Here is a 56,546-nt window from a genome sequence, read left to right on the forward strand (position 1 = left end):
AATCAGATTGGCCAGATGGCTAGGTCGTTGCACGATACCATTTGCGGCCTAGGCTACGACAAGCTTATCGAAACGGCTGTGTCAGCGATTCCTGATGCAAAAGATAGGCTTGCGTACGTGGCAAATCTAACAGAGCAGGCCGCTTGCAGGGTTCTTAATGCGACAGATGTTGCCGTTCCTGTCGTGGATAAAATTGTCGGTTCGACCAACTCTATTGCGGATCGGTGGGATTTGCTCTTCGATAATCGGTTGAGTGTTTCCGAGTTCAAGGCTCTGGCAGAAGAAACTCGGCGCTTTCTGCGCCAAGATATTCCGCAAAATGCAGAAATCCTTCATGCCCAGTTGACTGAAATTATGATGGCTCAAGATTTTCAGGATTTGACTGGGCAGGTGATTAAAAAGATCGGAATCCTTGCTCAGGAATTGGAGGGGGGGTTGATGAAAGTTCTGTTGCAAGTCGTTCCCGAGACTAAGCGCACTGAAGAGGTTGAGAGTCTCATGAATGGCCCAGTGATAAATGCTGAAGGACGCAGTGACGTTGTTGTCAACCAAGAGCAGGTTGATGATCTGCTCGAAAGCCTTGGGTTCTGAAGGGGGGTAAAAATGAGTGATTTTTCCGGGATGGAAGATCTGCTTCAGGATTTCTTACAGGAAGCGCATGACCTATTGTCGGATGTAGACAATAAGTTGGTTGATCTCGAAAAGAATCCCGATGATCGGGGCTTGCTTAACGATATTTTTCGCGGTTTTCATACAATCAAGGGCGGGGCAGGGTTTCTTAATGCCACGGAACTGGTTACGCTATGTCATCTGACTGAAAACCTCTTTGATCGATTGAGGAACGCTGAGTTGGGTCTAACCCCCGAGTTGATGGATGTAATTATGGCCGCAACTCAGGGTGTTAGAGATATGTTTGGCGAGTTGGCTCAGTCCGTTCAGCCTCAGGCAGCGGATTCTGGAGTTATTTCGGCCTTACAAGGTGCGTTGAGTGGTGATATGCCAGCGTCTCCTCAAGTTAGCGCTGCGGCACCCGTTGCTGTCGAGCATGAGGTCAGTCGAGTGGCAGCCGCAGAGCCTGACTGGGGTGTATTGCACGCGGCCGTTTCGGGGGCTCAGGCTGCAGTTGCAATCCCCGCGCCTGCAACGGTTGCCCCTCTTCAGGTTGAGCCTTCTGCCCAAGTTGTTGTTGCGCCAGAGAGTGAAGTAAGTGCAGTCGGACAAGCAGCTTCTCCTTATGGTAGACGCGGAGGGGATCGTCCGGCTCCGACAGCATCTGCCGCGCGCCGAACTGATGATCGAGGTCGCGAAAATACAATTCGAGTTGATACGGCACGGCTCGACCAGGTTTTGAATTTGTCTGGAGAAATAGGCCTGACAAAGAATCGGCTTACCAGTCTGCGAGCCGATATTTTGGCGGGTAAGAGCGATCCCGAAACTCTACATGCGCTTGATCAGGCTGTAAGCCAATTGGATCTTCTCGTTTCTGATTTGCAGAACTCTGTGATGAAGACGCGAATGCAGCCGATCGGCAGGCTTTTCCAAAAATATCCACGGATTGCCAGGGATTTGGCTCGGCAGCTAGGCAAAGACGTTGAATTAGTTTTGGCTGGTGAGGAAACTGAGGTCGATAAAACGATGATTGAGGATCTTGCAGATCCTCTCATCCACTTGATCCGTAACGCAGTTGATCATGGTGTCGAAATGCCCAACGAAAGACAGTTGTCGGGTAAGTCGGCAAAAAGCTTAGTGCGATTAGAGGCTAGACAGGAGGGTGATCATATTGTTTTGATCATTGCCGATGATGGTCGCGGCATGAGTGCAGAGAGGATTCGCGCGAAAGCAGTTGAGAAAGGACTGATTTCGGAAGAAGAGGCTAATACGCTCGATGAGCGTCAGAGTTTGAACCTGATATTTTTGCCGGGCTTCTCGACCAAGACCCAGATTTCCGATGTTTCCGGTCGGGGTGTTGGGATGGATGTGGTTAAAACTAACATCCAGAAATTGAATGGGTCTATTGAAATCCGTTCAGAACCAGGAAAAGGTTCTGTTTTTATCATTTCTCTACCTTTGACGCTGGCAATTCTTCCCGTTTTGCTTGTGCTTCTTGGTGATCAGCCATTTGCTCTTCCCTTGTCACTTGTCAGGGAGATTCTGCCGATTGAGCAATCCCGAATTCAAGAAGTTGGCGGTAAGGAAACTCTAGTTGTTCGCGGTGAGGTGTTGCCAGTAATTTCGCTTGCTCGACTCCTTGGTTGGCCTCTTCGCAAATACCCCGAGTATGGCGTCTTTATGCAAACTGCTGAACGTAGCTTCATTTTGGGGGTTGATAGCTTTGCCGGGAGAGATGATGCGGTCATTAAGTCTCTCGAGGATTTTCGTCCGAAAGGAGTCGCGGGAGTTACTACGCTGTCGAACGGTCAAATTGTGCTAATTCTCGACATGAAGGAACTGTTGGCCGATTTGGGGCAGCATCCTGACGTTGGCAGTATGCGAGCTCTCGAGTTTGCTTAGGAAAGGTAAGTTAGCGGATTTGGGGTTTGCGAAAATCGGCCTCGTGGCCGATTCGCCAACTTTTTTTGTGGTCAGCGCTAAAGTTAAATGACGCAGTGCCGTAAAGCTATGTGTGCTTTGGTGTTTAAGGTTGGTAGTCATGAAAATCGATTCCGCGTACAAGTACCCTACCACGGCGGCAGCTTCGCTGAAGCCGATCAGAGCTCAAGAGGGCTCGGATTCCTTGCCTTCTGAATCAGTTAACCTGGGAGGGGTTGCTGGTTTGGTTAATTCCACTGGTGGTGAATTTAATTCCGAAAAGGTGGATAGGATAAAAGCAGCCATTGCTCAGGGAAGCTTTTCAGTCAACTCGGCTGCAATTAGTGATCGTCTGTTGACTATGGCTAAGGAATTGTTAGCGCATGGACGATGAGTATAAGGCCTTGCTCGAATTCCTCGGTAGCGAACTGAGTGTGGTTGCTGATTTCCTTGGGTTGCTTAAGGAAGAGGAAGTTGTATTGAACCAGGGTGAGCCTGATTTGCTTGAGGCTTTGATTGCGAGAAAGCAATTGGCTGTTTTGCAGTTGCAGCAACTGGAAGCCCAACGTGAGGCGTTATTTCTGAAAGCAGGTCTACACACCAAGGATGATGATCCTTCGTCGCTCGCTTTTTCCGATTGCGGGGACTGGGCTGAGGATTTGGCTTTTGTTTGGAAATCGTTGCAAGACTTGGTACTTAGCATCCGTTCCCAGCATGAGTTGAACGGACAGTTGATAGCTGCTTATCAGCAAAAAAACAGTGTGGCCTTAAGCATCCTCCTGCAGGGAGTGGGGCAGGGTGATCTGAATTTATACAACAAAATTGGTACTGCTTCCCCATTCTCCAGTCGACGTTTGGTTGATTCTGCTTGAAGGTATATGGCCTAAAGTAGTATTTCTTGGCGTTGGTTATTCCGTAATGTCTTTACCTTCTTCTGGTCTGTTTGAGTCGATCAGAATGCTCACTCTTCTGTTTCTACTTCTTCCTTCAATTGTTGTATTAGTTTCGAGTGGCCGAGTTTCACCGTAGCCGATGGCTGTCAAGCGTTCTGCGCTTACACCTGCGTCGTTGAACAGGCGTAGTACGGTTGTTGCCCGCATTGCCGATAATTCCCAATTTGAAGGGAACTGTACCGTTGCTATAGGCGTGTTATCAGTATGTCCCTCGATAGTAATTGGAAAATCAGAGCTGGCTATAACTTGTGCCAAGGCACTTAATGCAGTGATTGAAACGGCTTGGAGTTTTGCTTGCCCAGGGGGGAATAGGACGCTGTCGTTAATCTCAATGGTCACGCCACGGCTAGTCTCTATGAGTTTAACCTTGCCTTCAGTGATTAATGGCTGCAAAACTTTAGTGATGTCTCCCGCGACTGTTTTCATTTTCTGTTTTGTTTTTGCTTTTTTTTCTTCTTCTAGTCGTTGGTCTGGAGTAATTGCTGGTATGGGCAGTGGGGCAGGGGGTTGGATTGGCGTGCCCTGAATGACCACAATTGGTTTTCCACTGCTTTGTGTTTGCGTATTTTTAAATGCGCTAACCAGTGAGTCTGATAAGACGCGGTATTTTCCTTCGTTGACTGAGGAAATTGCGTACATGACAACAAAAAACGCAAAAAGCAATGTAATGAAATCAGCGTAGGAGACTAACCAGCGCTCATGGTTTTCATGGTCGTCGTGAAATTTTTTCTTTCTTGTCATTGACGAATGTGGCCACGCAGGCGGCTTTCAATGATTCGTGGGTTGTCACCGACGGCGATTCCAACAAGCCCATCGATCAGCATTTCACGTGCTGCTACCATTCGGCCAATATAGTGCTTTAACTTTCCTGAAATAGGAAGGTAAACTAGGTTGGCTAGGCCAACCCCGTAGATGGTTGCAACAAACGCTACCGCAATTCCTGCGCCCAATTTGGTCGGGTCCGACAAATTTTCCATCACGTGTATTAGCCCCATGACTGCTCCAAGGATGCCGATCGTAGGGGAGTAGCCACCCGCAGATTCCCAGATTTTTGCTGCACTGCGCCATTCTTCCTCAAATACATCGATTTCAACATCAAGAATGTCACGTAGACGTTCAGGGTCAGCTCCATCGATTAAGAGTTGCAGGCCTTTTCGAGTGAATTCATCCTTGATGGCGGGAATTTGGTTTTCAAGGGCCAGCAATCCTTCCTTTCGGGAAAGATGGCTCCAATAAACAATTTGCTCGATTAGTTTTTTTTGCTCAATCGTTGGTGGCAGCCATACCCAACTAACCATCCGGATGCCCCGCGCGAAGGTAGCCGAGGGGGTTTGCAATAGAATGGCTCCTAACGTCCCTCCTGCGACAATCAGCAATGCAGTCGGTTGAAGGAGTGAGCTAATGTGCCCTCCTTCGAAATATTGACCACCAATAATCGCGGTAAATCCGAGCATTAAGCCAAGAAGGCTGAGCTTATCCATCAGTTCTGTCCTTGCGCTGCCTGACCTTCTTAGGCAAGGTGCCGGCAATATGGGCTCGCAATCGGGATACTGCTTGGCTGTGAAGTTGGCAAACCCGCGATTCGGTTACTCCAAGAATGGCGCCGATTTCGCGAAGGTTTAATTCTTCTTCGTAATACAAAGCCATCAAGAGTCGCTCTCGTTCTGGAAGTTGGTCGATTGCCGATGTCAGTTGCTGCCTCAGGCTTTTGTTTTCAAAAATTCCAGCCGGGTCTATTGCGTCATCGCTAAGATGATGCTCTAGGTAGTCGCTATCGTCCTCTCCACGAAAATCCTCCAAATAAACCAATTGGTGGCCTCGTGCCTCCTGCAAGGTCTTTTGGTACTGTGGCAGAGATATATTCAGTTGTTCGGCAATTTCCCCCTCACTCGGACTTCTGCCTAGTTGATGTTCCAGGGCTAGTATTGCGCTTTCTACTTTTCGCATCTCCTTGCGGAGATTACGTGGCAACCAATCGTTTTCCCGCAGGCCATCAAGCATCGCTCCCCGTATGCGCTGGGAGGCATAGGTTTCAAACTGGGCACCATAACTATCCTCATACCGATCAAGCGCATCAAGCAATCCGAGCATTCCGTTCTGGACAAGGTCGTCAAGCATCACGCTGGCCGGTAAGCGAAGTAGCAAGTAGTGGGCAACGCGCTTAACTAAAGGTATATAGCGCTGCACCAACTCTTTTTTATCGGGTTGGCCGGCAGATGTGTACATCGATCAGGAATAGTGAGGGGTGGTTATCCGTTGGCTTAAGTGTATCAGTTGCTGTGCGAAGTGCCTGATGCTTTCTATTGGGGGGAAATCGATTCGCCTCAGTTGTATGTCATTGGCGATTTGCTTGAGTGATAGAGCGGCAGGTGAATTGGGGGCGCAATTAAAAACACTGAGCCTGAGCCGACTGGCTTCGCGAAGCGAATGATCGAGCGGAATGTGCCCTGCATACTCGAGTCGGGCAACTCCTTGTGCGCGCGCAACGGAGGCTAGGTTGTTGTAAACCCCTGTGGCTTCATCGGAGTTGCGCACTTTCGTGACCAGAATCTTGAATTCCTTTCGGGCAAAGCTCTGGCTGGTTTTTTTAATCAAGCTATAGGCTTCGGTAATCGAATGCGCGTTCGCCGGGGATACAACTGCGATATGTTCGATTGCAGCAAGCCCCAGCGGGGATATCCCGGATGGCTCGCAGATTCCGGAGTTGATCAAAATGACATCCACGGGAGGGCTTAAAGAAGCCATTGCCTCAATGAATGCATTTTGTTGTCGGGGGGTCAATTGCCCTAGCTTTGTAATGGCCTCCGATGCCGGTAGCAATCGCAAGCCAGGGAGCGGGGATAGCAGGACTCGCTCCAGCTTCTGTTGGTGCTCAATGACGTGGAGCAGATTTTGCTGGGCACACAAGCCAAATGTGGAGGCTATGTCGTCATGGGCGGCATTTTCATCAATGATCAATACCTCCTTGCCTTGGCGGGCGAGGGCAGTACCAATGTTGGCTATGGCTAAACTACGGCCAATGCCTGAGCAGCCGGCAATGAAACTCACAATTTGTAGTCCGCGTCCCCGCATCATGCGACGCAGGCCTGCAGCCTGGTCTGAGGCGGGGTTAACCACGGCGCCCTCCTGCCGCTGCAACGCCGTTTGCCAGCATCAGGCCGGGTTCAAGGCCGTCATGCTTGAATGGGGAGGTGTCGGGTAGGTCCCGGAAGGCGCGATGCAGTAGGTAGCTGCGATTGGGAAGGTGCAAGTCTTCAGGGACTCTCTGACCATTGGAAACGTAATGCAAGCGCAGGCCATGTCGCATGATGACGTCGAGAGGGCTGGCTAGGCTGGCGGCCTCATCAATCTTGGTAAGAATGCAACCGGCCAAGTGGTCACCCAGATAGGCGTTCACTACTTCATCCAGCGTGTCCCCACGCGAGGTTGAAGAGAGTAGAAGCAATCGCTGAACATCGCATCCAGCGAGCATGTCGGTCAATTCCGGAACAAGTCTGTCTTTTTGACTCATCCCCATAGTGTCGACAAGCACCATGTGCTTGTGCTGTAGTTCATTCAGAGTTTGCCGTAACTCCGTCGCATCTTTCACCAAATGTACGGAAACTCCGAGAATTCTGCCGTAAATGCGTAATTGTTCATGGGCGCCAATTCTGTAGCTATCAGTCGTAATCAGCGCAACCTTGTTTGGGCCGTGTTTCAGAACGCACCGCGCAGCAAGTTTCGCCGTGGTAGTGGTTTTGCCGACGCCTGTTGGTCCGACAAGGGCGTAAACTCCACCGCGATCAACGATGTCACTGTCTGTATTAATGGTTTGCAAGGCTCTGTCTGCAGCCCCTTTAACCCAGGCAAGTGCTTGTTGCTCATCCATCTCAACTGGTAGATCCGAAAGCAGCTCGCGCGAAAACTGGGGTGAAAACCCAGAGTCCAGCATTTTTCGCAATACTTCAGTCTTGACAGGTTCCCGTTTTGCAGTTTCTCCCCAAGCAAACCCTGTCAGATGCTGTTCGACAATTTTCCGCAGTGAACGAATTTCGTCCATCACTTCCTGCGGAACTACATCTGCGGCGTTAGCCGTTGTTGTTCCCTTGGTCGTCGAGTCTATCGTGTGACGCAGTGGCGTCTCTTCTGCGGGTAGTCTGCTTTTGGCGGGATTTGGGGCTGCGGATGCATGTGGCGCTGGCCGAGAGGTTTCGAGATTGCGCAGACCACCGGTTTTGGGAATTCCCGCGTTTACGAACAGTGCCGGATCATGGCGGGCCTGACCGTTTCTTTTTCCGTGAACTTCACTTGGGGCGGCCGTGGGAAATTCGACTGGGCGGGCTGCGCGAGCCCGTGCTGCACTGAGCAACAGGCGGTAATCATCAGTTTCATCGGTGGCGGGCAGGGGGGCAGTATGACGAGTCTGCGGTTCGCTATTGCCGGGAACCATCATGGCCATGTCTCGTGCTGCTACGGCCATGATTTCAACACCCCCGGCCACCCCGCGATTGGACAGAATGATGGCGTCGTTGCCCAAGGTTTCCTTGACTCGTTTCAAGGCCTCCCGGGCATTTGCTGCGACGAATTTTTTGACGTTCATGTTCTACCCCCAATGATCGAGGTGACCTTGATTATTCTGTTTTCGGGAATTTCGGTGTGCGCCAGAACCTTTAATTGAGGAACTGATCGGCGCAGGAAGCGGGAGAGAAGCAGGCGCAGGCTCGGAGGAACCAGAAGTACGGCGGGCAGGCCGAGTGCCTCCTGGCGTTCTGCCGCTGCGGCACTTTCCTTAATGAGTGTTTCTGCGAGACCCGGTTCAAAGCTGGTATTTTCACTGCCCCCGGCAAGTGCTTGGGCGAGAAGGCGCTCAAGCGTCGGGTCAAGCGACATGACTTGCATTTCGCCGCTGCCGGGGAAAATCTGCTGGGCAATTGCGCGACCGAGTGCAATCCGGACTTGTACGACCAGATCATCGGGATTTTGCGTTCTGGTTGCGTGGTCGGCGACAGTTTCGACGATCGTTCGCATGTCGCGGATGTGTACTCCCTCCTCCAGCAAGCCTTGCAATACCTTCTGCAGTGCTCCCAGAGACAGGGTTTTCGGTATCAGGTCCTCGACTAGCTTGGGCATATCCTTGCTGAGGTGGTCCAGCAGTTGCTGAGCCTCCTGTCGGCCAAGCAACTCTGCTGCATGGTTCAGAATGATGTGGTTCAGGTGGGTGGCAACTACGGTCGACGCGTCGACAACGGTGTAGCCATAGGCTTGCGCCTGGTCCTTTTGGCCGGCATCAATCCAGGTTGCGGGAAGGCCGAAAGCGGGGTCTTTGGTCGGCGTGCCGCTCAGTGTGCCAGCGACGCGACCGGGGTTAATCGCCAAAAATTGGCCGGCGTAAGCCTCCCCTTGGCCAACCTCTACTCCCTTGAGCAGGATACGGTAGGCATTGGGCTTCAATTCAAGATTGTCGCGGATATGAATTGGCGACACCAGAAAGCCGATTTCCTGGGCAAATTTTTTGCGAATGCCACGAATGCGGCGCAACAATTCCCCATCCTGGGCCTTGTCGACCAGAGGAATCAGGCGGTAGCCAACCTCAAGGCCGAGAACATCAAGGGGGGATACGTCGGACCAACTGGCTTCCGCCATTTCTGGTGCTGGTGGTGGTGCAACCGGTACCGGCGTTTCGACGATCTCGATTTTGCGTTTGTTCATTTTCCAGGCCAGTGTGCCAAGTGCGCCGCCAATGGTCAGGAAAACCAGGTTCGGCATCCCGGGGATCAGTCCCAATAGGCCAACAATCCCGCCGGTTAGGCCGATTACTCGGCCGTTATCGAACATCTGGGTCAGTACTTGTTGCCCGACATCCCTTTCGTCGGACACCCGGGTAACTACCATACCGGCAGCGATTGAGATGATCAGCCCGGGGATTTGCGCAACCAAGCCATCACCAATGGTCAGCAGGGTATAGTTTTTGGCTGCCTGGGCAACTTCCATGTTGTGTTGCAGGACGCCTACAATCAGACCGCCGATCACGTTTAGCAACATGATTACAATGCCAGCTACCGCGTCGCCACGAACAAATTTTGATGCACCGTCCATCGAGCCAAAAAACTCTGATTCACGGGCAACTTCAGAGCGGCGACGGCGGGCCTCTTCTTCGCCAATCAGACCTGCATTCAAGTCTGCATCGATTGCCATTTGCTTGCCGGGCATGGCATCCAGTGTGAAACGGGCGGAAACTTCGGCAACCCGTCCTGCACCCTTGGTGATGACCACGAAGTTGATCACCGTCAGAATCAGGAAGACCATGATTCCGACAGTGAAATTGCCACCTACCAAAAAGTGGCCAAAAGCCTCAATGACCTTGCCGGCTGCATCTGGACCGGAATGACCGTCAAGCATGACGATACGGGTCGAGGCAACGTTGAGCGACAGTCTGAGCAGCGTGGTGACCAGCAGGACGGTCGGAAATACCGAGAAATCGAGGGTTTTCTGGGTGTTGACCGCGACCATCAGCACCAGGATTGAAATGGCAATGTTAAAGGTGAAAAACAGGTCGAGAACAAAAGCTGGCAATGGCAGGACCATCATTGCCAGAATCATCATGATCAACATTGGCGCAGCGATTTGCGTTGCGCTCAGACGTGTCATGATGCTTTGCAGATTGATTGCCGAAGAGGCCATCAGTTAGCCTCCGGAATCAGGTCGGGAGGGATGTCCAATTCTTTTGGGGGTTGCGGATAGGCGCCGCCTTGCTGCTTCCAGCCAGCTAGTTGATAGATGTAAGCGAGTACCTCGGCGACAGCACTGTAGAGTGCCGACGGAATTTCGCTGTCCAGTTCGGCGTGCTTGTAAAGTGCACGGGCGAGCGGCGGGGCTTCCATGATCGGAACGGCATTCTCTGCGGCAATCTCGCGAATTTTCAAGGCGATGTTTCCCATTCCCTTGGCGACTACTTTGGGGGCCGTCATTCCTGCCTTGTAGGACAGTGCAACCGAGTAATGCGTTGGGTTTGTGACTACCACATTTGCGTCCGGGACCGCTGCCATCATCCGCTTTCTGGCAGCCTCCATCTGCAGGCTGCGAATACGGCCCTTGACGTGCGGATCGCCCATCATTTCCTTCATTTCCTGCTTGACCTCTTCCTTGGTCATTTTCAGCTTTTCGTAGTACTGCCAGAGCTGGAAAGGGACGTCCGCAGCTACGACCAGAATCAGTGCGCTGACCAGAATCAGGAAGGAATAGGTCAGCAAGTGCCCGGTGTGGGCCAGTGCTGATTCAAGCGACTCGCCAAGCAAGCCGAAAATTTCATCTTTTTCCTTGATGATCAGGAGTAGCGCGATGCCACCGACCAAAACCGCCTTGAGAACTGCTTTCCCCAGTTCCATCAGGCTGTTCCAGGAGAACATCCGGCCAATCCCGGACATCGGATTGAGGCGGTTGAGGTCGGGTAGAAACGCCTTCGGGGCAAATACCCAGGCATTGAGGAAAAAGGGTGGGAGTACCGAGGCCAGAACCAGAACTCCAAGGATCGGCGCGAAGGCCATCAATGTGTCAATGGATAGGTCCGCCAGCCTGGGAAGCATCAGGGTGGGTTCAAAAATATATTTGTTTTCAATGTTGAAGCTCTTTCTGGCGATAGCCGCGCTGCGTTCCACCAGCCAGCCACCCATTCCCCAGAAAAGGGCTGCGGCCGTCATCAAAACCAGAAAAGTTCCCAGTTCACGGGAATGCGGAACCTGCCCCTGTTCGCGGGCTTGTTCAATTCGCCGTCCTGTTGGCTCTTCCGTTTTTTCGAGGTCGCTTTCTTCAGACATGGGAGTCTTCTTGAATAGTTGCGCCTATTATAGAAAAAAACCAGAAAAATTAAATAGGTACGGCGGTTTTTTTAGATTGTTTCTAGGATGTGAGCGAGGCTCGTGGAAGGGCTTTTGATGGAAAATTTCTGATTGCTGCGGTAGGTAGGTTGTCAGCCGAAGGGGCTTGGGTCAGGAAGGCTAGCGGTTGATTTCAACCTCGCCCTGTGAGGTGGCTTGGCCAGAGACTATTTGACCGGAGGGCATACGCACTTGCGCGACTTGGCCGGCGCCTGCATTACTTAGGGCTTTCCCCTCTGCGGTTGCAGAGAAGCCGGGGGCCCGGTAGATGACGCGAACGTTTTGCCCAGCCTGAATCACTGCGGGGGCTTGCAATTGATCCCGTCGGAGCGGCGTGCCTGCTGGAATTGATGCTTTCACTGTTTTCCCCAGCGCCTGCGCAGGATCGAGCAAGGTTCCGGGGGGGAGCTGTCCAAGGTCGCCCTGCTTGATTAGCAAATCCTGTTGGTTGAGCGTCTGGCCTGCGCTAAGCGGTCGGGCGGCGCTCAGGTAGTGGCTGGAAATGCTGACTTGCGCCCCCAAGAACAGACTCCAGTTGGCGGGGCCTACGCAGCGCAAGCCGACATTGATTTTGCCAATGGTTTTACTGCCGCGGGGCAGAAATACCTGGTACTGGTTGCATGGCGGCAATTTTTCCAGGTTGGGCGGGTTGACCGTGACTTTTGCGTGTTCGGCTTGTTCGGGGATTTGCTGCAGCAGGTAGGTTTCAACCAGGCTGCTGATTTCGTCGTGGTCGCTCCGAACTGCACTGGGAGCTGCGACGAGGGCGAGGGAAAAGAGGGGGGGGAGGATGCGTTGGCTGAGCATGGCGGAATTTTGCCGGTTTTTGTGTCAGGCGGGTGATTTTAGGATGGCATGAATTCTGCTTTTAAATCGACAAAGGAGTTCTCTCATGGATATCGCAAAAAGTCTTGCCGTCTATCGTAAAGCCATTGACTTGCGGGCTCAGCGCCACGAGGTGCTGGCATCGAATATCGCGAATGCGGATACCCCGAATTACAAGGCGCGGGACTTCGATTTTTCTGAGGCCATGAAGGGGGCTGCTAGTCGTTGGGATGAGCAAAAGAAGCTCGGGTTGGCGCATACCTCTTCCCGGCATTTCGCAACTCAAGGGGGCGGAGCGGATTATCGCCTGCAATTTCGCAATGAATATCAGTCGGCTGTCGATGGCAATACAGTCGAAATGGACGTCGAGCGGGCTCAGATTGCCGACAATGCGTTGCAGTACCAGATTCTGACGCAGTTGATCGGCAGTCGTTTCCAGGGATTGCGGACGGCAATGAGCGGCACCCAGGGTTAAGGAGATCAGTATGAGTTTATTTAACGTATTTCAGGTCTCGTCCAGCGCCATGACCGCGCAGTCGATGCGTCTCAATACCGTGGCCTCGAATCTGGCAAACGCCGACAGCATCGTGTCGTCAGATGGCAAGCCTTACCGCTCCAAGCAGGTAGTGTTCGAGGCTGTGCCGGTCAGTGCGGGTAATGAAGTGTCATCTGGTGTGCGTGTTCGCCAGATTGTCGAAAGTGCGGCGCCGCAGCGCATGGTCTATGACCCTAAAAATCCAGCTGCCGATGAAAAAGGCTATGTCGCGTTTCCCAATGTGAATGTGGTCGAGGAAATGACCAACATGATTTCGGCTTCGCGTTCTTATCAGACCAACGTTGAAGTGATGAATACGGCCAAGTCGATGATGCTGAGAACTCTGCAGATCGGACAGGGCTAAGTGCTGAAAGGATGAGTCATGACCACCGTGAATAATGCAACCAGCGGTATTTCCGCAGACCTTCTCGCTGCCGTAAATGGCACGACTTCCACGCAGAAAAGCGCGGTTCAGGAGCAGGAAACGAAATTCCTTACCCTGTTGATGACCCAGATGAAGAATCAGGATCCGCTAAATCCGATGGATAACGCACAGGTTACGACCCAGTTGGCTCAGCTGAACATGGCTTCGGGGATCGAGAAGTTGAATGCAGCCTTCGGGCAGTTGCTAACTGGCTATAACGATTCGATGTCGATGCAGTCGGCGGCAATGATCGGCAAGAATGTGCTGGTAGCCGGCAACAACTTGCCGTTGAGTAAAGGCCAGGCCGTTGCTGGGGCAAAACTTGAGGCAGATGCAGAGGCTGTGACTATCACCATCTCCGATGCCAAGGGCAAGGTTGTTCAGACTGAAAGTCTGGGTAAGCAGGCCGCCGGGATGGTGACCTTTGCTTGGGATGGTAAAGATGCCCAAGGAAACCAGCTCGCAGACGGCAATTACACCTTCGCGGTCTCAGCAAAAAATGGGGAACAAACCGTTAAGGCCGCAGCCCAGCAAGTTGGCACGGTTTCTGCTGTAGTTCGAGACAAGACGGGCTTCCTGCTGGATCTTGGGGCTTACGGAAACGTGGCCTTCAAGGATGTGCAGCAGATCTTTTGAGACGGAGTTAAATCATGGCATTCCAGCAAGGTTTGAGTGGTCTCGGGGTTTCCTCGAAAGCACTTGATGTCACCAGCCACAACATCGCGAACGCCAGTACCGTGGGCTACAAGGGAGCCAATGCACATTTTGGTGACGTGTATGCGGCGGCACTGAATGGCGGCGGAGCAAGCCAGATCGGGATCGGTGTCAATCTGGCGGCCGTCCAGCAGCAGTTCAACCAGGGCAATATTACAACCACCAATAACCCGCTTGATATTTCGATCAACGGTGCGGGTTTCTTCCGAATGGACAAATCGGGGGCTACAACTTATACCCGAAACGGTCAATTTCACCTCGACAAAAGTGGCTTTATCGTGAATGACCAGGGAATGAAGTTGACCGGTTATATCGCGCAGGGTGGAGTAATCACTGCGGCCACGCCGGCACCTTTGCAAATCGACTCTTCTGCAATTCCTCCGGTGGCAACCGGGTCTAACCCGACCAGTTCATTTAAAGGGGTAAAGGCCAATCTCAGCCTTGACTCTCGGGCAACCACGACCGGCATGCTTCCTTGGGGAACCCCGGCGCCGGTCGCTGGACAGCCATGGACGCCTGATCCCAAAAGTTATAACTGGTCAACCGCACTCACGACCTTTGACTCACTCGGCAATCCGCATAACTTGACGATGTATTTCCGCAAGGCGGCAACCGCGGGTGACTGGGAAATCTACGCCAACGTCGATGGCACCGATGCCGCGCTTTCTCCGCTGAGCAGCAATGCGCTCAACTTTGATACCAGTGGCAAGCTGACCACGACGATGCCGCTGAATATCAGCATTGATCTGAATGGTATCAATGCCGCTTTGGGTAAGCCGGTCAATGCTGCGGTTGCGCCTTTGACATTCGATATTGATCTGACCGGCACCGGCCAATACGGGCAGGCTTTTGGTACCAACCGGCTGGAGCAGGATGGCTACGCCCCTGGCAATCTGGTTGGCCTTTCGGTGGGCGCAGACGGTGTGGTGCAAGGGCGTTACAGCAACGGCAAATCGTTTGCCCAAGGACAGGTGGTGCTGACCAACTTTACTAATCCCAACGGTTTGCTCTCGATGGGCAACAATCAGTGGGTGGAGACCTCTGATTCCGGGCCACCTTTGGTTGGTGCGCCGCAGACGTCCAGTCTGGGGACTCTGACGGCAGCCTCGGTCGAGGAATCCAACGTCGACCTGACCGCTGAACTGGTCAACCTGATTACCTTCCAGCGCAACTACCAGGCTAACGCACAGTCGATCAAGACGCAGGATCAGATCATGCAAACTATTGTCAATCTGCGTTAATCCGACCTGAGCCTTTGATTCCATGGACCGCCTGATTTATACCGCAATGACCGGTGCCAAGCATGTTTTCATGCAGCAAGCCGGAACAGCGAACAACCTTGCCAATGCCAGCACAATCGGCTTCAAGGCGCAGGAACATCGCTTTCGGGCGGTACCGGTGGTGTCGGAGGCAATGCCCACTCGTGCATTTACGGTCGACACCTCGGTAGCCGATGTTTTCGATGAGGGGCCGTTGATGTTGACGGGCCGCAATCTTGATGTTGCGGTCAAAGGGCGTGGTTGGCTGGCTGTGCAATTGCCCGATGGAAGCGAGGCGTACACCCGTGCGGGCAGTCTGGATGTGGATGTCAATGGGTTGCTGCAAACCAAGAGCGGGCATTTGGTGCTTGGCGACGGTGGCCCGATTTCCATCCCGCCCGACAACAATATCGAAATTGCTCCGGATGGAACGATCTCGGTCGTGCCGACTTTTGGTGCACGGAATAACACCAATGCGATCGGCCGGATGAAGCTGGTTAATCCGCCGGAGGGCGAATTGGTGCGCGGTGGAGACGGTTTGTTCCGTTTGCGCGATGGCCAGCCAGCAGTACAGGATGACGCTGTCAGGCTGGCTCCCGGGAGTTTGGAGGGAAGTAACGTGAACGTGACCGATGCAATGGTTAACCTGATCAGCCTGGCCCGGCAGTTCGAGTTGCAGACCAAAATGTTGCAAACAGCTGACCAAAATGCGCAGCGAGCCGACCAATTGCTGTCCCTGAGTGCCTGATAGGAAATAACATGATTCGTTCTTTGTGGATCGCTCGTACCGGTCTGGATGCCCAGCAGACGCAGCTTGACGTGATTTCCAACAACCTGGCTAACGTCAGCACCAATGGCTTCAAGCGGGCTCGTGCCGTGTTCGAGGATTTGCTTTACCAAACCATGCGTCAGCCCGGTGCTCAGTCATCGCAACAGACCCAGATACCGGTCGGCCTGCAGCTTGGGACGGGGGCAAGGCCGGTTTCCACTGCGCGCATTTTTACTCAGGGCAACCTGCAAAAGACCGACAATCCCTTGGATATGGGGATCAACGGCGCTGGTTTTTTCCAGATTCTGTTGCCGGATGGGACGATTGGCTATACCCGCGATGGCTCGTTTCAGAAAGATAATCAAGGGCAGTTGGTGACCTCCGAGGGGTATCCTCTGCAACCCAATATCACGATTCCTGCGGATGCGTTGTCAATCACGATTGGTACCGATGGTGTTGTTACCGTGACTCAGCCAGGTGTGGCTGCTCCAACCCAGATCGGTTCCGTGCAACTGGCAACTTTTATCAATCCGGGTGGCTTGCAAAGTATTGGTCAGAATCTGTTTCTGGAGACTGCTGCCAGCGGTACGCCTACACCGAATACGCCGGGGACCAACGGTGCCGGTGTGATCAATCAGACTTATGTCGAGACCTCCAACGTGAATGTCGCCGAGGAACTGGTTACTATGATCCAGACTCAGCGGGCGTATGAGATCAACTCCAAGGTGGTATCGACCTCTGACCAGATGCTGGGTCGTCTGACGCAGCTTTAAAACTTGGATGAAATCATGAAAAGTCATTTCCTGGCCTTGTCGATGTCGGTATTGCTGGCCGCTTGTACGACAGTTCCGCCGACCAATGTGCATCAGCCCATGACTATGCGGCCACTGCCGCGACCCGATTTGCAGAGTAGCAACGGTGCCATTTTCCAGGCTGCGGCAGCGCGCCCCCTGTTTGAGGACCGCCGCGCCCGGAACTTGGGGGATACGATGACCATCAAGATTACCGAGAATACGGCTGCTTCGACCAAGTCAAATAACAAGCTGGATCGCAGTCAGAAAAATACCAGTTCAATCTCGGCAATGGCCGGTTTGCCGGGGCAGACGCTCCTTGGTACCAATTTGCAGGCTTCCGGTTCGAGTGCCTTTGAAGGCAAGGGCGAGGCAGCAAACAACAATGTGTTCACCGGCACGATTACCGTGACAGTGATTGATGTTTATCCAAACGGTAACTTGTTGGTGTCGGGTGAGAAACAACTGGCAATTGGCAACGAACAGGAGTTTATTCGTGTCTCAGGGGTTGTGAACCCGGCTTTTGTCGATTTTTCGAACAGTATCGACTCCTCCAAAGTGGCTGATGCAAGAATCGAATACAAAAACTCAGGGCAGATTGGCGAGGGGATGATGATGGGGTGGTTGGCACGATTCTTCCTTAGTGTCTTGCCGTTTTAGCCTCTTTTAGCGAAGAGGCGACCAGGGGGCCGCTTGGGTGCAGATTCCAGGCGGCCACGGATCACAGGAGAGACGCATGTTCCGCCTATTCGCAAATATTTCCGGCAAGACTTGCCGTGTGGCAGCGGTATTGTTTGCCGCGAGTCTGGCAGTGGTTTCGCCGGCACGTGCCGAGCGGATCAAAGACCTGGCCGCAGTGCAGGGGATTCGGGCTAACCAGTTGATTGGCTATGGGATTGTTGTCGGCCTCGATAGTACCGGGGATCAGACCACTCAGACGCCGTTTACCACCCAGGCTATCGGCAACATGTTGTCGCAGATGGGGCTTAACCTGACCCCGGAACAGGCAACCAAACTACAACTCAAGAATGTGGCGGCAGTGATGGTGACTGCCAGCTTGCCGGCCTATGCCCGCCCTGGTCAACCGATTGATGTGACCGTATCTTCGATGGGTAACGCAAAAAGCTTGCGTGGTGGAACCTTATTGCTGACCCCGTTAAAGGGCGCGGACGGTCAGATTTATGCAATGGCTCAGGGGAGTGTGCTGGTTGGTGGAGCCGGGGCGTCTTCGGGAGGTGCCAAGGTGACAGTCAACCATCTCTCGGCTGGCAGAATTCCAGGTGGGGCAACGGTTGAGCGTAGTGTTCCGACCGCAATTGGCGAGGGCGGCATCGTCTATTATGAACTGGCTGCTACCGATTTTGGCACTGCTCGCAATGTGGTCGATGCGATCAACAAGGCGATGGGGGCTGGTACGGCCCAAGCGGTGGATGGTCGTCGTATTGCGGTGAGCGTGCCCGATGAGGCCAATGCCCGGGTAGCCTTCCTTGGCAAAATTGAAAACCTTGATGTGCGTCCTACCGTTTCACAGGCCCGGGTTGTGGTCAATCCGCGAACCGGTTCGGTGGTCATGAACCAGAAAGTCACACTGGATGCATGCGCTGTGGCGCACGGCAATCTGTCGGTAATTGTGGAGCCCAATGCGCAACAGGCGGCTGATGTGCAGGTGAAGCAGGATAATGGCAGCCTGATGAGCGTCAAGGCCGGGACCAGTCTGGCCGATGTGGTCAAGGCACTGAATGCGTTGGGCGCCAATCCGCTCGACCTCCTGGCAATTTTGCAGGCGATGAAGGCTGCCGGGGCCTTGCGCGCCGAACTGGAAGTCATCTGAGGTCCGGATACCATGGTCGGAAAAATCCAGCAGCAACCCAATCGTGCCGCATTCGACGTACAGGGAGCGCAGGACTTGCGCCGCCAGTTGCGAGACAATTCGCCGGAAAGCCTCAAGGCTGCCGCTCAGCAATTTGAGAGCATGTTTCTTCAGATGGTCTTGAAAAGCATGCGCGATACCGTGCCGCAGGATGGATTGCTGGATAGTGATCAGACGCGCTTTTATAACGGTTTGCTGGATCAGCAGATGGCGCAGAATCTTGCCTCGTCCGGTCGCGGGATTGGCTTTGCGCGGCTGATCGAGCAGCAACTGGGGCGGCACCTAGGAGGGGAGGGGAGTGAGACGGCAAAAGCTGCCGATCTGCTCAATGGCTTGCCACCAAATATGATTGCTCCCCTTGATGCCGTACAGCATCGGCAAACTCCGGCCAATTTTCCTAGTTCTGCCAGCTATGCTGCGGTTTCACGCATCGGGAATGAGCCGGTCGGGCGAGCTGGCGATGGCGATAGTGCAGCCAAGGACTTTGTGGCTCGGGTTTGGCCGCATGCTCTGGAGGCTTCGCGGAGTACGGGAATTCCTCCGCAATTCCTGGTAGCGCATGCTGCGCTTGAGAGTGGTTGGGGTAAGAGCGAGCCGCGGCAGGCCAATGGGAGCAATAGCCATAATCTTTTCGGGATCAAGGCTGGGGTCAGTTGGACGGGGGGGGTTGCCGAGGCGGGCACCACTGAGTTCGTCAATGGGCAGGCACAGCAGAGTGTCGAGCGTTTCAGGGCCTATTCCTCGTATGCCGAAGCCTTCCGGGATTATGCGGCGTTGCTGCGAAACAATCCGCGCTATAGCGGCGTTATTGGTGCTCAGGATGGCACGGAGTTTGCTCGTCGTTTGCAGCAGGCAGGTTATGCGACCGATCCGATGTACGCCGACAAATTGTCGCGCATCATCAGTGGCCCAACCTTGAGGCAAGCGTTGATTGGCTGAATAAGTCTAAACCTTGTTGCCTGCATGTCGTTAAACATGGCGAGGTGAATAATGGGCACAGGGATTTACGGTATTGGTATCAGCGCACTGACGACTGCGCAAATGGCCTTGGTCACGACCGACCATAATATTGCCAACGCCCATACGCCTGGCTATTCAAGGCAGCGGACGATTCAGTCCACCAATGTTTCTCTGTATTCGGGTGCCGGTAGCTTTGGTCAGGGCGTGCATGTTGACACGGTCCAGCGCCAGTATGACCAGTACCTTACCGATCAGGTCAATGGTGCTCAGGCGCGTGTTGGCGAGGTAGAGGGTTATTACAACCAGATCAAGCAGATCGACAATCTGCTGGCTGACCCGACTGCGGGCTTGAGCCCGGCTCTGCAGGATTTCTTTTCCGGGGTTCAGGCCGTGGTGGCCAATCCGGCGCTGTTGTCCTCGCGGCAGTCAATGATTTCCGGGGCCGAGTCGATGGTGACCCGCTTCAAAACCATCGAGTCCAGACTATCCGAACTGGCAGCCGAGGTGAACGGGAAAATTCGCGATTCGGTCGACCTGATCAATTCCTATACCAGTCAGATTGGCGACCTGAATCAGCGGATCGCACTGGCCGAGGGCGCTTATGGGCAGCCCCCGAATGATTTGATGGATAAGCGCGATGCTCTGGTTGCGGACCTGAACAAGTACATCAAGGTTTCGGTCACCATCGACACTACCGGTACGTACTCGCTTTTCGTGGGTTCCGGGCAGCAACTGGTTCTGGGTAGCCAGGTGATGAAGATGAGCTCAATCCCTTCTTCAGCTGACTCGGAAAAAATTGCCGTCGGGCTGTCCACTCCCGGAGGGGGGACGCTTGAAATGCCGGACAGCTTGATTACAGGTGGGCAGTTGGGCGGTTTGCTGAAGTTCAGAACCGAAGCGCTGGATCGTGCTACCAATGAGTTGGGGCGAGTTGCTGCAACGATGGCGCTGACCTTCAATGCTCAGCATGCGCTGGGTCAGGATTTGCTAGGTCGGGCTAATGGCGATGCCGGGTTCAACGGCAATTTTTTCCAGATGACCGACATGCAGCCGGGTGTAAAACCCTATTCGGTCAATAACAATGCTGGTGCTCCGGTTCTGACTGCAACTTTTGTCAATCCTCCGCCTTTCGGCCCGCAGCGAGCAGACGGGAATTACTACACCACGCTGAAAACCAGTGATTACAATCTGACGGCACTGGCTGCTCCTGCTGGCCAATACCTGTTGGTTCGTCTGAGTGACAATACCCAATGGACGGATACATTGGCCAATCTCTCGGCCATGACGCAAACGAATGAAGGGTTTTCGTTGAATCTTGCAGGGGCGGATGCGGTCGGGAACAGTTATCTGATTCAGCCGACGCGTAATGCAGCTCGTAACATTGCCGTCAATTCAATGATCTCGGCCGACCCAAGGAATATTGCTGCTGCCCTTCCTTTCCGTACGGCGGCGACCAGTACCAACTCCGGTGCAGCCAAGATTTCTGCCGGGACCGGCGTGCCTGGGTTCGACACGGTGAGTAATACCACCGGCTTTAATACGGCCTGGTTACCTCCGGGGGGGCTGACCTTGACTTATAGTTCCACTGCGCCGGCCAGTATTTCGTTCACTGGTGTTGCTGCTGGGCAGACCATCTATTACAAGGACCCGAATGCCGTTCCGGCAAACGAGCTTTCGCTGGTGGCGCCGGCGGTCCCGCCGGTCAGCATCCCATATTCGCCGGGAATGATCATTTCGGTTGCCGGGATGAGCTTTTCGATTTCCGGGCAGCCTAATAACGGCGATAGCTTTACCGTGACACGCAACACCTCGGCGACGACTGATGGCCGGAACGGATTGTCGTTGGGCAAGTTGCAGACCCAGAATACGACTTCCGGTGATCCGACGCAGAATAAAGGCTCGGCAACGATGCAGACGGCGTATGCTGAGATGGTCTCGGCCAATGGAACCAAGACCCGCGAGTTGAAGACTACCTTCGATGCGCAGTCAGCAGTTCTCGCTCAGTCCCAGAAAAACCGTGATGCTACTTCCGGGGTGAACCTTGATGAAGAAGCCGCTAACATGATTCGTTTCCAGCAATCCTATCAGGCTGCTGCCAAGATCATCGAGGTCGGGAAAAGCCTGTTTGATACGCTGCTCAACATTCGCTGACGGAGGCTGCCATGCGAGTCAGTACTTCACAAATTTTTGATTCCGGTTATCGTGGAATCGGTGGTAACCAGTTTGATCTGTTCAAGCTGCAGAATCACCTCTCGACCGGTCGTCGCATGCTGGCTCCGGAAGATGATCCGGTGGCCGCGGCTCAGGCTTTGGTGGTGACCCAGTCGCAGTCGGTCAATAGCCAGTATCTGACCAACCAGGCTGATGCCAAGGACCGGCTGGGGGTGCTGGATGGGCAGTTGCAATCCCTGAATAACCTCCTTCAGCATGTGCGCGAGCGAGTGGTGCAGGCTGGTAATACGACTTTGACCGGAGCCGACCGCAGCTATATTGCTGATGAGTTGGAGTCGCGCTTTGCCGAACTGCTGGGCTTGGCCAATGGTCAGGATGCTACCGGGAACTACCTCTTTTCTGGTTATCAGGGCACGCTGAAGCCTTTTGCCCAGACTACAACGGGAGCCAACTACCAGGGCGATGAGGGGGTACGGTTGCTGCAGGTTGAGGCTTCCCGCGATATGCCAACCAATATTTCCGGGATTGAGTTGTTCAGCCGGATCATGAATGGGAATGGTACTTTCCAGACCAGCGCTTCCGGGAATGTATTGCCGGTACCGGCCCCTCCTGCCGTAGGGGCAGTCAATACACCGCCGAATCTGGGAACCGCAATCATCGATCAGGGAAGTGTGCGTGACGTGACGGCCTGGAATGCTGCTCTGGCGGCAACTACAGCGCTGGCAATCCCGGCTACGACGCCGCAACAGTACCGGGATCTCGAACTGCGCTTCTCAATCAACAACACCGTAACTCCACCTGTGACTGAATACAATGTGTTCGCAATCGACAAGGTGGCGAATACCTCGGCACAACTCAATGCCGCGCCCTTGCCTTATACCCCGGGGCAGGCAATCAGCCTGAGTGGCCTGACAACGACGCCGGCAGATCTCGGTATCTCAGTTTCGATCAGTGGGAATCCGGCTGACGGCGATAGCTTCCGGTTGTCGCCAAGTGTCAATCAGGATGTTTTCACTACTTTGCGTAATACCATCAACACCATTCGTACCGGCGTCGCTCCAGAGCTGAATGCAGCTGGCACAGTGATTGGCGGTATCAGTTCGATCGAATATTCGAATCGCCTGGCGGGCAATCTGCAGAACCTCAGCAATGCCCTGGAAAATGTGAACCGGATGCAGTCAACCGTGGGGGCTCGGCTGCACGAACTCGATGCGCTCTCCAACACTGGCGAAGACAAGAAGCTGCAATATTCAACCTCGCTTTCGGCGCTGCAGGATCTGGATTACACCAAGGCGATTTCGGACCTGACCCGCAAGCAGATGCAGCTTGAGGCAGCGCAGATTTCGTTCAAGCAAACCAGCCAACTCAGCCTGTTCAGCATCCTATGAAATCTCTGGTCCCCGGTTTGGCTCTGGCTTGCTTGCTGGGGGCCTGCGCTACGCCAGGGGGGAATGCAACCCCTCTGGTGCCGAACAAGGCGCTGAGCTTGACTGCCCAGACTTCTGTCTCCTTGGCAAATCTTGCCGCCGGAGCCGCTGTGATTGGCGCCATTTACCTGATTTACGATCCCTTGGCGCCGAACTGGGAAATCGAGGAGCAGCGACTTAGCGAGGATACCTATCGGATGTCGCTGAAAATGAAGCGGTTTCATACCGGTGGGGCGGGCGAGTCGCAGCAGATTTTTCGTCGGCGAGCGAGCCAGTTACAGTATGAGCAGGGGGCTGTCGCATATCGCGTGCTGGAATACAGCGAGGGTATCGATTCCCAAACGCTCGGCGCACGGCGGGTCGCCGAAGGTACGATTCGCTTGGTCAATCAACGGTAAACCAGTTAGCGACCTGGTGGCGCAGCAAACTGAAGCATGGCTGTCAGTGCCACCTCGTAAATATTCTGTAACGGTGTGGCCAGGTAGTTCAGCGAGATGGTCAGCACGATGAATCCGCCGAGCAGGGTGAGGGGAAAGCCCAGGGCAAAAATATTCAGTTGCGGTGCGGCGCGGGTCAGTACGGCCAGCGAGAGGTTGGTGATCATCAGCGCAACCACGACAGGTAACGAAAGAAGCAGTCCGAAAGAAAAAATCTGGCCGGCCAGTTCGGCCAGGTTGAGCCAGCTGCCGCTCCCGGGAAAGCTGCCAACCGGCAGGATGTAAAAGCTTTTGGCCAAGGTGGCGACGTAGAGCAGATGCCCGTTCAGCGAGAGAAACAGGAGCAGGGTGATCAAGTTGAGAAACTCCGAGATCACCGGTGTCTGGGAAGAGTTGAGCGGGTCGTAGAAGGTGGCGAAACTGAGCCCCATCTGGAAGCCCATGAAGTCGCCGGCGAGATTGATTGCGGCAAAAACGATACGCGCGGCAAAACCCATGGCAATACCGAGCAGTGTTTGCTGGCCGAGAAGCAGGAGGCCGGGAAGCGAAGCCGGGGCGACTTGGGGCATTGCCGGTAATGCGGGAATGATGGCGATGGCGATCGCCAGGCCGAGGATCAAGCGAGTCCGGCGTGGAATTCCGGGGGTGTTCCAAATCGGTGCTGTGGCGATGAAGCCGAGAATACGGGCGAGAGGAAAGGCAAAGGCAACGATCCACGCATCGAGTTGGGTGGTGCTGAGTTGGATCATCCGATCAACTGAGGGATGCTGCCGAGCAGGCGGGTGATGTAATCCATTAGGTACTGCAGCATCCACGGGCCGGCAAAAATCAGGATGATGAAAGCGACGATCAGCTTTGGAACAAACTGCAGGGTGGCTTCGTTGATCTGGGTGGCAGCCTGGAAAATGCTGATGATCAGGCCGATGGCCAGGGAGCCGAGGAGGATCGGTGCGGCCAGCAACACGGTTACCTCAATCGCCTGGCGGCCGATTTCCATAACGACGCCGGGGGTCATGGATTGAAACTCCGGACCAGCGAACCGATGATTAGGTGCCAGCCGTCGACCAGCACGAAAAGCATTATCTTGAAAGGCAGGGCAATCATCACCGGAGACATCATCATCATCCCCATTGCCATGAGCAAGCTGGCAATCACCATGTCGATGATCAGGAAGGGAATGAAAATGATGAAGCCAATCTGGAATGCCGTTTTCAACTCGCTGATGACGAATGCCGGGATCAGGATGCGCATCGGAGTGTCATCCGGCTTTTCGATTTTTTCAATTCCGGCGACGTTGGCAAACATTGCGATATCGGCTTCGCGTGTCTGCTTCAGCATGAAGGCGCGCATTGGCACGGCGGCTCGTTCGCCTGCCTGCATGATGTTGATTTTGCTCTCCGAGAGCGGCTGGTAGGCTTCGGTGTACACCCTTTCCAAGGTGGGTGACATGATGAAGAAGGTCAGAAACAGTGCAATCCCGATCAGTACTTGATTCGGGGGCGAAGTCTGGGTGCCCATCGCGTGTCGGAGCAGGGACAGTACGATGATGATCCGGGTGAAGCTGGTGGTCATCAAAACCATCGCCGGAATAAAGGTCAGCGCGGTCAGAAACAGCAGTGTCTGGATGGTCAGCGAGTAGGTCGTGCCGCCTCCTGCGGCTGGCGTACTCGTGAGTGCAGGCAGACCGCTGGCTTGGGCCAGCAGAGGCCCGGAAACCAGCAGGAGCAGCAGGGGGCTGAGGCTTTTAGGAATCTTCACGGCGGCGTTCGGTGATTGTTTTTAACCAGTCGGCAAAAGCTGCCGGGGCAACGGGGGGGGCATCCTCGCCGGTGGTTCCCGAGGTTCCTCGTGGCATTCGGTGCAAGGTACGAATCTGACCCGGGACGATTCCGATTACCAGCCAGGTATCACCCGCTTCGATCAGTACGACCCGTTCGCGTGGGCCCAAGGCAACGCCACCGATAATCTTCACGCCCCCCTGGCCAAAGCCTTTGCCACCGGTAATCTTGCGGGCCAGCCAGGCTGCACCGAGCAGGAGGATGACGATGAAGGCTAGCGCCAGCATTGCCTGAACGTAGGCGCCAAATCCGGGGCCGGGGCTGTCGGAGGCATGGGCGAGTGAAGGAAGCAGGAAAATCAGGGCGCGCAACAAGATGGGAGTGGATGGCGAAAGGAAATGAGGCGCCTATGTTAACGCAGAACATGGGGGCGATGCTCATCCATGGCTATCGCGGATCACGAGCGTAAAGCGCCGATTTTTACGGTCAACCTGAGGGTTGTGCAAAAAATGCCAAAGTCGTCCCCGTTCCAGCGGGAAGACCCACTGGTCAGCGCTCAGGCAGGGGCCCCTTGCCGCTGAGGTATTCGGCCAGTGCCTTTGGGTACTGAGTGCAAGGGTGGGATGTCTGCTGAAGCGGCATCGGCTGGGGAGCCGTATCTTTGTTGGCAGCCTGGTTGCCCGCAGCCGCAAGGGCTATGGGATAGCGCTTAAAGCTTGGGTGTTCCTTGTGGCTTGAAACCCAAGCGCAGGGAATTTTCGGCTGCGGTGCAGTCGACCGTGAAAATTGTTGCTGTCCTGCTTGGCTCTAGCGGCTGACCTTGCGCATGCGCTCTGCCGGAGTAATGATGTCGGTCAGGCGAATGCCGAATTTGTCGTTAACCACGACGACTTCTCCCTGTGCGATCAGGGTGCCGTTCACCAGTACGTCCATCGGTTCGCCGGCCATTGCATCCAGTTCGACCACCGAGCCGTGGGCCAGTTGGAGCAGGTTCTTGATGGTAATCTTGGTCCGTCCGAGTTCGACTGTGATCTGGACCGGGATATCCAGAATCATGTCGAGTTCGTTGAGCATGCCGACATTGCCAGCCGGGGGTGTAAACGACGGAAAAATATCCGCCGCCGGTTGTGCTGCAGGCGTGGTTTCTTCCTGCGAGACCTGTTCGGCCATTGCGGCAGCCCAATCGTCTTCGCTGATTTGGTCTGCATCGAGCAGACCGTCGCCAAGGTTTTCCAGTTCGTCAGCCATTTTGTTGTTCTCCCTGTATCGGCTCGGGCGCCGGGGCGTCTGCCGTCGAGGAGGATACGAATTTCTCGACTTTCAAAGCGTATTGACCATTCTGCTGGCCATAGGAACATTCCATCAGCGGCACATTATCGACCAGTGCCGTCAGCCGCTCCGGAATTTGAATTGGGATCACATCTCCCGGTTTGAGCGTGAGAATCTGACCGAGGGTGATTCTACCTGAAGCCAGCGAGGCCACGATTTCGACCTCGGCATCCTGCAACTGACGCCGCAGCGTACTGATCCACCGCTTGTCCGACGACATCTGGTCGCTCTGCATGCTGCTGTAGAGCAGATCGCGGATCGGCTCGAGCATGGAGTAGGGGAAACAGATGTGCATGTCGGCGGTGGCGCCGCCAAACTCCAGCGTAAAGGTGGTTGAAACCACAATTTCCGAAGGGGTCGCGATGTTCGCAAACTGCGAATTCATTTCCGAGCGGATGTACTCGAAATTGAGCTCATAAACCGGTTTCCAGGAACGGCTGTATTCAGCAAAAACCACATTCAGCAGGCCCTGGATAATGCGCTGCTCAGTCGGGGTGAAGTCGCGCCCCTCGACCCGGGTATGAAAGCGGCCGTCGCCACCAAACATGTTGTCGACGACGAGAAAAACCAGATTGGGGTCGAAGATGAACAGGCTGGTCCCGCGCAGGGGCTTGGCCATCACCAGATTGAGGTTGGTCGGTACGACCAGGTTGCGGATGAATTCGCTGTATTTTTGTACCCGGATCGGGCCAACCGAAATTTCGGTATTTCGGTGCATGTAGTTGAACAGGCCGATCCGCAGGTAACGAGCGAAACGCTCGTTAACCAGCTCAAGGGTCGGCATCCGGCCGCGGACGATGCGCTCCTGCGTCCCGATGTTGTACGGGCGCAGGGTGCTGTCTTCGCTGCTGCCGCCTTCCGGCTCGTCAGTCTCCCCGGTGACGCCCTTGAGTAGGGCATCAACCTCTTCCTGGGAGAGAAAGTCGCCAGCCATGGCTCCTTACTGAATGATGAAGGAGGTGAACAAGACTGCCTTGACCGGGCCTTCCGGCGGGATCAGTTCGCCCTTCTTATTTTTGCGCGGCGGTTCGATTACCGAGTTGATCTCGTCGCGCAAATCTTCGGCGAGGTGCTCCTTGCCTTCCTTCGTGATCAGTTCGGAGGATTTCTTGCTCGACAGATGCAGCATGATGTTGTTGCGAATCTTGGGCAGCAGGGGCTTCAGTGCTGCATCTGCTGTCGGATCGTCAAGCTCCAGCGACAGCGTAACCTGCAGATACTGTTCGCCGTTTTCAGGGATCAGGTTGACGATGAAGGCTTCCATCGGAAGGAAGACAGGCTGGGCTGCGTGGGCGTCCTTCTTCTTTTCCTTTTTCTTGGGAGGCTCTTTCTCTTCCGCCACCTCTTCGTCTTCGTCGTGACTGCTTTTCTTCATCAAAACCACGCCGACACCTGCCACAGCAATTAGAAGCACCAGGACGGCCGCGATGATGATGATCAGTTTTTTGCTCTTCTTGGGCGGCTGTTCCGCATCTTCTGCCGGCTTGGCGTCCTTGGACATGGCTTACCTTTCGTGGTCTATCGTGGGTCAGGCAAAGAGGTCGACCTTGCCCGGTCCGCGGCCTGTCGCCCCGAGGGCAATGGTTCCGCTGCTGGCATGGTCGCTAGTGGCGGGAAGTATAGCGTTTTCGTCGCTGTCCCGTCTTGTCTTTGCCTGCTGTTGCTGGGCTTCACGCTGCTGTTGCGCAAGATTGGCGCCAACATTGGCCTGTCCGAGGTCAATTCCTGATGAGGCCAGCATTTCTTTCAGTTGCGGCAAGGCGCTCTCGATGGCTTGGCGTACCTCGCCAAATGGTGAAGCGAAGCTGGCGGTTGCCTGGTCACCATTCAGGCTAAGGTGGATCTGAATGGGGCCTAGTTGCGGAGGGTTGATATTGATCTGTGCAGATTGCTGATCATTTTTGGCCATCCAGACCAGCTTCTCACCAAACTCATGGCCCCAGCCTGGCTGGCTGACCGGTGTCTGGATGCTTGCCTGGTGTGTTGCCGCAGCCTCTGGCTTGCCGGATTGTGCTGCTTGTAACTGGGCTGCAGCATGGCTCGCCAGTTGATTGCTTTCGCCTTTTGGAGTCAGAAGATCGCTGAAGCTGTTGCTGGCGGCAATATTTGCCGTATTTGCATCTGTCTCGGTCGTTGCAGCGTTGCTGCCACTCAGTTCAACAGGTAGCTGCGCTGCAGTACTCCCGCTTCGAGCAGCAAGTATTTTCTCCTCGGTAACCAACCCTGCCTGTTGAGACGCGGCCTGTTGAGGCGGCGGGGCAACCGGTGGCTGAGGCGGCAGGTTGCCGAGAAAGAGTGCCAGGGCATCGCTGCCGGTTTCTGTTTCCTCTTCAGATGTGGCTGTCTCTTTGCCGGTTTCTCGGCCGCTTTCAGTCGCTACTCCCGATAGTATCCCCATTTGGCTAAAGAGCAAGGCAGAGAAGTCGACACCGGTGCCGGTATTGCCGGCAGTGCCTGTACCTCCCGGCAGGGGGGGGGCAATCGCTGCAAGTGGGGAGGAAATGACGCTCAGGCTCATGGCAACCTCGGATTGAAATCAAGCTGCTGTGGTTAAGCAGATTTTATGCCCGGAGGTTCCTCCCGGTGGTCAGCGGCCTGTTCTAGTTGGACAGGGGATTTAGTCTTTCTCTTGTCTGGCGTACTTTCGGGACGAAAATTCGTCCTGTGTCTTTTGATCTCGCTTGCCTTCAGCATGGCGCTCGCGGGCCTCATGTCGTTGGGCCAGTGTATCCAGTGCCTTCAGCTGGCGATTCTGCTGGCGCCAATTTTCCTGGCCGGTTCGGGTGTCGCTTTCCGATCTGGCCACGGCCTGCCTTTGCTGCTCGATGGCTTCGTCAATCCGGCCGAGAAAGTCGCGGTAGTTGTTCAATACTTGAGGGCTGATCCCAATTTGTACCGCGTCATGCATTTTCTGGGCGTATTCGGCCCGGTAGTTTTCAAGGAGTTGTAGCCGGCTTTTCTGGTTTTGCTCGGCGGCAATCAATTGGCCGAGGCGGCGGGTTGCTTCATCGCTACGTTCCTGCATGATGTCGAGCAACGGTTGCAGGGTGAATTCTTTTGACATTTTTGTGTTTAGAACAAGGCTTGCAGGTCAGCCAGGGTGGCTTGAAAGGCCGACTGTTCGGTCAGTTTTTGCTGAAGGAAGCCTTCCATCCGGGGATATAAACCAATCGCTTGATCCAGGACCGGGTCTGAGCCTGGGGCGTAGGCGCCGACCGAGATCAGGTCGCGGGATCGCTGGTAACGCGAGAACATCACCTTAAATTTTCGGATCAGATCAAGATGTGTCGGGCTGATCAGATTAACCATCGCCCGACTGATCGACTGTTCTATGTCAATTGCCGGGTAATGCCCCGAATCCGCCAGGGTTCGCGACAGGACAATGTGACCGTCGAGGATGGCGCGGGCCGAGTCGGCAATCGGATCCTGCTGGTCGTCGCCTTCTGCCAGAACGGTGTAAAAGGCCGTAATTGATCCGCCGCCCTCGGGGCCATTGCCGGTGCGCTCAACCAAGGCCGGCAACTTGGCAAAAACCGAGGGGGGGTAGCCGCGGGTGGCCGGAGGTTCGCCAATTGCCAAGGCAATTTCACGCTGCGCCATCGCGTAGCGAGTCAAGGAGTCCATGATCAGTAGTACTTGTCTGCCCTGATCGCGAAAGTATTCGGCAATGGTGGTGGCGTAGGCAGCTCCTTGCAGGCGCATCAGTGGCCCGGTGTCGGCAGGGGCGGCGACAACAACTGAGCGGCGGATGCCTTCTTCGCCGAGAATGTGTTCAATGAACTCCTTGACTTCCCGGCCGCGCTCACCGATCAGTCCGACGACGATGATTTCCGCTTCGGTGTAGCGTGCCATCATCCCCAGTAGTACCGATTTACCGACCCCGGATCCGGCAAAGAGGCCCATCCGCTGACCACGTCCGACGGTCAGCAAGCCGTTGATCGCCCGGATGCCGACATCGAGCGGCTGTTCGATCGGTGCCCGGGTCATCGGATTGATCGGGCGTGCCTGCAATGAACGGGCGTGCTCGGTGTGCAGCGGTCCTTTGTTGTCGAGCGGACGTCCAACACCGTCGACCACGCGGCCCAGTAGTTCATCTCCAACGGGAACTTGCTTGGCTCGATCAATCGCTCTGCGGCGCAACCCGGTGGGGCTGTCGAGCAAGGGAGGGGGGGCAGGGCTGTCGTAAGCGACTACCTTCGAACCCGGAGCCAGCCCGTAGACTTCGTCCGACGGCATCAGGAATAGTTTTTCCCCGGCAAAACCGACTACTTCGGCTTCGACCGGGTGTCCGCCGAGCGGATAGACCAGGCAGGCACTGCCCAGTGGCAGTTTTAGCCCGGCGGCTTCCATTACCAGGCCGTTGATCCGGGTCAGGCGACCAACCGGCCAGAGAGGGTGGGCGGTTCCGGCTGCTTCGCTACAACTGCGCAGAAAATTGCACCAGCGCTGCGTATGGGCTGGCAGGGTCAATTCGTCAGCCATGCCTGAGGTTCCGCGCCAATCGCCTCGAGTACGCGGCGCCAGCGGGTTTCGATGCTGGCATCAATTTCGCCGGCGCCGGCAGTCACCCGGCAGCCGCCGGGTGAAATCTCGCTATTTTCGATTAACTGTCCGCCGGTTTGTGCCAATTGCTCTTCAATCAGCGGTCGCAAGACCAGTGCATCCTCGGGGTGGATATGGACTTGCAGATGACTGTGGTGGCCTGGCAGGCTGGCGATGGCTTCACGGATCAGGGGCAGGAGCGCCTCCTTGTGAACCGCAATGCTCCCCCGCAAAACCTCGGTTGCAATAGCTAGAGCCGTATCCAGTAATTGATCGGCGACATCTTGTTCCAGTGTACCAATTGCTTGTTGCAGGTTCCTGACCAAGGCGGTCAACTGCTCGCCCATCGCACTTGCTACAGCTTGTTGTTCTGCCTGGGCTGCAGCTAATCCTTCGGCGTGGCCAGCTGCGTAGCCTTCGCTATAGCCTTGACCATGCGCTGCGGCACGGGTTTCTTCGTAAAGTTGTTGAATCTCTTCCGCGCTGGGAAGCGATGGTGGCGGAAGGGATTCTTCCTCGGGGGCAAGAGGCAGGGGCTCTGGCTCGGCCGCCGGGGCTTCGCTTGCTTCCGGCAGGGGGGCGGCCTGAGGTGGTGGCTCGGCAGGCTTGTCGAACGAGGCAATTTGCCAGCGTTCAAATGAGGTCAGTTTTTCCTTCGGGATAATCACGGTTCGAATTACAGCATTTGCTCGCCACCGGCGCCGCCGAGAACGATTTGCCCTTCGTCGGCCAGGCGGCGAACCACCTTGAGAATTTCCTTCTGTTCGGCTTCGACTTCGGAAACTCGAACCGGGCCGCGTGATTCCAGGTCTTCGCGCAGCATTTCTGCCGCCCTCTGCGACATGTTTTTGAATACCTTTTCCCGCAATTCGGGGGATGCACCCTTGAGCGCAAGAATCAGCGAGTCAGACTGGATTTCGCGCAGGATGAGCTGGATCGAGCGATCGTCGATATCCATCAGGTTCTCAAAGACGAACATTTCATCAATGATTTTCTGCGCAAGATCGGGGTCGTATTCGCGGATAGCATCAATGACCGAGGTTTCATTTGCGGTGCCGATGAAGTTGAGAATTTCCGCCACCGTGCGAACCCCGCCCATTGCGGCCCGCTTGATATTGGTTGAACCAGCCATGATCCGGGTCATCGCCTCGTTGAGCTCGCGTAGCGCGACCGGTTGGATGCCTTCCAGAGTGGCTATTCGCAATACGACATCATTGCGTAGTCGCTCGGTGAACTGGGCCAGAATTTCGCTGGCATGGTCGTGTTCCAGATGTACCAGGATCGTGGCAATAATCTGTGGGTGTTCGTTCTTGATCAGGTCGGCAACGGTGGAGGCGTCCATCCACTTCAGGCTATCGATGCCTGAGGTTTCGCTGCTGTTAAGGATGCGCGAAATAAGGTTCGACGCTTTGTCATCACCCAGCGCCTTGGTCAGAACCGAGCGAATGTAGCTGTCGGTATCCACGTGCACTGCAGACTGTTCTTCGGCAATCTGGTGAAATTCGTCGAGAACGGCTTCAATTTTTGCCCTGGGTACCGACTTCAGCGTAGCCATTGCGTGGCCAAGTTTTTGCACTTCTCGTGGGCCGAGGTTTTTCAGCACTTCTGCCGCACCTTCCTCTCCCAGTGCAATCAGCAAGGTTGCGCTTTTTTCCAGGCCCTCATCCGGATTATTGCTAGCCGCCATTTACGCCCATCCAGTCCTTGATGATATTTGCTACCGCCTTGGGGTCGGCGTGAGCGAAGTCACGCGCCTTTTGCACCTTGATTGCATAATGGTCGATCCGGACTTCCGTCCCTTCTTCGTCGTCCTCTCCATCGTAGCCTTCGACGCCCGGCATACGCGCGGCAATTTCCTCCGGCGAGGCACTTTCTTCGGGTTCCGGGGGGGGCGGGAACATTGTGTCAAGCGAAGGCTTGATCACCTTGGCGTAGAGGGCAAAGATGATGGCTGCGATGAGCAGATACTTGAGCAATTCACGCAGGTAGGCAATATTTTCCGGGTCTTTCCATAGCGGAGGAGAGGCATCGGCCTTGTCGCTCTCGGTAAACGGTGCGCTGACCACCGACAGGCTATCGCCCCGCTCGCGGCTGAAACCCATGGCTTCACGGACCAGGTCGCTGACTTGTTTGATTTCGTTTTCGTTGAGTGGGCGCGTCAGTGGCTTGCCGTTTTTGTCGCTGTCCTTGCGATGATTGACGACAACTGCAGTGGTCAGTCGGCGGATCGAACCAATCGCGTGCTTGGTATGGCGAATGGTTTTGTCCACCTCATAGTTGATGGTTGCAGTCTTGCTGGCGTTAAGAGGCTGGCCGACAGTATTGAGGGGGGCGTTGATTCCGGCGACTTCAATCCGCCCCTGCGGGTCACCAGGTTTGGCCTGGGTTTGTGCTGGTGCGCCACCAACTTGGGGTTGAGTGATTGGTGCGGTGGCGGGGACCGGGGGCTGGTTGGTCAAGGCGCCTGGCACGCCGCCGGTAAAGGAGTTCACGCCAGCAGTTTCATTGTTTTGTTGGCTGCGGATTGAACTCGCCTCTGGGGCGCTGTTCGGGCGGTAAATTTCTGCGGTCTGCTCGTTTTGTGAAAAGTCGAGGTCTGCAGCAACCTGCACCTTGAAGTTGTCGGTTCCGAATACTGGCTTGAGAATCTCTTCAATCCGCTTGACGATCCCGTCTTCGACCTCTCTGACATACTGAATCTGCACCGGGTCGAGGCCAGCTTCCATAAGCTTGCTCTTGACTTGCTGGTTCAGAGTTCCGTTCTGGTCGATGATGGTTACATTGGCTGCAGTGAGTTGGGGAACGCTCGAGGCGACGAGATGCTTGATGCCGGCAATCTGTGTCTGATCGAGGCTGCGGCCTGGATGCAGGTTAAGCATGATCGACGCAGTCGGCTTCTGATCTTCGCGGACAAAAACCGAGGGTTTGGGCATGGCGAGATGGACGCGGGCGTTTTGCACTGCGGCGATCGACTGGATGGTCCGGGCCAGTTCACCTTCCAGTCCGCGCTGGTAATTCACCTGTTCGGCGAACTGGCTGGTCCCGAATTTCTGGTTTTCCATCAGTTCAAAGCCGACCATCCCGCCTCTGGGTAGGCCCTGCGACGCCAGTTTGAGGCGAACTTCATGCACTCGGTTGGCGTGGATCATCAGGGAGCCGTTATCGGCGTAACGATGGGGAATATTCTGCTGTTCGAGGATGGCAACGATCGCTCCGCCATCTTTCTCTCCCAGGTTGGAAAAAAGAACCTTCCATTCGGGCTGTCGGCTCCACAGGATGGTACCGATGATCAAGGCGATGATGGCGGCAAGTGCCACCATCAGCATGATTTTTTGCTGGTTGCCGAGCCGGTTGAAGGCTTCACGCAGGCGCTGGAGCTGGTTTTGCTCCGGCGGGGCGTCTGCGGTGGTCTCTGTTGCTGCGTCCATCGGGCTCGTTGGCGAAGGTTTCTAAGGCGAAAAAATTGAAGAATCAAACAGGAAGCGAAATTTTCCTAGAAATATTCTACTATTACCCGCGCTGAATTCGCTCCCCTTCTTTTCAATGTCTGATTCTTCCTCTGCCCTTCAGGCTGCGATGCCTGCCAGCGAACCCGACGCGCGGACGCTGGAATTGCAAAAGGCGTTTGCGGTTTTTAACCAGGTTTCGCAGGAACTGACGCATGCCTACGACGCCCTTCAGGCCAAGGTCAGTTCGCTGACCGAGGAGTTGGCTGTGGCCAATGGCGAATTGCGACGCCAGTATCGTGAGAAGGAGGCTTTGTCCGAACGTTTGTCCTCCTTGCTGGATGCCTTGCCGGCCGGGGTTGTCCTGCTGGAATACGGTGCTGTCGTGTCGGCGCTGAACCCGGCAGCGGCAGCAATGTTCGGGGCCGGGGTGGTGGGCAGCCATTGGGGGGACGTGGTGAGCACTTTCCTCGAGCCGACAGTGACGGTCGGCGAGTGGATTTTAAAAGGGCGGCGGGTATCAATTGCCGAAAGCATGCTGCCTTCGACTGGTGGCAAGATTTTGCTAGTCCATGATGTCACTGCGGCTCATCAGATGAAAGCGGAGTTGGAGCGCAGCCAGCGTCTGGCCGCGATGGGGGAAATGGCCGCCTCGCTGGCGCATCAGCTGCGAACGCCATTGGCAACCGCCTTGCTCTATACTTCCAATCTTGCGCAGCCGGGTATTCCCGATGAGGCGCGCGCGCGTTTTTCTGACAAAGCTGGGACTCAATTGCGCCGCCTTGAGCGCCTGATTCAAGATGTCCTGCTGTTTGCCCGGGGCGAGAGTATCGGGCGCGACCTGATTCCGGCGCCGGACTTATTGCTGGAGGCTGCCCAGACTGTCGAGCCGCTGATGCGACAGCAAAATATCGTGTTTTCCACGGTCGACCGCAGCAATGGAACAGTTTTGGTAGGGAGCCGCAAAGCCTTGCTGGGGGCCTTGGTCAGTTTGCTGGAGAATGCGATGCAGGCCATCGTACCGCAGGGAGGGCGAGTGACCCTGACGGCAACTCAAGTTGGCGATGTGCTGGCCTGGTCGGTCAAGGATGATGGGCCGGGAATTGGCAAGGAAACCTTGCAGCGTATCTTTGAGCCATTTTTTACGACCAAGGGCCAGGGTACCGGGTTGGGATTGGCGATTGCGCTTGGTGTGGCCCGTGCCCACGGCGGATTGATTGAAGCGGTTTCGGAGCCCGGTCAAGGAGCCGAGTTTGTAATGACTTTGCCGGCGATGCCGGCTGAGCAGGGAATGGTAGAACATGTCGGAACATAATTTGCCTGTGCTGGTGGTCGAGGACGACCCGGGGTTGCGCGAAGCGATTGGCGATACGCTGGAGCTGGCCGGGCGTCCCTATGTCGCTGTCGATGGTGGCGAACAGGCGCTCAAGGTGCTGGCGGAGCAGGCTTTTTCGATTGTAGTGAGCGATGTGCGGATGATGCCGATGGACGGTATCACCCTGCTCAAGGAAATCCGCGCCAGGTTGCCGCACTTGCCGGTCGTTCTGATGACTGCCTACGCAGAGGTGGAAAAGGCGGTCGATGCAATGCGCTCGGGCGCCTGCGATTTTTTGCTTAAGCCTTTTGAGCCAGGGGCCTTGCTGGCTCACATCGGAAAATATGAGTTGCAGCCGGAGTCGGGCGAAGCCGGTCCGGTTGCCAATGACCCGGCAACGCAGGAAATGTTTGCCATGGCCAGGCGGGTTGCGCAGACGGATGCTACGGTGTTGCTCACCGGCGAATCGGGTGTCGGCAAGGAGGTGGTGGCGCGCTACATTCACCGGCATTCTGCTCGTGCCGATGGTCCTTTTGTGGCCATCAATTGCGCCGCGATCCCCGATAGTCTGCTTGAGGCAACCCTGTTTGGCTATGAGAAGGGGGCGTTTACCGGCGCTCAGCAAGCTCAGGCGGGCAAATTCGAGCAGGCTCAGGATGGAACGCTGTTGCTAGATGAGGTGACCGAGATGCCGATGGGACTGCAGGCCAAGCTGTTGCGGGTGCTGCAGGAGCGTGAGGTCGAGCGGGTGGGGGGCAAGAAACCGGTGGCGCTCAATATTCGGGTTGTGGCAACGTCCAACCGGAATATGGCTGAAGCGGTTGCTAAAGGCGTATTCCGTGAGGACCTGTTTTACCGGCTCAACGTATTCCCGGTCGATATTCCTTCGTTACGTGAGCGGCCGCAAGATGTGTTACCGCTGGCCCGGCATTTCCTGCTGGAGCACGGACAGCGTTTCGGTCGCAGCGGCGTACGCTTTTCCGCTGCTGCGGAAGATGCGCTGCGGGATTACGATTGGCCGGGCAATGTCCGCGAACTGGAAAACGTTGTCCAGCGTGCTTTGATTCTAGCGGCAGGTACGGACATCCAAGCCAAGGATCTGAAACTTCCGGGGGGAAGCGTTGCCAAAGCAGGTGAGCTTGATTCGTCGATTCGCGGTGACTTGGACAGCGGCGATAGTTCTCATGAAATGCCGAAAAAGGTCGATAATATGAAGGACTTGGAGCGTGAACACATCCTGCGCACGCTGTCCGAGGTGGGCGGCTCCCGCCGCTTGGCAGTTGAGCGTCTTGGTATTTCGGAAAGAACCTTGCGTTACAAGTTGCAGCAGTATCGCGAAGAGGGTTATTGGCAGGATTGAGTTGGCCCAATTGTTGCTTTTTAGTACGGGTCAAAGGAGTTGAAGATGGACACGAAAGGTATCGAACAAATGTTGAATGTGCTGCGTACTACCGCAGCACAGGCTTCAGGCAAGCCAGCGACCGAGGTTCAGCCGGTATCCGGCGGGCCTGATTTTGCGCAGGTGTTGCAGTCGTCCATCGACAAGGTCAATCAGACACAGCAGCAGGCGACCCAGATGGCGGAAAAACTTGCCGCCGGCGACTCCTCGCAAAACCTGCATGAGGTAATGATTGCCTTGCAAACTGCCAGTGTTTCCTTCCAGGAGATGGTACAGGTCCGTAATAAGCTGGTTTCCGCCTATCAGGATGTGATGAACATCCAGGTCTAAGGCTCGTGCTCGGCTTGCTGGTTCTTCTGGCAAAAAAACGCTACGTTTACTCCGTAGCGTTTTTTTTTGCCCCGCCTTGTTCCAGTTGGTAGAGCCAGGCGAGCAACTCGGCGACTGCCATGTAGAGTTGTGCTGGGATGTGCTCGTCAATATCTACCTGTGTAAGCAGGGCTACCAACTCTACTGATTCATGCACGTAAACCCCGTGTTCTTTCGCCTTGGCGATGATCTGTTCGGCGATTACCCCTTTGCCCCTGGCAACTACACGCGGCGCCGGATCGGTCTGGCCATAGGCGAGTGCTACTGCTTCACGTAACGGGGAGGGTTTCGGGGAGTTCATGGTCAATTTGCAACTGGCTCAAGGTTAGGCCGGCATCCTCGTATTGTTGCTGTAGTTTTCCGCTGGCTTCGCGCAGGGCTTGTTCCCCCTGTTCTGAGTCCGCTCGCATGCGGATACGAATTTCACCACCCGGCAATAATTGCAGGGTGGCATCAATACCGCCGAGTTGTGGCAACTTAAGTTGCAGTCTGGTTCTCCAGCGGTTGCTATCGTCGTTATCCTGGTTGCGGTTTGGGTTCTCCTCTTCGGCGATTTCCCAGTGCATCGGTTGTCCTGGCCAGGCTTGCCCTTGCCAGACGAATTGCTGGGTCGCCAGTGCATCCAACTGGTGCTGAACCAAGGGAACCGCATCGCGGTGTATCTCGCCACCTGCAAATACAGGAGGGCTTGCTGCCGATGCGGGTGGAGGGAGGTTGTCTTTGCCACTGGCCGGTGGCGGGGCAAAGGCTTCTTCCGCATTGCTTGCCTGGGGGGGGAGTTTGCCCTGTGGCTCCTGACGCAAGTGGGCTTCCGGGAGCGTTCCGTGCACCCACTTTGCCTGATGTGCTTCGTAAAACATTCCGCTTTGCCCTAGTGCCTGCTTGAGTGAAGCAGCGAGTGCTTCGGCATCAATTGGCCCGGCGGTGATCAGGGGCTGGTTGCCATTCAAGGTGATCGGAGGGGGGCGCTTGCTGTCGCGGGTGACTTCGCCAAGCAGATCGCCGATCAGGCGGCCGGTGCTGCTGAGAGTGGTCGAGGCTGAGTCGTGGCGTGGCGTGGCTTGGCCATCGCCGGTGCCTTTGTCGCGGATGACTGCCAGCACCAGTTGACCGTCATTTTCTTGAACTTCCAGTTCCAGGGTATCGCCAGCCTTGGCCGAGAACGGCAGGGCTAGCGTCAGTTCACGTTGTCCGACCAGTGCGCGATACGCTCCATTGGGTAGCATGGCCTGGATTTCGGCCATGATTTTCTGCCCTGGGCTGAAGTCAGCCAGGGCATCGGCAATGTTTTTTACTGGTGTGGTTGCCGGGATGCTGGTGTCCAGCCCCGGGCGTAGCCTTGGGGTAAGCAGGTCGGGCAGCATGTGTGGCTATCCTCCCGGTAAGTTGGTACTCAGAAACGGAGTCTCGTTTGCTTGAACCGGATCAAGGCGAGTAAATATTATTCAGTCGGCTGGTGTTTTGCTGGCTGGACAACTCGTGTCGGAGATCGGCCAGTCGCTCTTGGAGGAGCGGGCGAATTTTTTGTTCAAGGACGATAAAAGTGTCTGCTTGCTGCAGCAATTCGGGGCGGCTAGACAATTCGATTCGATTAAGCATCTCGCAGAGCTGCCCGATTTCCGGGGCTAATTCGACGATGTCGTCCCATGCCTGAATGGCTAGTAAATGCTCAAGGCGGCGGCTGGTATCGACCAGTCTGTTCAATTCGATGCTGCCGCCGGCAGAGAGATTGGAGGTCATGCAGCACCGTAGCTGCGCGGAACTGCTTCCGGCTGTTGGCTGAGATTGGGGGCGGTGGGCTGGAATTCACTGGCGCTGGGCTGTTCGCCAATGGCTTTCCAGGCATCGCGGATTTCGCTCATTAACCTAATAACCTCATCCAGCCTGTCCGGGGTGTTTTTCATGTTGGCCATCAGCAATTGGTGGCACATGTATTCGTAAAGGGCGTCGAGGTTCTGAGCTATCTCGCCACCGGCATCCAGGTCGAGGCTGGTGCGCAACCCTTCATCAATCAGGGCGATCGCTTTGGAGATGGCTTCGCCCTTTCCTGGGATGTCACCCTCCGTCATTCGGGCTTTTGCAATATTGATTGCGACCAGTGAGCCCTCCATGAGCAACAAAATTAGGCTATGGGGGGATGCGCTGCTGACCGAGGTTTCGATCTCGACTTGTTGGTACTGATTGACTCCGCGTGCCTGGCTGAACATGGCTATTCCTTGAAGCTATCCGATTGGGGGCAGTCTGTGTCTTGGAGTGACTGTTATCCGCGCGGGAATTTTAACCGTTTGAGCGAGCCAGTGCGGCTAATTGTTGGGAAAGATAGGAGCTAGTGGTAGACATCTTGCCAATCATTACGTCGAGGGATGTGTACTGTGCACGCAAGCGTTTCTCTGTGTCCGCCAGGCGCCGGTTCATGACTTCCCGGCGGCTGGCAATATCTTTCAATTCGCTGTCGATGCCACCTGTAGCACCAGCTAGGCCGCCGGTCTTGGTATTGGTGAGGGATTTGGCGACCTCTTCCATGATCGCCCCAAAGCCTCTGGTGAAGTAGACATTGCCGCGGTCGCCGGTGGAGCCGGCAATGACCGAAAGCTTGATTCCATTTTCGCCAGTCAGGGTTTGCCCCGAGCCTGTGGCATTGTTGCCATTGATGGTTCCGGCAACGTTGATGCCTGCGGTTTCGGTACCTGTGCCGCCCAGCAAATCTGCTGCGCCAGCCCCGCCGATCGAGACTTTGGAACTGCTGCCGTAACTGGCCGAAGTGAAGGTCAGGACGCCGGCTGATTCTGTGACACCAATAGCCAGACCGGATTGCTTAAATGCGCTGGTACCGTTGATTCTGGACTGGACTTCAGCGGCCAGGGATGCTGCAGTGTAGGTGCCGGTGCCCAGCGTAACGGTTGCGGAAGCCCCGTCAAGGCTGACGGTCAGTGTCTTGTTGGCATCGGTGATGGTCAGGTTGGCGGCACCGCTGGCTACTAGGCTACCCTTGGTGGCCATTTGGCTAACCGAAAGATTGTAGGTGCCAACCGAAGTGCTGCTACCGGCGCTGATGTACTTGACGCCGCTGTCTGATGCCCTGCCGGCAGTCGCGAAAAACCCAGCAACCAGTTCCGGGTTTGCTTCGGCGACTTTGTTCAGCTTGGCAGTGTCGACCGCCATTGTCCCGTCTTTCTGGAAGGCGATCCCCAGATCAGAGAGGGTCATTTTCTTTCCGTCGAGCATGGCAACGGACTGGGTCAGGCCGTTGCGCAACTGGGAAAGGATGCTGCGCGGTGCGGCCTCGCCCATGAGCACTCCGGCCTGAGCCGAGGAGCTGGCTGTCTTTGGGGTGTATTTGGTGAGTTCCGCAATGGTCCCGGCGATTTCATTGTAGGCTTTCACAAAATCCTGGGCGGCACTGGTGAGTGCGCTATTGGAGCGGCTGACCGAAACCTTGATTGGGGTGCCGACCGTTGATTCCTTGAGCAGGTTGAGCGTCACCCCCTGAATGACGTCTGTCAGAGTGTTGCTGGGTTTGGTGACTGCAATTCCGTCCACGGTCAACTGTGCATCCTGCGCTGCCTGGCTTTCGGTCAGGTTTTTGCCGCTGCCGGCAGCGGCTGCCGGGTCGTAGGCAATTTTTGACAGGCCGGTATTGTCGGTATCGGTGCCGCCGCTGTCTCCGCTGACTGATACCTTGAGACTGTTCGATGCGCCAGTACTGTTTGAGGTCAGGGATAGGCGAAAGCCCGTGCCATCGTTGATGATCGTTGCGGTGACGCCGGCATTGGCGGCGTTGATCGCATCGCGAATGCCGCCGATGGTTTGTTTGGAACTATCGATCGTGATCGACGTTGCTGCCTTGTCGCTATTGGCAGTGAAAACGCCACCGCTGTAAGTGCCCAGCTGAATGGTCAGCGTGCCGGTGCCGATGGCGTCGTTGATCGAGGTGGTGGACAGCACGTCCGAGCGCAGTTTCTGTTCCTTGGCGATCTTGGTTACTTCCAGGGAGTAGGTGCCCGGAGTAGCGATCGAGGAGGCGCTGGCGGTCATCACGGCACTATCGGACGACGAGGCGCTGAGCGAGGTGTATTTCGATGCCGAGGCGAGGCCGGCCATCGTTCCCTGAAACGATGATATTGCGCCCTTGATCATGCCGTATGCGGACAGCCGGGCTTGTGCGCTGGCCTCCAGGCGGGTCAGGCGGTTGAGTGGCTGCTGCTCGATCGTCATCAATTTGCTGACGATGCCGTTGACGTCCAGATTGGAGCCAATACCAGGGGATGAAATGCCTGACATGATAAATACTCCTTGCTACATGATGCAGATTCTTGGTTTAAGCAAGAACCAGACCTGTGCTAAGCCTTGCCTCTGAATAGTACGCCACTGCTCAGGTCGCTGCCTAGACCCCGGGTGCCCTGGGCTTGCTCCGGTGTCATCAGTTCATTGACGCGCTTGAGTGCTTTGAATACTTCGATCATTTCTTCGGCCGGGTACTGGCGCAGCGTTTCCTGGGAACTGGTGTCGACCAGCCTGACAATGAAACGGTTGATGTCCCGATCTACGCTGAAGGCGAGGGCAGTGGTCAAGTTGGCAAGTTCACTGTTGGCGGCTTCGGTTAGCGTCTTGGCTTCGTTTTCGTCGAGTTTCTTTTCGGTTTCTTGCCGAGTGCTTAACTCTTGCGATGCGGCCAAGGAGGCCCGCGTCGCATTTTGCAGTGCGACAGGTAAATCCTTTGGGGGATTGGGCGTTGAGGTGCGTGAAGCCACTGTTGCGGCTTGGCTGCTGGTGGTCACGGAACCGGGTTGGGTGATGTTCATGTCCATTCCTTTCCGGGGATTGATGTGCAGAGGCGGAAGGGCTTGCCCTTCCGCCTTTTTCCGGATTTTTGTCCGGAATTACTGCGTCATTAGCCGCGGAGCAGGGAGAGCACGCCTTGCGGGAGTTGGTTGGCCTGTGCCAGCATTGCGGTACCTGCTTGTTGCAGAATCTGCGAACGGGTGAGGGACGCGGTTTCGGCTGCAAAATCGGTGTCGCGAATGCGGCTACGGGCGGATGCCAGGTTTTCCGATGCAGTTTGCAGATTGGCTACGGTATTTTCGAAGCGGCTCTGCAGTGCGCCATACACGGCTCGCTGGCTGTTGATCGACTGGATTGCCGAGTCGGCGATACGCAGTGCGCGGGTGGCGCCTTCAACGGTCGAGATGTCCAGGGTGGCAACCGATTGCAGGGAGCCGATCAGGGCGCTGCCCGAGGTTACCTGGGCGCCAATCGCACCGGAGGCCAAGGTTGCACCAGAAGTACCGACGTTGTAGGACTTGTCGGAATCGAAGGAGAGCTGGCCGCCGATACCGACTGCCATGCCGCCGGTAATGCTGGAGGCGAAGGTGCCCCCGCCGGAGTTGGCGGTACCGGAGACGGTTACGGATCCGGAACTGGCGCTGCTCTGGTTGTCCAGGAAGATCGTGCTGCCGTCTGCGGCGGTCAGTTCAATACCGTCGGCGGTAGAGTTGAGCTTGGCGGTGATGCCGGTCTTGGACGAAACGTCGTTAAAGGCGGTCACGGCAGCGCTGAGGCCGGCGGCGGTGTTGCCGCCGTAGGTGAAGCTGACCTGAACCTGCGACGAGTTGGTGCCGGTCAGGTTGAAGGTGAAGTTGGTAGCGCTTGAGCCAGTCGTGCCGGACAACTGCAGGGTGGCGTTGGTGGTGGCGGTAGCCTTGACGCCGGTGAAGCCGACGGCATTGACAGCAGTGGCAATATCCTTGGCCGACGAACCGCTGCTCACGCCAATGGTGGCCGAGCCGCCTGCGCCGTTCACAATCACCTTGGAGAATGCGCTGGAGGAGCCCGATGCGACCGTGCCGGAAATGTTGCCGACGCCGGCGCTGGTGCCGGTTGCCGACTGGCCAGAGGTGGCATAGGTGACGCCGTTCGCGTTGGCGTTCGAAACCTGGAACGTGCCGTATTGGGTGGTGCGGTAGTTGTTGTTGCTGGTGGTGATGGTCTGGTTGGCATTGGCGCCGACCTGGAAGGTGGCGGAGCCGAAGGTGCCGTTGAACAGCGCCTGGCCGTTGAATTCGGTGGTTTGGGCGAAGCGGTCGAGTTCGGAAACCAGCTGGCTGACTTCGGCGTTCAGTGCCTGGCGGTCGGAAGAGCTGTTGGTGGCGTTGGCGGACTGGACGGACAGTTCGCGAATGCGCTGGACGATGCTACCCATCTGGTTCAGCGCGCCTTCAGCGGTCTGGGCCAGGGAAATACCGTCATTGGAGTTGCGGCGGGCTTGATCCAGGCCGCGAATCTGGCCGGTCATCCGTTCAGAAATGGCCAAGCCGGCTGCGTCGTCCTTGGCAGAGTTGATACGCATGCCGGAGGAGAGACGTTGCAGGGAAACTGCCAAGCCGTTACCGCTATTGGTCAGGTTGCGTTGCGCATTCAGCGATGCGACGTTGGTGTTGATAACTTGCATGATGTACTCCTTGAAATGATTTGATCAGCATGCGAAGCGGGACAATCTCACGCTCTCAGGAGCATCAACGGCTTGGGCGTAAAATACTTTAGGCTTTTGGGAAATTTTTTCGGTTAATTTGCTTGCCGGCAGCCACGCAAAAAAAAGCCCGGCCAATTGGCCGGGTTAAAGGATTGGAGTGTTTGCGCCTGTGCGAAATTACTTGAGCAGGCTAAGTACGTTTTGCGGAATCTGATTTGCCTGAGCCAGCATTGCGGTGCCGGCCTGTTGCAGGATCTGGGCGCGCGACAGGGCTGCGGTTTCAGCGGCAAAATCGGCGTCACGAATTCGACTGCGCGCGGCAGACAGGTTTTCCGAAGAGGTTTGCAGGTTGGCAATCGTATTTTCGAACCGGCTCTGCAGGGCACCGAAAATGGCGCGCTGATTGTTGATCGACTGAATCGCCGAGTCGGCAATCCGGATGGCTGCCGTGGCGCCGTCGGCTGTGCTGATGTCGAGTAGCGCAACGGCTTGCAGGGAACCGATCTGCGAGGTTCCGGAGGTGATTTGTGCGCCTGCCGCACCGGAAACCAGGTTGGCGCCCGAGGTGCCGATGTTGTACGACTTATCGGAATCAAAGACCAGTTGGCCGCCAATTGCCGTCGCCATGCCGCCAGTGATGCTGGAGGCGAAGGTGCCAGCACCCGAGTTGGCCGTGCCGGAAATGGTCATCGAGCCGGAGCTTGTCGTGCTTTGGTTGTCCAAGAAAATCGTGCTGCCGTCCGAGGCAGTCAGTTCGATTCCGTCTGCCGTCGAATTCAGTTTTGCGGTGATGCCGGTCTTGGACGAGACATCATTGAAGGCAGTGACGGCGGCACTGAGGCCGGCCGCGGTGTTGCCGCCATAAGTGAAGCTGACTTGTACCTGTGAAGAGTTGGTTCCGGTCAGGTTGAAGACAAAATTGGTGGCGGATGAGCCGGCGGTGCCTGACAGCTGCAGCGTGGCATTGGTGGTGGCGGTTGCCTTGACACCAGTGAAGCTGACTGCATTGACCGCAGTTGCGATGTCTTTAGCCGAACTGCCGCTGGTGACGGCAATGGTTGCCGAGCCGCCGGCACCGTTGACCAGAAGCTTGGAGTTGGCGCCGCTGCTGCCTGATACGACGACCCCGGAGAGGTTGCCGACGCCGGCGCTGGTGCCGGTGGCCGACTGGCCTGAGGTGGCGTAAGTTTTGCCGGTAGCGCCGGCGTTGGCGAGCTGGTAGGTGCCGTATTGCGTTGTCCGGTAGTTCGAGGTTGTCGAGGTAATCGTCTGGTTGGCGTTGGCGCCGACCTGATAGACCGCGCTACCGAAAGTGCCGTCAAACAGCTTCATGCCGTTGAATTCAGCGGTCATCGAAAAACGATCCAGCTCGGACACTAGCTGAGAAACTTCCGCGTTCAGGGCTTGGCGGTCCGAGGAGGTATTCGAGGCATTGACCGATTGTACCGACAGCTCACGGATGCGCTGCAGAATGCTGCTCATCTGGTTCAGTGCGCCTTCGGCCGTCTGGGCCAGCGAAACGCCGTCGTTGGCGTTACGGCGAGCCTGATCCTGGCCGCGAATCTGTCCGGTCATCCGCTCAGAAATGGCAAGGCCGGCAGCGTCGTCCTTGGCGGAGTTGATGCGCAGGCCTGAACTCAGGCGTTGCAGCGCAGAACTCAGCGAGGCGCCAGTCTGGCTAAGGTGCCGTTGCGAATTGAGCGACGGGATATTGGTGTTGATGACTTGCATGGCGTAACTCCTCAATCCTGTATTTCCGGCTCGGGGCCGGGTATGGGTTTATGCTTGCTCGGCAGCAAGTGCTTTGCTGTCGCTATATAAGCAAAAGCGGTGCCAGGTGTTGTGGGGTTGCTGTATTTTTGTGCTCCGAGGCTGGTTCAGCCGGGCAGGGGCGGAGCGCAGGCTTGCTCAGATCTTCGCAAGATGCTGTTCCGGCAAGCTTAAATCCCGATTTGCCGAAGATTGCGGCAAGAATTGCCGTGCTCGGATTCGGCATAAATTGCCATGGAAAAAACGGGGATTCGGCGTGTTGACCGTGAAAATCGTGGTCGAGGCCGATACTGCCTTACACACAAAGGTGTTTGGCAGTATCGGGGGCTGTCATTCAGCCTTGGGGGTAGAGTCAGTTGGCGAAATTGAACCAGGCGTCGTGCCAGGCTTCGGCCTGGCTTTCCAGGGTCCAGTCGCGAAGAATCGCTGCGCGCAGCTTGTCTCCAGCCTGTGCCAGGCGGCCACGGTCGGCAATGGCCTCGCGAATCGCCGAAATCCAGGCCTCGCTGCGGTTTTCTACCAGTGTTACCGGCAAGTCGCAGCGATAGGGGGTCAAGTCGCTGGCAATCACCGGGTAGCCAAGAATTCCGTATTCAAGCAGGCGAAGATTGCTCTTGCATTCGTTGAACAGGTTGTCTTCCAGCGGAGCAAGGGCGAGGTCGAGGTTCAGCGTGGCAAGCTTGGGAGCGTACTCGACGAAAGTGACGCCGCCGTGGTATTCGGCGATCATTTCTCGGGCACCCGCTGGGTGCATGCCAAAAAACACCCAATCGACTTCATCCTTGAGTGCCTCGATCACCGGCAGCAGGATTTCCAGATCCCCTGTGTGGCTGCTGCCTCCTGCCCAGCCGACTCGAGGTTTGGGGGTGTTCAGGCGCTGGGCGCGCAGTTTGCCCCAGACTGACAGGTCGATGGTGTTCGGGATGACCCGGATATCGGGAGCAAAGTCACGCATCATCTCGGCCAGGGGTTCGGTGGTCACAATCAGGCGATCGCACAGTGCCAGCGATTGCGCCGCGCGTTCCTTCAGATTGTTGGGCAGATCCTTGCGGTGGATGCTTTTCTCCGGAACGGCCCACATCAGGTCGTCCAGTTCGAAAATGATCTTGGTTTGCGGGAAGTGACGCCGGTAGTTGGCTAGCGCATGCTGGTACTGGGCGAGAACATGGCGCTGGACATACAGTACATCGGGGGCCATGCGGGCGACTTCGAGCGGATGGAAGGTGCCAAAGCGGCACCACCCGTCAAGTCGCTTTTCCTGAAGTGCCGCATTGAATGGCTGGACTATCCGGTAATTGCCGCAACCGGCGTTGTCCATCGGGATTGCCAGCATGCGGGGCAGCGGACGCCAGGTGAGCTTGAGCTTGGTCAGTTCGGAGCGGACCTCGATCACCCCGTCAGGATCGTAGAGCGACAGGTTGCGGTTATAGCTGGGGTCGGCACTCAGTTGGTCCAGCCAGCGATCATAGAGGCAGTCACGGTCGACTTCGTAAACTCCCTGTTTTTCGTCGTCGGGGATATCCGAGAGCATCAGCAGGTCGAGCTTCTCGTGCAGTAGCGTGACGTCCGGAGTCCACAGGTGAGTCAGGCCGTGGCTGCGTAGTCTGAGGCAAAGATCAACATCGGCAAACAGGTAGCGGAAGCCTTCGTCGAAGCCGCCGGCCGCAAGGAAATCGTCCCGCCGCAACAGCAGGCATTCAAGCGAGAGGGCCTGGCGCTGCTGAGTGCAGTGCAGGCGGCCGAAATAGCCGGGCTGGTCGAATTTTTGCCCCTGCCAGGGCGAGGCCGCATCGCCAAGCAGACCGAGGACGCGGCCGGCAGAGACGATTTGCCCTTGTTTGTCGATCAGGCGGCCGCCAACGCAGCCAATGCCGGGGCGTGCGGCTTGTGCGAGCAGGCGGGGCAGCCAGTCTGGACTGAGCGGTACGCAGTCGGCAGCCAGAAACAGCAGGAAGTCTCCTCGGGCCTGGCCTGCCCCCAGATTGAGCAGGCGGGTGTAACCGTGTTCGATGGTGTCAGCCGGAAAGACCCGTAGCCGGTCGTTATCGCTGCCATCCATTGCTTGCAGCCTGGCCAGGGTTTCGGGGTCATCCGAAGCGGCATCAATGACCACGATCTCGCAAGACAGTCCGTGCGGTAGCGAACGGGTTTGTTCGAGCAGGGCCTCGAGTGTGCGGGCGAGAGTGCCGGCCCGATTGTGGCTGACCAGAACAATGCTGACGCTGGCTTGCTCTGGGACAGGGTAATCAACGGCATAGGTGCCCGGCAAGGTACCGGCACGGCTACGCGCTGTTGCAGCTTGTCTGGCCAGATGCTGGTCGAGCGCCTGCTGGCCCAGCGCAACCAGTTGTTCGGTGGGTTGCAAAGCAGTGCTGCGCTCTCCGATGCGGTGGAAGAGAACATCCTGAACATGGGCAAAGGCCTCTGCTCCGCCGTGTTCCAGCAGGCGCAACTGGAACTGGTATTCGGCCATCCCGGCAAATTCCGGTGCATAGCCGCCGAGCGCCAGGAAAGTTTCACGGGCGATCAGGAAGCAGTCACCCATCCAGGGCAGCGAGCGCAAGTAGTCGGCATCGAAGTCCGGCTTGAAGAAGGGGCGCTCATAGCTCCCGGATTGGGTGCTGTACTGATCTTCGTCCGCATAAATCAGACGGGCTTGAGGGCTGCTGTAGGCAGCCTCGAGCAATAGCAGCAGGCTGTGCGGTGCAATCTGGTCGCCTCCATTCAGCATCAGGACCCAATCACACTCGCGTTCGGCAATTACCTGGTTGAGCGCGGCATGCGGCGCATCGCCGCTCTGATGCCAGGCGATGCGTCCGCCGGCTTGCAGTTCTGCCGGCATCGGCGCCGACGAAACAATGCAGACCTCAACATGATCGTAATACTGCTGGGCCAGGGAGTTGATTGTCGGCGTCAGCAGACCAAGCCATTCCGCATGGATATAGACCGTGACCAGCACTCGCGGCGGGTGGCCCAGGCGGGTTTCCCATTCGGTCAGGCGGCGCTCGAACATTTCGGCTTCCGGCCGGGTGATCAGGTGCGAGTTGAGGAAGTTGGCGTAGACGTGCTCCGGCGCCTGCTGGAATTGCCCTGCCTGTTCGTAACCGACCAGTTGCTCACGTCCAGGTTCGACCAGCATGAAGAACTGCAGACTGCACATCTCCATCAGTTCGTCCTGGCTGACATTCTTGATGACCATCTTGCCGGTATCAATATCGCAGGGGCAGCGGTCCTTGTAGCGCTGGAACAGTTCGCTCAGGCGGGTGTCGATGCCGAACACGTTCTTGACCACGTGGTAGCCGGTTTCGTGGAAGAAACGCTGTAGCTCTTTGTAGGTAAAGAAGCGGATATGGGTAATGTCGAGCAGACCCAGGCGTTCGTAGCGGAAATAACCGTTGGCCAGGTCGTCCATCAGCGCCAGGTTGCGGACGTTGGGAATCGAGATGGCAATCTGGGCGGTGGGCGATAGCCACGGGCGCAGCGCTTCCATCACCTTCCACGGGTTGTACATGTGCTCAAGCACGTCGGCGAGGATGACCGCGTCGACGCTGCCGGGGACCAGGCCGGCTGCGGCCAGGTCGGTTTCCTCAAACTTTCCGGTGAATACCCGGTCCAGCCGCTGGCTGGCGACGGCAGCGGCCGAACGGTTCAGTTCAAAGCCCCAGGCCGTGGCCTGCGGATATTTCTGCTTGAAGACAGCACCGGTGCCGCCGGCGGCACAGCCGATATCGAGCAGCATCTTCGGCGAGTTGGTAAAAAAGTCCACCAGATCGCCTCGTGCCCCGCCATGGTAGCCAGTGGCATCGATATCGGGCACGTCGAGGCAGTCCTGCCAGACGTAGCCTTGCTGTTCCGCCACTTGCTGGCGGAACAGTTCGCTCATCAGTTCGGCAACCCGCAGGCTGGCCTTGCCATCGATACCGATGTTGTAACGCGGTGCAGCGGCATGCATCCGGTGAATCTTGTCTGCACGCCAGAGCGGATCGGCAATCAGCTTGAGCAGGGTTTTTCCGAGTTCTTCTGCCGGTACTTCGACAATCCCGCTATCGCCATCAAAACTCGGGCCCAGGCGCAAGCCCCAGTCGGTCATCAGGTTGATCGCCGGTGTGCCGCAGAGCAGTGCTTCGACCAGAATGTTCGAATCGACGCCGATCAGGACGTCGGCCGCTAGTACCCAGGGTTCCGGCGCATCCTTGAGATAGAGGAAATTGTTACGGTCCACGCCCAGTTCGGCGCAAATTTCCTCATAGCGCTGGCGTCCGAATTCGTAGTTGCTTGGCCGATCCTTGATGATGGCGTTGATACTCAGCCCCTGCGCCTGCAAATCTCCGATGGTTTCGATGAACGCTTTGAGTGAACGGCCAAAGACGTGTTCATCGGCAATGGCGCTGAGGTTGTGTGCCCAGGTTGGCGAGAAGACGACAATCGGCGCTTCCGGGTCCAGTCCGTAGGTAGTGTGCAGCCTGGCCTTTTCCTCGGTGCGGCGGGGGATGCGTTCTGCGTAGTCGTCCCAGGCCGGGTTGCCGGTGATGCGGATGCGGTCGCCGCCGATGCCGGCGTCGAGATAGCTTTCGACGCTGCGCTCGCCGTAGACCGCCAGCGTGTCGCAAATCAGTTGGTCGTGGACGGTATAGGGGCGTGCCAGCGCTACGCCGTGCAATAAATGGATGCTGGGGATCTTGCGTAGCCGGCTCCAGTAGGCCGTGGTTTTCCCCAGTGCCAGCAAGTCCTCGCTCAGGATGGTCAGGCCGACCTGATAGGTTTCGGCCGCCTTGTCGAGCATCTGGATCAGAGAAATCTGGGCCGGAACGGTTTGCTCGGCGACTTGGGTGACTTCGTCCGCCAGAGCTTGCGGCTCGATTTGCCAGCGGGCGGAAAAATCGCTCCAGCCCAGGGTTTGCTGGTGGTCGCTGATGGTCGTGGCGATGGCGCGCGCACGTTCCCGGCAGAGGTTGGCGTCGGCTTCTGTGAGCAAGTCGTCGATCAAGACCAGTTGCCCATTGCCCCGGGCAACGGCATCAACCAGTTCCTGCGAGGCCTGGAAGCGGGGGGTCAGGATCGTGGTGCCCGGATTTCGGGCCAGAAATGGCTCAACGACTCGGGCAAAACGGGGCCAGAGCAGGCAAAGGATGGCGGGATTCTTCATGTGCGGTTACCGGAGAAAACGCCGAAATGGCGGGTCAGCAGGGCTTCCATCAAGTGGTATTCGAGGCCGGGAGCGAGCGGTACGCCGTTGTGGGTGAGCGACTCTCCTGCTACCGAAGCCGTGCTCCAGGTGCGGATCATGCCCAGCGTGGCATCGTCGATTTGTTCTTGCAGCAGCCAGTCATCGAACAAATCGACAAAGGCCGGAGGCAACAAATCCCGCCAGTTGAGTTGCGGAAAACTGCGGCACAACTCGGTCAGCAGCAAGTGCAGCAATTGGCGGTTGCGCGGCCAGGCCAGATGACGGCAGAGCGCCTGTTGCCAACCCGGGTCGAGCAAGTGTGGCAGGGCGGCTTCCGGCTGGCTGCCGCAGGCAGCTATTCGCTCGTTGAACTGAGCGTATTGTTCCAGCCACGCGGTGTTTTCAGCGGCCGCATCGGTATTTTCGAGGAGGGCGAAAAAGCGGCAGGTGCTGCGACTGGTCAGGAAAGCAGGGAAGGATTCTTCCAGAAAGACCGCGAAGTCGAGCAGGCGGTTGTCGTGGCCAAGCCATGAAAGCAAGCGTTTCCAGGCGAAGCGATCCTCCAGCGGCTTGATCCAGCGGTTGTAGGCCGGGGGGCCGAAAAAACCGCCAACCGGGATGATGGCGAGGATCCGCAAGCCGTTTTGGCTGCACCAGGTCACCAGGTCTTTGACCCGCATATGCGACATATAGGCGCCGTGTGCACCATCGTTGAGGCCGGCTTCGGCAATCTCTCGGGCCTGTTCGGCCGGCAGGGCCGCTTCCAGATGATCGAGCGAATGAATGTCGAACAACATCCGGCCGCCGGGGCGGACGACCCGCTTCCATTCCTGCAGCACCGGCTGCCAGTGCGGGAAGTGCACCATCACGTTGAGCGAAATCAGGGTATCGAAGGCTGCATCGGCGACCGGCAGTTCGCGAACGTCGCCCTGGCGCAGTTCGATCGGGGTTTCGGCGGCTTGGCGCCGGGTTTCGTCGAGCATGGCCTGCGAACTGTCGATGCCGGTTACCCGGTAGCCACGCCGCGCCAGCGGCAGCGAGCCCCGGCCGGTGCCGATGCCGACGTCGAGGATGTCCTGGCCGACCACACAGCGGTCCACGATGTGGCGTTCGACGCGGTTTTTCAGCGGATTGGTGCCGCTGCTGTCGGTCATCCGCATGGCGTACCAGGCGACCATGTCGGGGTTGGTCCAGGCCTGGGTCTTCCAGGCAATCAGCGAATTTTGATCAGTCATGACGGGCCTTTTCGGCTGGAGCAGTCTGGTTCTCGAAATCGTTCCGGGTCATCCCGAATTCGACGATGTCTTGGTAGTGGCCGGCGACGAAGGCAGCCTCGCGGCGGCGTCCTTCTTCCCGCATCCCGAGCGCCAGGGCCAGGCGCTGCATGGCGGTGTTGCCGGCAAAGGTGCCGCATTCGATGCGGTGCAGGTTGAGGCGGAGAAAGCCGTGGCGGCAGAGCAGGCGCCCGGCTTCAAGGCCGTAGCCCTGGCCCCGGCAAGCGGCGTCGCCGAGCAGGATGGCAAATTCGGCGCGGCGGTAAATCGGGTGGATCGCCTGCAGTGCAATATTGCCGATATGGCGACCATCGAGCAGTTCGATGGCAAGAATCAGCGCGTCCTGGCGGCCGTGGCTGGCAGCGATATAGCGCCGGGCCTCCTCGCGGCTGTAGGGAAATACGCCGTGGGCATTGCCGCTGTTGGTCGCCTGGTCGTTGAGCCAGGCCGGGTAGTCGCCGTCGCCATCGGCCTCGCTCAACGGGCGCAGGCGCAGGCGTTCGCCCTGAAGCAGGGTCAGCGGCTTCATGCAGCGACGCTCCGCAGGGCATCCAGGTGGCGGTCGATCTTGTGGAAGGCGGCAATCACCTGGTCGAGTTCGGCTTGGCCCAGGTCGGCGTGGATCAGCGGCGAGTACAGCAGTTCGTCGAAGTGCATCCGTTCGGTGACCGGGCACAGTCCACGGGCGTAGCTGACCTCGGGGCGCAGCGAGAACGGGAAGTGCTCGTTGCCGTAGGCGATTTTCTGCTGGTAGAGCGGCTGCAGGTAAAGCGGTTCGACGTAGCCGGCAGCGATCTCGACACCCTCCGCGCGCAGTGCGGCGAGATAGGTGGCGCGCGCGACGCCGGTAACGGCGGCCGAGTACTTGAGCGGGTAAACATACCAGCCATGGGTGCAGCCGGGTGCAACTTGCGGCAGGCTCAGACCGCGCAATCCCTGCAGGCCGCGATTCAGATAGGCGGCATTTTCCTGCCGCCGGGCCACCAGTTGCGGCAATTTTTTCAGCTGCTCGCGGGCAATCGCGGCTTCGATTTCGGTCATCCGGTAGTTGAACCCGACCAGATTGGTCAGCTCGCCTTGATACCCCATGTTCTTGACCACCGCTTCGCCATGGTTGCGGATCAGTTGCAGGCGTTTGGCCAGTGCCGGGTCGTCGGTGACCACGAGTCCACCTTCGCCGCAGTGGATGGTCTTGTGGTAATTGAGGCTATACACCCCCATATGCGCCAGCGTACCGGCGGCTTTGCCGTGATAGAGCGCGCCGGGCGCCTGGGCGCAGTCTTCGATCACGGTCAACCCGTGTTCGTGGGCCAATTCCATGATCGGGGCGAAATCGGCCGGGTGGCCGAAGATATCGACCACGATCACGGCCTTGGTCCGTGCGCTGAGCTTCGCCCGGATCGTCTCGGCGGTCAGGCAGTAGGTTTCGGGGTCGATGTCGGCAAACACCGGCACCGCGCCATAGACCAGCGCCGCAGCGGCCGAGGCCGACATGGTGTAGGGCGAGACGATGACCTCATCGCCCGGACCGACGCCGGCTGCGCCAACAGCGGCGTAGAGGCCGGAAGTCGCCGAATTGACCGACACCGCGTGGGCGACGGAAAAATGCTGGCACCAGTCGGCTTCCAGTTCGCGCACGCGCGGGCCGCCGAAGAAGTCGGGCGACCAGGCGCCGAGGAATTGCGACAGGACACCGCTGTCGAGCACTTCCATCACCGCCTGTTTTTCCTCGGCGCCGATGGTGCGATAGACGGGAAACGGGGTGCTGCGTACCGGCGTGCCGCCGAGCAGGGCGGGGAGGTCGTTCATGCGTCGTGATTCCTGTGCAATAGCGGATTGATCCGCATTTTAAGCAATTAGCGTTCCATCATGGCAGAGATCAGCGCTTGCAGCTTTGCTGTCGCACCGGGGGGCGGGCAGGCGCGCCGCGCACCGGCACGCAGTTGCTGTCGTGCTGTCGCATCCAGCATGTAACGGCGAATTTCGGGAATAACCTTAGTCATTTCGTAAATGGCGGTGCTGGCGCCGCACTGGTTGCTCGGCAGCGGATCGTATTGCGCGGCCGGTTCGGGATGTTGCCCGGGTTGCAGGCTGATTACCGGGCAGCCAAGGCAGCAGGCTTCCAGCAGCAGCATCGAGTGGATGCCGAGCACCAGGTCGGCGGCCTGGACCAACTGGCGCGAAGGGAGCGTGTGATTGACCGCGACCGCCGCAGTGCTGGCGGTGCCGGGGCGGCACCAGCGGTCGTACTTGTCGCTGGCTTCGCGCGGATGCGGGCGGATCAGCAGCGTTGGCGGCGCGGCATCGGTGGGCGCGTCGAGGGCAGCGATCACCTGCTGCAAAATTGTCTGCTCGTCCGGCGGGGCAAGCGATTGGCCGAGCAGGGCGCGCAGTTCCGATAGCGGCTGGGACACGAAGACCAGCAATTGGCATTGCGGGGCGATGCCCAGCGTTTGCCGCAGCCGGGTGCGCTGCTCAGCGTCAAGCTGTTCCGCCGACAAGGCGTCGAAACCGGGGTGGCCGACGATGCAGAGCCGTTCGGGCGGGCAGCCGGCGGTGCGCATGCCGCTGGCGGCCAGTTCGTCCATCACTGCGATCCGCTCGGGCCAGAACGGCTTTTTGGCGATTTCGAAGCGTTGACCGTAGTTGGACCAGTAATCGAGTACTGCCAGTGTCGGGCAGGCGACGGCGTGGGCCGCTTGCCAGTAGCGGCGTTCGAGATTGAGCTCGTTGCATGAGGTGGCGCTCAGCAACAGCCCGGCCGCGCGGCAGGCCCGGTCGATCGCCGCCGGGTCGGCAGGGGCCGCTTCCGGCTGCAATCCCTGGCTTTGCCACAGCGCGAGCGCCGGGCCGTAGGCGAGCAGGCGGAGCGGCTGGCCGCTGTCGCGCAGGGCGGTGAGCAGTGGACTGAGCGCCGCCGCACCGCCGGCATCGCCGGCCAGACAGAGAATGCTGGCAGCGACGTCCGGCCGGCTCAGCATGTCACCGGGCAGCCGCCGGCCAGCGAGCGACAGGCAGCGTCGGCGAGGCGCAGAGCGGCCAGCGCATCGGCGCCACTGCAGGCCGGGGGGCGGCCGCAGCGGATTGCTGCCAGCAGGTCGGCGACGGCATGCAGCAAGGCATTGCTCATCAGGCTGTCTTCCGGCGTGCCGTCGGCGAGGGTGCGATAGCCGGCGTAGAGCGGGCTGTCGATCACCGGCTGCCAGCAGGCGCGGTGTCCCGACTGGTCGATGCGCAGGCGGCCGGCGTCGCCGTTGAGGGTGATCTCGAACAGACTGTAGGCGCTGTGGTCGGCGGCTTGCAGCTGGGCGACCAGGCCGCTGGCGAAGCGCAGCATCAGGTGCGGGCTGGGGTCGTCGCCAAAGGCTTCGCCGCCGGGATAGGCGATGACTTCCGCCGGACCGTCGGCGGCAGCGCCAAGCAACAGCCGCAGCCAGTCGAACCAGTGCGTGCCGTTGTGGCGGATGCCTTTGCTGTAGCAGCCACTGACGCTGTGAATCCGGCCCAGTGCGCCGCTGGCCAGGCGTTGCGCCAGGGCTTGCTGGCTGGGCGCGTAGCGGCGCGAGTAATTGACGGCGAGGACAACGCCGTGTTGCGCTGCGCTGGCGACCAGTTCGCTCGCCGCCGCCAGCGCCAGCGCCAGCGGCTTTTCGGCCAGTACACCGCGCAGGCCGGGCGTGGGCAGGATGTCGGCGAGGATCGCCGCGTGCGTTTCGTCCGGTGTGCACAGGCTCACCACCTCGGGTTGTACCGCCCCCAGCAGGCTGCGGTAATCGCTGAAGGCAGGAACCCCGAGGCGGGCGCTGGCAGCGGCAGCGACCTCGGGGCGGCTATCGCAGACGCCGACCAGTTCGCTGTCCGGGCAGGCCTGGTAGGCGGCAGCGTGCGAGGCCGCCTGCAGTGCCGGGTGGTCGTCGGGGTGGCCGATGGCAATGCGGCCGCAGCCGATCAGTGCGGCGCGCAGGGGGCGAGAGGCGGAGTGTGCGGCGAGGTTCATGCTCAGTCGGCAAGCAATTCCGGTTTTACCGGCGTACAGGCGTGGACCGTGGCAATCACCCGTTTGCCGATGATCGCATCGTAATGTTTGGGCGCCATGCCATAACCGGGGCGGACGCTGCGGATGCAGTCGGCGGTGATCACCTCGCCGGCCTGCAGGTCGCGGACGAAGTA

55 protein-coding genes (2 of these 55 only partly in view) are annotated in these 56,546 nt (G+C 57.1%); 19 read left to right on the forward strand and 36 right to left on the reverse strand.

Annotated features, from left to right (window positions below):
* The 4 genes from cheZ to VX159_RS04110 form a co-directional block, all read left to right on the forward strand.
* Positions 1 to 591, forward strand: the 3' portion of a protein-coding gene (gene cheZ / locus VX159_RS04095; protein WP_371324717.1) for a protein phosphatase CheZ. The gene continues 294 nt to the left of window position 1, outside the view; only the last 591 of its 885 coding nucleotides appear in the window; its start codon lies beyond the left edge, outside the window; its stop codon occupies positions 589 to 591.
* A 12-nt stretch (positions 592 to 603) separates the two neighbouring features.
* Positions 604 to 2,511, forward strand: a complete 1,908-nt coding sequence (locus VX159_RS04100; protein ID WP_371324718.1) for a chemotaxis protein CheA — start codon at positions 604 to 606, stop codon at positions 2,509 to 2,511.
* A gap of 139 nt (positions 2,512 to 2,650) precedes the next feature.
* Positions 2,651 to 2,923, forward strand: coding sequence for a flagellar biosynthesis anti-sigma factor FlgM (gene flgM / locus VX159_RS04105; RefSeq protein ID WP_371324719.1), 273 nt, complete (start codon positions 2,651 to 2,653; stop codon positions 2,921 to 2,923).
* Positions 2,913 to 3,401: a flagella synthesis protein FlgN gene (locus VX159_RS04110; protein ID WP_371324720.1), complete on the forward strand. Its 489-nt coding sequence runs from the start codon at positions 2,913 to 2,915 to the stop codon at positions 3,399 to 3,401. The genes flgM and VX159_RS04110 overlap by 11 nt, the downstream gene beginning before the upstream one ends.
* 36 nt (positions 3,402 to 3,437) lie before the next feature.
* Here the strand turns inward: VX159_RS04110 and motD are convergent, their stop codons facing one another.
* The 8 genes from motD to flgA form a co-directional block, all read right to left on the reverse strand.
* Positions 3,438 to 4,223, reverse strand: coding sequence for a flagellar motor protein MotD (motD, locus tag VX159_RS04115; protein WP_371324721.1), 786 nt, complete (start codon positions 4,221 to 4,223; stop codon positions 3,438 to 3,440).
* On the reverse strand, positions 4,220 to 4,963 hold the full coding sequence (locus VX159_RS04120; RefSeq protein ID WP_371324722.1) for a flagellar motor protein: 744 nt from the start codon (positions 4,961 to 4,963) through the stop codon (positions 4,220 to 4,222). The genes motD and VX159_RS04120 overlap by 4 nt, the downstream gene beginning before the upstream one ends.
* Positions 4,956 to 5,708 (reverse strand): RNA polymerase sigma factor FliA, encoded by a 753-nt coding sequence (locus VX159_RS04125; protein WP_371324723.1) that lies wholly within the window; start codon positions 5,706 to 5,708, stop codon positions 4,956 to 4,958. The genes VX159_RS04120 and VX159_RS04125 overlap by 8 nt, the downstream gene beginning before the upstream one ends.
* 3 nt (positions 5,709 to 5,711) lie before the next feature.
* Positions 5,712 to 6,599 (reverse strand): MinD/ParA family protein, encoded by an 888-nt coding sequence (locus VX159_RS04130; protein ID WP_371324724.1) that lies wholly within the window; start codon positions 6,597 to 6,599, stop codon positions 5,712 to 5,714.
* Positions 6,592 to 8,061, reverse strand: a complete 1,470-nt coding sequence (gene flhF, locus VX159_RS04135) for a flagellar biosynthesis protein FlhF (protein WP_371324725.1) — start codon at positions 8,059 to 8,061, stop codon at positions 6,592 to 6,594. Before flhF ends, VX159_RS04130 begins: the two co-directional genes overlap by 8 nt.
* Entirely contained in the window at positions 8,058 to 10,142 is a 2,085-nt protein-coding gene (gene flhA, locus VX159_RS04140; protein WP_371324726.1) for a flagellar biosynthesis protein FlhA, read from the reverse strand. Before flhA ends, flhF begins: the two co-directional genes overlap by 4 nt.
* Positions 10,142 to 11,275 (reverse strand): flagellar biosynthesis protein FlhB, encoded by a 1,134-nt coding sequence (flhB, locus tag VX159_RS04145; RefSeq protein ID WP_371324727.1) that lies wholly within the window; start codon positions 11,273 to 11,275, stop codon positions 10,142 to 10,144. Before flhB ends, flhA begins: the two co-directional genes overlap by 1 nt.
* Before the next feature lie 180 nt (positions 11,276 to 11,455).
* Entirely contained in the window at positions 11,456 to 12,142 is a 687-nt protein-coding gene (gene flgA, locus VX159_RS04150; RefSeq protein WP_371324728.1) for a flagellar basal body P-ring formation chaperone FlgA, read from the reverse strand.
* An 85-nt stretch (positions 12,143 to 12,227) separates the two neighbouring features.
* On the opposite strand from flgA, the gene flgB reads away from it, so the two are divergent.
* From flgB to VX159_RS04210, 12 genes are all read left to right on the forward strand, one after another.
* Complete coding sequence (gene flgB / locus VX159_RS04155; protein ID WP_371324729.1) at positions 12,228 to 12,635, forward strand: flagellar basal body rod protein FlgB; 408 nt, start codon at positions 12,228 to 12,230, stop codon at positions 12,633 to 12,635.
* Between the two features lie 10 nt (positions 12,636 to 12,645).
* A complete protein-coding gene (gene flgC / locus VX159_RS04160) occupies positions 12,646 to 13,059 on the forward strand; it encodes a flagellar basal body rod protein FlgC (RefSeq protein WP_371324730.1) in 414 nt (137 codons plus the stop codon).
* An 18-nt stretch (positions 13,060 to 13,077) separates the two neighbouring features.
* Positions 13,078 to 13,755 carry a flagellar hook assembly protein FlgD gene (locus tag VX159_RS04165; protein ID WP_371324731.1) on the forward strand — a complete coding sequence of 226 codons (678 nt, stop codon included), beginning with the start codon at positions 13,078 to 13,080 and terminating at the stop codon, positions 13,753 to 13,755.
* A gap of 14 nt (positions 13,756 to 13,769) precedes the next feature.
* Positions 13,770 to 15,074, forward strand: coding sequence for a flagellar hook protein FlgE (gene flgE, locus VX159_RS04170; protein WP_371324732.1), 1,305 nt, complete (start codon positions 13,770 to 13,772; stop codon positions 15,072 to 15,074).
* Between the two features lie 22 nt (positions 15,075 to 15,096).
* Positions 15,097 to 15,840, forward strand: coding sequence for a flagellar basal body rod protein FlgF (locus VX159_RS04175; protein WP_371324733.1), 744 nt, complete (start codon positions 15,097 to 15,099; stop codon positions 15,838 to 15,840).
* A gap of 11 nt (positions 15,841 to 15,851) precedes the next feature.
* Positions 15,852 to 16,634: a flagellar basal-body rod protein FlgG gene (gene flgG, locus VX159_RS04180; protein WP_371324734.1), complete on the forward strand. Its 783-nt coding sequence runs from the start codon at positions 15,852 to 15,854 to the stop codon at positions 16,632 to 16,634.
* Between the two features lie 15 nt (positions 16,635 to 16,649).
* Positions 16,650 to 17,312 (forward strand): flagellar basal body L-ring protein FlgH, encoded by a 663-nt coding sequence (locus VX159_RS04185; RefSeq protein ID WP_371324735.1) that lies wholly within the window; start codon positions 16,650 to 16,652, stop codon positions 17,310 to 17,312.
* 76 nt (positions 17,313 to 17,388) lie between these two features.
* Positions 17,389 to 18,483, forward strand: a complete 1,095-nt coding sequence (locus VX159_RS04190; RefSeq protein WP_371324736.1) for a flagellar basal body P-ring protein FlgI — start codon at positions 17,389 to 17,391, stop codon at positions 18,481 to 18,483.
* Between the two features lie 12 nt (positions 18,484 to 18,495).
* Positions 18,496 to 19,461: a flagellar assembly peptidoglycan hydrolase FlgJ gene (flgJ, locus tag VX159_RS04195; protein ID WP_371324737.1), complete on the forward strand. Its 966-nt coding sequence runs from the start codon at positions 18,496 to 18,498 to the stop codon at positions 19,459 to 19,461.
* 51 nt (positions 19,462 to 19,512) lie between these two features.
* Positions 19,513 to 21,633 (forward strand): flagellar hook-associated protein FlgK, encoded by a 2,121-nt coding sequence (flgK, locus tag VX159_RS04200; RefSeq protein WP_371324738.1) that lies wholly within the window; start codon positions 19,513 to 19,515, stop codon positions 21,631 to 21,633.
* A gap of 11 nt (positions 21,634 to 21,644) precedes the next feature.
* A complete protein-coding gene (gene flgL, locus VX159_RS04205) occupies positions 21,645 to 23,042 on the forward strand; it encodes a flagellar hook-associated protein FlgL (protein WP_371324739.1) in 1,398 nt (465 codons plus the stop codon).
* 98 nt (positions 23,043 to 23,140) lie between these two features.
* Positions 23,141 to 23,479 carry a hypothetical protein gene (locus tag VX159_RS04210; RefSeq protein WP_371324740.1) on the forward strand — a complete coding sequence of 113 codons (339 nt, stop codon included), beginning with the start codon at positions 23,141 to 23,143 and terminating at the stop codon, positions 23,477 to 23,479.
* A 5-nt stretch (positions 23,480 to 23,484) separates the two neighbouring features.
* On the opposite strand, the gene fliR is transcribed toward VX159_RS04210, so the two are convergent.
* The 13 genes from fliR to fliF form a co-directional block, all read right to left on the reverse strand.
* Positions 23,485 to 24,267, reverse strand: a complete 783-nt coding sequence (gene fliR / locus VX159_RS04215) for a flagellar biosynthetic protein FliR (protein ID WP_371324741.1) — start codon at positions 24,265 to 24,267, stop codon at positions 23,485 to 23,487.
* Positions 24,264 to 24,533: a flagellar biosynthesis protein FliQ gene (fliQ, locus tag VX159_RS04220; RefSeq protein ID WP_371324742.1), complete on the reverse strand. Its 270-nt coding sequence runs from the start codon at positions 24,531 to 24,533 to the stop codon at positions 24,264 to 24,266. The genes fliR and fliQ overlap by 4 nt, the downstream gene beginning before the upstream one ends.
* Positions 24,530 to 25,276: a flagellar type III secretion system pore protein FliP gene (fliP, locus tag VX159_RS04225; RefSeq protein ID WP_371324743.1), complete on the reverse strand. Its 747-nt coding sequence runs from the start codon at positions 25,274 to 25,276 to the stop codon at positions 24,530 to 24,532. Before fliP ends, fliQ begins: the two co-directional genes overlap by 4 nt.
* Positions 25,263 to 25,670, reverse strand: coding sequence for a flagellar biosynthetic protein FliO (gene fliO / locus VX159_RS04230; RefSeq protein ID WP_371324744.1), 408 nt, complete (start codon positions 25,668 to 25,670; stop codon positions 25,263 to 25,265). The genes fliP and fliO overlap by 14 nt, the downstream gene beginning before the upstream one ends.
* A gap of 433 nt (positions 25,671 to 26,103) precedes the next feature.
* Entirely contained in the window at positions 26,104 to 26,544 is a 441-nt protein-coding gene (gene fliN / locus VX159_RS04235) for a flagellar motor switch protein FliN (RefSeq protein WP_371324745.1), read from the reverse strand.
* Complete coding sequence (gene fliM / locus VX159_RS04240; protein WP_371324746.1) at positions 26,537 to 27,559, reverse strand: flagellar motor switch protein FliM; 1,023 nt, start codon at positions 27,557 to 27,559, stop codon at positions 26,537 to 26,539. The genes fliN and fliM overlap by 8 nt, the downstream gene beginning before the upstream one ends.
* Positions 27,560 to 27,565: 6 nt before the next feature.
* Positions 27,566 to 28,126: a flagellar basal body-associated protein FliL gene (fliL, locus tag VX159_RS04245; RefSeq protein WP_371324747.1), complete on the reverse strand. Its 561-nt coding sequence runs from the start codon at positions 28,124 to 28,126 to the stop codon at positions 27,566 to 27,568.
* A 27-nt stretch (positions 28,127 to 28,153) separates the two neighbouring features.
* Positions 28,154 to 29,143, reverse strand: coding sequence for a flagellar hook-length control protein FliK (locus VX159_RS04250; RefSeq protein WP_371324748.1), 990 nt, complete (start codon positions 29,141 to 29,143; stop codon positions 28,154 to 28,156).
* Between the two features lie 99 nt (positions 29,144 to 29,242).
* Positions 29,243 to 29,689: a flagellar export protein FliJ gene (gene fliJ / locus VX159_RS04255; protein ID WP_371324749.1), complete on the reverse strand. Its 447-nt coding sequence runs from the start codon at positions 29,687 to 29,689 to the stop codon at positions 29,243 to 29,245.
* 8 nt (positions 29,690 to 29,697) lie between these two features.
* Positions 29,698 to 31,107, reverse strand: coding sequence for a flagellar protein export ATPase FliI (fliI, locus tag VX159_RS04260; protein ID WP_371324750.1), 1,410 nt, complete (start codon positions 31,105 to 31,107; stop codon positions 29,698 to 29,700).
* Positions 31,092 to 31,835 carry a flagellar assembly protein FliH gene (locus VX159_RS04265; RefSeq protein WP_371324751.1) on the reverse strand — a complete coding sequence of 248 codons (744 nt, stop codon included), beginning with the start codon at positions 31,833 to 31,835 and terminating at the stop codon, positions 31,092 to 31,094. The genes fliI and VX159_RS04265 overlap by 16 nt, the downstream gene beginning before the upstream one ends.
* 8 nt (positions 31,836 to 31,843) lie before the next feature.
* The gene (fliG, locus tag VX159_RS04270) at positions 31,844 to 32,854 is read right to left on the reverse strand and encodes a flagellar motor switch protein FliG (RefSeq protein WP_371324752.1); all 1,011 of its coding nucleotides are present in this window, start codon (positions 32,852 to 32,854) and stop codon (positions 31,844 to 31,846) included.
* Positions 32,844 to 34,595 (reverse strand): flagellar basal-body MS-ring/collar protein FliF, encoded by a 1,752-nt coding sequence (fliF, locus tag VX159_RS04275; protein WP_371324753.1) that lies wholly within the window; start codon positions 34,593 to 34,595, stop codon positions 32,844 to 32,846. Before fliF ends, fliG begins: the two co-directional genes overlap by 11 nt.
* 148 nt (positions 34,596 to 34,743) lie before the next feature.
* Here fliF and VX159_RS04280 point away from each other — a divergent pair, with 148 nt between their 5' ends.
* From VX159_RS04280 to fliE, 3 genes are read left to right on the forward strand one after another with little or no spacing between them, the layout of a single operon-like run.
* Positions 34,744 to 35,928 (forward strand): PAS domain-containing sensor histidine kinase, encoded by a 1,185-nt coding sequence (locus VX159_RS04280; RefSeq protein ID WP_371324754.1) that lies wholly within the window; start codon positions 34,744 to 34,746, stop codon positions 35,926 to 35,928.
* Positions 35,915 to 37,288, forward strand: coding sequence for a sigma-54-dependent transcriptional regulator (locus VX159_RS04285; protein WP_371324755.1), 1,374 nt, complete (start codon positions 35,915 to 35,917; stop codon positions 37,286 to 37,288). The genes VX159_RS04280 and VX159_RS04285 overlap by 14 nt, the downstream gene beginning before the upstream one ends.
* Before the next feature lie 45 nt (positions 37,289 to 37,333).
* Positions 37,334 to 37,657 carry a flagellar hook-basal body complex protein FliE gene (gene fliE, locus VX159_RS04290; protein ID WP_371324756.1) on the forward strand — a complete coding sequence of 108 codons (324 nt, stop codon included), beginning with the start codon at positions 37,334 to 37,336 and terminating at the stop codon, positions 37,655 to 37,657.
* 46 nt (positions 37,658 to 37,703) lie between these two features.
* Here fliE and VX159_RS04295 read toward each other — a convergent pair whose 3' ends face one another.
* The 15 genes from VX159_RS04295 to pseI all read right to left on the reverse strand — a co-directional run.
* Positions 37,704 to 37,997 (reverse strand): EscU/YscU/HrcU family type III secretion system export apparatus switch protein, encoded by a 294-nt coding sequence (locus tag VX159_RS04295; RefSeq protein ID WP_371324757.1) that lies wholly within the window; start codon positions 37,995 to 37,997, stop codon positions 37,704 to 37,706.
* Positions 37,966 to 39,060 carry a flagellar hook-length control protein FliK gene (locus tag VX159_RS04300; RefSeq protein WP_371324758.1) on the reverse strand — a complete coding sequence of 365 codons (1,095 nt, stop codon included), beginning with the start codon at positions 39,058 to 39,060 and terminating at the stop codon, positions 37,966 to 37,968. Before VX159_RS04300 ends, VX159_RS04295 begins: the two co-directional genes overlap by 32 nt.
* 61 nt (positions 39,061 to 39,121) lie before the next feature.
* Positions 39,122 to 39,436, reverse strand: a complete 315-nt coding sequence (locus VX159_RS04305) for a flagellar protein FliT (RefSeq protein WP_371324759.1) — start codon at positions 39,434 to 39,436, stop codon at positions 39,122 to 39,124.
* Positions 39,433 to 39,903, reverse strand: a complete 471-nt coding sequence (fliS, locus tag VX159_RS04310) for a flagellar export chaperone FliS (protein WP_371324760.1) — start codon at positions 39,901 to 39,903, stop codon at positions 39,433 to 39,435. Before fliS ends, VX159_RS04305 begins: the two co-directional genes overlap by 4 nt.
* A 70-nt stretch (positions 39,904 to 39,973) precedes the next feature.
* Positions 39,974 to 41,977, reverse strand: coding sequence for a flagellar filament capping protein FliD (fliD, locus tag VX159_RS04315; RefSeq protein ID WP_371324761.1), 2,004 nt, complete (start codon positions 41,975 to 41,977; stop codon positions 39,974 to 39,976).
* A gap of 59 nt (positions 41,978 to 42,036) precedes the next feature.
* On the reverse strand, positions 42,037 to 42,498 hold the full coding sequence (locus VX159_RS04320) for a flagellar protein FlaG (protein ID WP_371324762.1): 462 nt from the start codon (positions 42,496 to 42,498) through the stop codon (positions 42,037 to 42,039).
* An 89-nt stretch (positions 42,499 to 42,587) separates the two neighbouring features.
* Positions 42,588 to 44,144: a flagellin gene (locus tag VX159_RS04325; RefSeq protein WP_371324763.1), complete on the reverse strand. Its 1,557-nt coding sequence runs from the start codon at positions 44,142 to 44,144 to the stop codon at positions 42,588 to 42,590.
* Between the two features lie 198 nt (positions 44,145 to 44,342).
* Positions 44,343 to 45,896, reverse strand: a complete 1,554-nt coding sequence (locus VX159_RS04330) for a flagellin (protein WP_371324764.1) — start codon at positions 45,894 to 45,896, stop codon at positions 44,343 to 44,345.
* Between the two features lie 391 nt (positions 45,897 to 46,287).
* Positions 46,288 to 51,081, reverse strand: coding sequence for a glycosyltransferase (locus tag VX159_RS04335; protein ID WP_371324765.1), 4,794 nt, complete (start codon positions 51,079 to 51,081; stop codon positions 46,288 to 46,290).
* Positions 51,078 to 52,337: a class I SAM-dependent methyltransferase gene (locus VX159_RS04340; protein WP_371324766.1), complete on the reverse strand. Its 1,260-nt coding sequence runs from the start codon at positions 52,335 to 52,337 to the stop codon at positions 51,078 to 51,080. The genes VX159_RS04335 and VX159_RS04340 overlap by 4 nt, the downstream gene beginning before the upstream one ends.
* Positions 52,330 to 52,905 carry a GNAT family N-acetyltransferase gene (locus VX159_RS04345; protein ID WP_371324767.1) on the reverse strand — a complete coding sequence of 192 codons (576 nt, stop codon included), beginning with the start codon at positions 52,903 to 52,905 and terminating at the stop codon, positions 52,330 to 52,332. Before VX159_RS04345 ends, VX159_RS04340 begins: the two co-directional genes overlap by 8 nt.
* Entirely contained in the window at positions 52,902 to 54,185 is a 1,284-nt protein-coding gene (locus tag VX159_RS04350; RefSeq protein ID WP_371324768.1) for a DegT/DnrJ/EryC1/StrS family aminotransferase, read from the reverse strand. Before VX159_RS04350 ends, VX159_RS04345 begins: the two co-directional genes overlap by 4 nt.
* A gap of 47 nt (positions 54,186 to 54,232) precedes the next feature.
* Positions 54,233 to 55,357, reverse strand: a complete 1,125-nt coding sequence (locus VX159_RS04355) for a hypothetical protein (protein ID WP_371324769.1) — start codon at positions 55,355 to 55,357, stop codon at positions 54,233 to 54,235.
* Positions 55,351 to 56,373, reverse strand: a complete 1,023-nt coding sequence (locus tag VX159_RS04360) for a Gfo/Idh/MocA family protein (protein WP_371324770.1) — start codon at positions 56,371 to 56,373, stop codon at positions 55,351 to 55,353. Before VX159_RS04360 ends, VX159_RS04355 begins: the two co-directional genes overlap by 7 nt.
* A 2-nt stretch (positions 56,374 to 56,375) precedes the next feature.
* Positions 56,376 to 56,546, reverse strand: the 3' portion of a protein-coding gene (pseI, locus tag VX159_RS04365; RefSeq protein ID WP_371324771.1) for a pseudaminic acid synthase. 885 nt of this gene lie beyond the right edge of the window; the window shows 171 of its 1,056 coding nt (coding positions 886-1,056); its start codon lies beyond the right edge, outside the window — the gene reads right to left on this strand; its stop codon occupies positions 56,376 to 56,378.

The organism is Dechloromonas sp. ZY10 (assembly GCF_041378895.1).
Lineage (GTDB): Bacteria > Pseudomonadota > Gammaproteobacteria > Burkholderiales > Rhodocyclaceae > Azonexus > Azonexus aquae.

Excerpts from the sequence above, each read along its gene's own strand:
- flgE (WP_371324732.1), top strand. The coding sequence starts at position 13,770 with ATGGCATTCCAGCAAGGTTTGAGTGGTCTCGGGGTTTCCTCGAAAGCA.
- fliN (WP_371324745.1), bottom strand. The coding sequence starts at position 26,544 with ATGGCTGACGAACTGGAAAACCTTGGCGACGGTCTGCTCGATGCAGAC.
- fliG (WP_371324752.1), bottom strand. The coding sequence starts at position 32,854 with ATGGCGGCTAGCAATAATCCGGATGAGGGCCTGGAAAAAAGCGCAACC.
- VX159_RS04120 (WP_371324722.1), bottom strand. The coding sequence starts at position 4,963 with ATGGATAAGCTCAGCCTTCTTGGCTTAATGCTCGGATTTACCGCGATT.
- flhB (WP_371324727.1), bottom strand. The coding sequence starts at position 11,275 with ATGTCTGAAGAAAGCGACCTCGAAAAAACGGAAGAGCCAACAGGACGG.
- VX159_RS04350 (WP_371324768.1), bottom strand. The coding sequence starts at position 54,185 with ATGAACGACCTCCCCGCCCTGCTCGGCGGCACGCCGGTACGCAGCACC.
- VX159_RS04360 (WP_371324770.1), bottom strand. The coding sequence starts at position 56,373 with ATGAACCTCGCCGCACACTCCGCCTCTCGCCCCCTGCGCGCCGCACTG.
- VX159_RS04280 (WP_371324754.1), top strand. The coding sequence starts at position 34,744 with ATGCCTGCCAGCGAACCCGACGCGCGGACGCTGGAATTGCAAAAGGCG.
- flgM (WP_371324719.1), top strand. The coding sequence starts at position 2,651 with ATGAAAATCGATTCCGCGTACAAGTACCCTACCACGGCGGCAGCTTCG.
- VX159_RS04345 (WP_371324767.1), bottom strand. The coding sequence starts at position 52,905 with ATGAAGCCGCTGACCCTGCTTCAGGGCGAACGCCTGCGCCTGCGCCCG.
- fliM (WP_371324746.1), bottom strand. The coding sequence starts at position 27,559 with ATGGCTGGCGACTTTCTCTCCCAGGAAGAGGTTGATGCCCTACTCAAG.
- VX159_RS04165 (WP_371324731.1), top strand. The coding sequence starts at position 13,078 with ATGACCACCGTGAATAATGCAACCAGCGGTATTTCCGCAGACCTTCTC.
- VX159_RS04285 (WP_371324755.1), top strand. The coding sequence starts at position 35,915 with ATGTCGGAACATAATTTGCCTGTGCTGGTGGTCGAGGACGACCCGGGG.
- flgJ (WP_371324737.1), top strand. The coding sequence starts at position 18,496 with ATGGTCGGAAAAATCCAGCAGCAACCCAATCGTGCCGCATTCGACGTA.
- VX159_RS04355 (WP_371324769.1), bottom strand. The coding sequence starts at position 55,357 with ATGCTGAGCCGGCCGGACGTCGCTGCCAGCATTCTCTGTCTGGCCGGC.
- motD (WP_371324721.1), bottom strand. The coding sequence starts at position 4,223 with ATGACAAGAAAGAAAAAATTTCACGACGACCATGAAAACCATGAGCGC.
- flgK (WP_371324738.1), top strand. The coding sequence starts at position 19,513 with ATGGGCACAGGGATTTACGGTATTGGTATCAGCGCACTGACGACTGCG.
- VX159_RS04300 (WP_371324758.1), bottom strand. The coding sequence starts at position 39,060 with ATGCTGCCCGACCTGCTTACCCCAAGGCTACGCCCGGGGCTGGACACC.
- VX159_RS04100 (WP_371324718.1), top strand. The coding sequence starts at position 604 with ATGAGTGATTTTTCCGGGATGGAAGATCTGCTTCAGGATTTCTTACAG.
- VX159_RS04320 (WP_371324762.1), bottom strand. The coding sequence starts at position 42,498 with ATGAACATCACCCAACCCGGTTCCGTGACCACCAGCAGCCAAGCCGCA.
- fliL (WP_371324747.1), bottom strand. The coding sequence starts at position 28,126 with ATGTCCAAGGACGCCAAGCCGGCAGAAGATGCGGAACAGCCGCCCAAG.
- VX159_RS04250 (WP_371324748.1), bottom strand. The coding sequence starts at position 29,143 with ATGAGCCTGAGCGTCATTTCCTCCCCACTTGCAGCGATTGCCCCCCCC.
- VX159_RS04305 (WP_371324759.1), bottom strand. The coding sequence starts at position 39,436 with ATGACCTCCAATCTCTCTGCCGGCGGCAGCATCGAATTGAACAGACTG.
- fliF (WP_371324753.1), bottom strand. The coding sequence starts at position 34,595 with ATGGACGCAGCAACAGAGACCACCGCAGACGCCCCGCCGGAGCAAAAC.
- VX159_RS04335 (WP_371324765.1), bottom strand. The coding sequence starts at position 51,081 with ATGAAGAATCCCGCCATCCTTTGCCTGCTCTGGCCCCGTTTTGCCCGA.
- fliE (WP_371324756.1), top strand. The coding sequence starts at position 37,334 with ATGGACACGAAAGGTATCGAACAAATGTTGAATGTGCTGCGTACTACC.
- fliR (WP_371324741.1), bottom strand. The coding sequence starts at position 24,267 with ATGATCCAACTCAGCACCACCCAACTCGATGCGTGGATCGTTGCCTTT.
- fliS (WP_371324760.1), bottom strand. The coding sequence starts at position 39,903 with ATGTTCAGCCAGGCACGCGGAGTCAATCAGTACCAACAAGTCGAGATC.
- fliJ (WP_371324749.1), bottom strand. The coding sequence starts at position 29,689 with ATGTCAAAAGAATTCACCCTGCAACCGTTGCTCGACATCATGCAGGAA.
- VX159_RS04295 (WP_371324757.1), bottom strand. The coding sequence starts at position 37,997 with ATGAACTCCCCGAAACCCTCCCCGTTACGTGAAGCAGTAGCACTCGCC.
- flgL (WP_371324739.1), top strand. The coding sequence starts at position 21,645 with ATGCGAGTCAGTACTTCACAAATTTTTGATTCCGGTTATCGTGGAATC.
- VX159_RS04330 (WP_371324764.1), bottom strand. The coding sequence starts at position 45,896 with ATGCAAGTCATCAACACCAATATCCCGTCGCTCAATTCGCAACGGCAC.
- VX159_RS04325 (WP_371324763.1), bottom strand. The coding sequence starts at position 44,144 with ATGCAAGTTATCAACACCAACGTCGCATCGCTGAATGCGCAACGCAAC.
- fliD (WP_371324761.1), bottom strand. The coding sequence starts at position 41,977 with ATGTCAGGCATTTCATCCCCTGGTATTGGCTCCAATCTGGACGTCAAC.
- VX159_RS04190 (WP_371324736.1), top strand. The coding sequence starts at position 17,389 with ATGTTCCGCCTATTCGCAAATATTTCCGGCAAGACTTGCCGTGTGGCA.
- VX159_RS04110 (WP_371324720.1), top strand. The coding sequence starts at position 2,913 with ATGGACGATGAGTATAAGGCCTTGCTCGAATTCCTCGGTAGCGAACTG.
- flgB (WP_371324729.1), top strand. The coding sequence starts at position 12,228 with ATGGATATCGCAAAAAGTCTTGCCGTCTATCGTAAAGCCATTGACTTG.
- VX159_RS04340 (WP_371324766.1), bottom strand. The coding sequence starts at position 52,337 with ATGACTGATCAAAATTCGCTGATTGCCTGGAAGACCCAGGCCTGGACC.
- flgG (WP_371324734.1), top strand. The coding sequence starts at position 15,852 with ATGATTCGTTCTTTGTGGATCGCTCGTACCGGTCTGGATGCCCAGCAG.
- flhA (WP_371324726.1), bottom strand. The coding sequence starts at position 10,142 with ATGGCCTCTTCGGCAATCAATCTGCAAAGCATCATGACACGTCTGAGC.
- flhF (WP_371324725.1), bottom strand. The coding sequence starts at position 8,061 with ATGAACGTCAAAAAATTCGTCGCAGCAAATGCCCGGGAGGCCTTGAAA.
- flgC (WP_371324730.1), top strand. The coding sequence starts at position 12,646 with ATGAGTTTATTTAACGTATTTCAGGTCTCGTCCAGCGCCATGACCGCG.
- VX159_RS04185 (WP_371324735.1), top strand. The coding sequence starts at position 16,650 with ATGAAAAGTCATTTCCTGGCCTTGTCGATGTCGGTATTGCTGGCCGCT.
- fliI (WP_371324750.1), bottom strand. The coding sequence starts at position 31,107 with ATGGCTGACGAATTGACCCTGCCAGCCCATACGCAGCGCTGGTGCAAT.
- flgA (WP_371324728.1), bottom strand. The coding sequence starts at position 12,142 with ATGCTCAGCCAACGCATCCTCCCCCCCCTCTTTTCCCTCGCCCTCGTC.
- VX159_RS04125 (WP_371324723.1), bottom strand. The coding sequence starts at position 5,708 with ATGTACACATCTGCCGGCCAACCCGATAAAAAAGAGTTGGTGCAGCGC.
- VX159_RS04175 (WP_371324733.1), top strand. The coding sequence starts at position 15,097 with ATGGACCGCCTGATTTATACCGCAATGACCGGTGCCAAGCATGTTTTC.
- fliQ (WP_371324742.1), bottom strand. The coding sequence starts at position 24,533 with ATGACCCCCGGCGTCGTTATGGAAATCGGCCGCCAGGCGATTGAGGTA.